Genomic DNA, 57671 nt, shown 5'->3' with positions numbered 1-57671 from the left:
CGAAGCCGCGACAAAGCGGAACGGCGGGGTGTCAGGGTGCCGGGTTGAGCGGCCGCGTACTGGACGATGGATCACATCGCCGGGAGCGCTGGCCAGCTTCCGGGACACGGCCGCCGGTCGACTGGTTCGGTATTGCTGCGCCATCAGGACGGCGTGCGCGGCGGTATCTGCACCTTTGGTTCCATCGCCTTGAGTCCGTCACCTTTCCGCGCACTTCATGCGCCAGCGGGCGTTCGTCCGCGATTTCCGGGAGTCCATCCATGATCGGTCTGGTTCGCGCCGTCACACTCTGCGCCACGCTGGCGTTTGGCCTTGTGGCCGCGCACGCGGCGGACAAGGCGTTCAAGCGGGACGACCTCGCTGATTCCGCGATCAAGCTGGAGGCGCAGATCAAGGGCGAGGCCGGGCCGGTTGCGAAGACCATCGCGACGCTGCGCACCGACGCCGACGCCGCCTTCCGGCGCAACGATTACCGCACCGGCCTGTCGGTGCTCGGCCAGATCGCCACGACCACGCCGGAGGATGCCGGCAACTGGCTGCGACTGGCAAAAGTCATCTTCCAGATCACGCCGAAGAGCTCGAGCGAGCAGACTTTCCTGCTGGAGCGCGCCTCGACTGCCGCCTACATCGCCTACCAGCGTGCCGGCAATGGGGGCGAGGAGGCCGACGCGCTCGCGGTGCTCGGCAAGTCGCTGTCCGAACGGAAACTGTGGCGGCCGGCGCTGGATGCGCTGCGGCTGTCGCTCGACATGCGCGAGGTCGCCGACGTCCGCGGCCAATATGAGAAGATGCGCGACGAGCACGGTTTTCGGCTGCTCGACTACACCGTGGACTCGGACTCGGCGAGCCCGCGCGCCTGCTTCCAATTCTCGGAGGAGCTCGCCAAGCGCACCGATTTCGCGCCGTACCTGGCGCTGGCGGGCCAGGACAAGCCGGCGCTGTCGGCCGAGGGCAAGCAGCTCTGCGTCGACGGGCTGAAGCATGGCGAGCGCTACAACGTCAATCTGCGTGCCGGCCTGCCGTCTACCGTGAAGGAAGGCCTGCCGAAATCGGCCGAGTTCAACATCTATGTGCGCGACCGCAAGCCCTTCGTGCGCTTCAACAGCCGCGCCTATGTGCTGCCGAAGACCGGCCAGCGCGGCATTCCCGTGGTCAGCGTCAATACGCCCGCGGTCAACATCAACGTGTTCCGGATCGGCGACCGCAATCTGATCAACACGGTGGTCGATAGCGATTTCCAGAAGACGCTGTCGAAATATCAGCTCAGCGATCTCGGCGGCGAGCGCGGTGTGAAAGTCTGGACCGGCGAGCTCGCGACCGCGATGACGCTGAACCAGGACGTCACCACCGCATTCCCGGTCGACCAGGCGCTCGGCGAGCTCCAGCCCGGCGTCTACGTGATGACGGCCGCGGCCAAGGGGCCGGGCTCGGACGACGACTACCAGCTCGCTACCCAATGGTTCATCATCTCCGATCTCGGCGTCACAGCCTATTCCGGCAATGACGGCATCCACGTCTTCGTGAATTCGCTGGCGTCGACCGATCCGGTCGGCAAAGCCGAGGTGCGGCTGGTCGCGCGCAACAACGAGATTTTGGCCACCCGCAAGACCGACGATTCTGGCCACGTGCTGTTCGAGGCGGGGCTTGCGCGCGGCGAGGGCGGCCTGTCGCCGGCGATGCTCACCGTGACCGGCGAGAAGGCCGACTATGCCTTCCTCAGCCTGAAGACCTCCGCCTTCGACCTGTCCGACCGTGGCGTCTCTGGCCGCGCGGTGCCGGCAGGCGCCGACGCCTTCGTCTATGCCGAGCGCGGCGTCTACCGCCCCAGCGAGACCGTCTATCTCACCGCGCTCTTGCGCGACGGGCAAGGTAACGCCGTCACCGGCGGGCCGATGACCCTGGTGATCGAGCGCCCTGATGGTGTCGAATTCCGCCGCGCCGTGCTGTCCGACCAGGGTGCCGGCGGACGCTCGTTGTCCGTGCCGCTCAACTCGGCCGTCCCGACCGGGACCTGGCGGGTGCGCGCCTTCACCGATCCGAAGGGGTCGTCGGTCGGCGAGACCACCTTCATGGTCGAGGACTACGTCCCTGACAGGATCGAATTCGACTTGTCTGCCAAGGACAAGCTGATCAAAGCTAACGCTCCAGTGGAGCTTAAGGCGGACGGTCATTTCCTCTATGGCGCGCCGGCCTCGGGCCTGGCGCTCGAAGGCGACATGCTGGTTGCGCCCGCGTCCGAGCGGCCGGGCTTTGCCGGCTACCAGTTCGGCGTCGCCGACGAGGAGACCACCTCGAACGAGCGCACGCCGCTGGAGAACCTGCCCGAGGCCGACGCCAACGGCGTTGCGACCTTCCCGGTGACGCTGGACAAGCAGCCCGCCTCGACGCGGCCGCAGGAGGCGCAGATTTTCGTCCGCATGGTCGAGACCGGCGGCCGTGCCGTCGAGCGCAAGATCGTGCTGCCGGTCGCACCCGCGGCCGCGATGATTGGCATCAAGCCGCTGTTTGGCGACAAGAACGTCGCCGAGGGCGACAAGGCCGATTTCGATGTCGTGTTCGTCTCGCCCGAGGGCGAGAGGCTTCGCCGCGACGGCCTGCGCTACGAGCTCCTGAAGATGGAGTCGCGCTACCAATGGTATCGCCAGAGCAATTACTGGGAGTACGAGCCGGTCAAGTCGACCTCGCGCATCTCTGACGGTGACGTGACCGTTGCCGCCGACAAGCCGTCACGGATCTCGTTGACCCCGCAGCCCGGCCGCTATCGTTTGGATGTGAAGTCGAACGACGCCGACGGCCCGGTGACCTCGGTGCAGTTCGACGTCGGTTGGTATTCCGACGGCAGCGCCGACACGCCGGACCTCTTGGAGACCTCGATCGACAAGCCGCAATACGCCTCGGGCGACACCATGACCGTCTCGGTCAACGTCCGCAGCGCCGGCAAGCTGACCGTCAACGTGCTTGGCGACCGCCTGCTGACGACGCAGACCATCGACGTCAAGGAAGGTACCGCACAGGTGAAGCTCCCGGTCGGCAAGGACTGGGGCACCGGCGCCTATGTGGTAGCGACGCTACGCCGTCCGCTCGATGCGGCCGCGCAACGCATGCCGGGCCGGGCGATCGGACTCAAGTGGTTCGGCATCGACAAGCAGACCCGCACGCTCCAGGTGAAGCTGACGCCGCCGGCGCTGATTCGGCCGAATGCGATGTTGAAGATCCCGGTCAAGCTCGACGGCCTCAATCCGGGCGAGGACGCCAAGATCGTCATCGCCGCGGTCGACGTCGGCATCCTCAACCTCACCAATTACAAGCCGCCGGCGCCGGACGACTATTATCTCGGCCAGCGCCGCCTGAGCGCGGAGATCCGCGATCTCTATGGGCAACTGATCGACGGCATGTCGGGCACGCGCGGGCAGATCAAGTCCGGCGGCGACGCCGGTGCCGCCGAGCTCCAGGGCTCGCCGCCCGCGCAAAAGCCGCTCGCGCTCTATTCGGGCATCGTCACCGTCGCCGCCGACGGTACCGCAGAAGTGAGCTTCGACATTCCGGAGTTCGCCGGGACCGCGCGCGTGATGGCGGTGGCGTGGACCGCGACAAAGCTCGGCCGTGCCAACACGGATGTGGTGATCCGCGATCCCGTGGTGCTGACCACGACCCTGCCGCGTTTCCTGCTCAACGGCGACCACGGCACCGTCAATCTCGAGATCGACAATGTCGAGGGGCAGGCCGGCGATTACGTCATCAACGTGAAGACGGGCGGCCCGGTGAAGATATCAGGCAATCCCGCAACCACGGTCAAGCTCGCCGCCAAGCAGCGCAACTCTTTCTCGTTCGCCATCGACGCGACGGCCGCGGGGCAGGCGACGCTCGACGTCGACATCAAGGGGCCGAATGGCCTGGCGCTGGCGCGCCATTATGCGCTCGACGTCAAGGCGGCGACCCAGGTGCTGGCGCGGCGCTCGATCCGGACGCTGGCGAAGGGTGAGAGCCTGACGTTGACCTCGGATATGTTCGCCGATCTCGTGCCGGGCACCGGTAGCGTCTCGGTCTCGGCCAGCCTGTCGACTGCGCTCGATGCGGCGACGATCCTCAAAGCGCTCGATCGCTATCCCTATGGCTGCTCGGAGCAGATCACCAGCCGCGCCATGCCACTGCTCTATGTCAACGAGCTCGCGGCCGGCGCGCATCTCGCCATGGACACCGACGTCGATCAGCGCATCCGCGACGCCATCGAACGGCTGCTGGCGCGCCAGGGCTCGAACGGCTCGTTCGGCCTGTGGTCGGCCGGCGGTGACGATTCCTGGCTCGACGCGTATGTGACGGACTTCCTGACCCGCGCCCGCGAAAAGGGTTTTGTGGTGCCGGATGTGCTGTTCAAGAATGCGCTGGATCGAATCCGCAACTCCGTCGTCAATGGCAACGAGCCGGAAAAGGACGGCGGCCGCGATCTCGCCTACGGCCTCTACGTGCTCGCGCGCAACGGCGCGGCGCCGATCGGCGACCTCCGCTATCTCGCCGACACCAAGCTGAGCAACCTCGCAACTCCCATCGCGAAGTCGCAGCTCGCCGCGGCGCTCGCGCTGGTCGGCGACCGCAACCGCGCGGAACGGGTGTATGGCGCCGCGCTCGACAGCCTCGCGCCAAAGCCTGTGCTGGAGTTCGGCCGCACCGACTACGGCTCGCAGCTCCGCGATGCCGCTGCGCTGGTCTCCCTTGCCAGTGAAGGCAATGCGCCGAAGGCGACGCTGACGCAGGCGGTGTTGCGGGTCGAGACCGCGCGCGGGCTGACGCCCTATACCTCCACGCAGGAGAATGCGTGGCTGGTGCTGGCGGCGCGCGCGCTCGCCAAGGAGAACCTGTCCATGGAGATCGACGGCCAGCCGGTCAAGACCGCGCTGTACCGCAGCTACAAGGCGGCGACCTTGGAGGGCAAGCCGCTGAAGATCACCAATACCGGCGATGCGCCGGTGCAGGCGGTGGTCTCGGTGTCGGGTTCGCCGGTGACGCCGGAGCCTGCGGCATCGAACGGCTTCAAGATCGAGCGCAATTACTTCTCGCTCGACGGCAAGCCCGCCGATATCAGCAAGGTCAAGCAGAACGACCGCTTCGCCGTGGTGCTGAAGATCACCGAGGCCAAGCCCGAGTACGGCCACATCATGGTGTCCGACTATCTGCCGGCCGGCCTGGAGATCGACAATCCAAAACTGGTGTCGTCGGGCGACAGCGGAACGCTGGGCTGGATCGAGGACGGCGAAGAGCCAGAAGATACCGAATTCCGCGACGATCGCTTCACGGCGGCCGTCGACCGGGCCTCGGATTCCAAGGCGGTCTTCACGGTAGCCTATGTCGTGCGTGTGGTCTCGCCCGGCAAATACGTGCTGCCGCAGGCCTATGTCGAGGACATGTACAATCCCTCGCGCTATGGCCGCACCGGGACGGGCAACGTCGAGGTGCGGGCGGCGAAGTGAGTGAGATGAAAGTCGAGCCACATATTCAGTCGTCATGCCCGGGCAAAAGCGCGAAGCGCGTCTTCGCGCAGATGTCCCGGGCATCCACGAACTGTGGCGCCGTCGGCAAGAACGTGGATGGCCGGGACAAGCCCGGCCATGACGGAGCAAAGGGCAGGGGCCTGCATGTCCTCTCCGCGCTCGCGCTCACGCTCATCCTCGCCGTCTGCGCTTTCGTCGCCTGGGTCTACTCCCTCGACCCGCTGCCTTTCGACGAAGCCCGCCAGGTCTCCACCACCATCATCGACCGCAACGGCAAGCTGCTGCGCGCCTATGCGATGGCGGACGGGCGCTGGCGGCTGCCGGTCGAGACAAAGGCGAATGTCGATCCGACCTATCTCAAACTGCTGCTGGCCTATGAGGACCAACGCTTCTACGCACATGACGGCATCGACCCGCTGGCGCTGGGGCGCGCTGCGTTTCAGCTTGGGACGCGCGGCCACATCGTCTCGGGCGGCTCGACCATCTCGATGCAGCTCGCGCGGCTGATGGAGCCGAGGCGGCAGCGCTCGCTCTATGCAAAGCTGCGGCAGATGGTGCGTGCGATCGAGATCGAGCGGAGCTTGAGCAAGGAGCAGATCCTCGACCTCTACCTCGCGCTCGCGCCTTACGGCGGCAACCTCGAAGGCATTCGCGCCGCCTCGATCGCCTATCTCGGCAAGGAGCCGAAGCGGTTGTCGTTGGCGGAAGCCGCGCTGCTGGTCGCGCTGCCGCAATCGCCGGAGACCCGCAGGCTCGACCGCTATCCCGATGCGGCGCGCAAAGCGCGTGACCGTGTGCTCGACCGCATGGTCGAGGAACATGAGGTCAGCCTCGACGATGCGGTACAGGCCAAGGCCGTTCCCGTACCAAAACTGCGCAAGCCGATGCCGATCCTGGCGCCGCATGCCTCCGACGCGGCGCTTGCGACGGTCAAGGACACGCCCGTCATCAAGCTGACGCTCGATGCCAACCTCCAGAAGGTGTTGGAGCCGCTGGCGCGCGACCGCGCCATTGCACTGGGGCCGAACATCTCGGTCGGCATCATCGTGGTCGACAATGAGAGCGGCGACGTGCTGGCGCGCGTCGGCTCGGCGGATTATTTCGACGAGCGCCGGGCAGGGCAGGTCGACATGACCCGCGCCATCCGCTCGCCGGGATCGACGCTGAAACCTTTTATCTACGGGCTCGCTTTCGAGGACGGGTTCGTTCACCCCGATAGTTTGATCGACGACCGCCCGGTCCGCTTCGGCTCCTACGCGCCGGAAAATTTCGACATGACGTTCCAGGGCACGGTGCCGGTGAAGAAGGCGCTGCAGATGTCGCTGAACGTGCCCGCGATCGTCCTGCTCGACCGCGTCGGCGCGAGCCGGCTGGCGTCGCGGCTGCGCCAGGCCGGCGGCAATCTGGTTCTGCCCAAAGACGAGGCGCCGGGGCTTGCCATGGGCCTTGGCGGCGTCGGCGTGACGCTGCAGGACCTCGCCCAGCTCTATGCGGGCTTCGCCCGGCTCGGCACCACCAAGCCGCTGCGCGAGATCATGACTGACAGAGACGACCGCGAGCCGCTGCGGCTGCTCGATCAGGTCGCGGCCTGGCAAGTCGGCAATGTGCTGCTCGGCACCCCGCCGCCGGAGAACGCCGCCCACAACCGCATCGCCTTCAAGACCGGCACCTCCTACGGCTACCGTGACGCCTGGTCGATAGGCTTCGACGGCCGCATGACCATCGGCGTTTGGGTCGGCCGGCCCGACGGCGCGCCGGTTCCGGGCCTGATCGGCCGGGTCGCCGCGGCGCCGATCCTGTTCGACGCCTTCGCCCGGACTGGCAAGACGTTGGCGCCGTTGCCGAAGCCACCAAAGGGAACCCTGGTCGCCAGCAACACCAAGCTGCCGTTGCCCTTGAGGCGGTTCCGCCCGGTCGGGGATCTGGTGCGGACGGGGGGCGAACAGGCTCTGCACATCCAGTTCCCCCTGAACGGCTCGCGGATCGACGTCGATCGCTCGGGTGGCGAGGGGGGCGCGGCCATGCCGGTCAAGGTCGCCGGCGGCGTCCTGCCCATGACCGTCATGGTTAATGGCACCGCGCTGGGCGGGATCGACGGACGGCGCCAGCGGCTGATCGATCCGCCCGGTCCGGGCTTTGCGCGGCTCACCGTGATCGATGCGACGGGCGCCACGGACACAGTTGTCATTCGAATTCAATGAGCCTGCCTCAAGCGGTTGTGGCAATGACGGTTTCAGCGTAAGCGGAACCAATGGCCGAGACCTACCCAACACCCCGTTTTGGAGCTCCCCGCGAGCCGAAATCCCCGGTGAATCCGGGCAGCCGGCTCGTGTCCATGTTCGACATCGCCACAGCCAGCCATGCTCGCGCGGTCGGCTTCCTGCTGCTGTGCGCGCTGCTGCTGTTCCTGCCGGGCTTCTTCACCATCCCGCCGGTTGACCGCGACGAGGCGCGCTTTGCGCAAGCGACCAAGCAGATGGTCGAGAGCGGCGACTATGTCGACATCCGCTTCCAGGAGGACGTCCGCTACAAGAAGCCGGTCGGCATCTACTGGTTGCAGTCGGCTGCGGTTGAAGTCGCGTCTGCGCTCAAGCTGCCGAAGGCCGAATTGCGGATCTGGGTCTACCGGCTGCCGTCGCTGATCGGCGCCATCGGTGCTGTGCTCATGACCTATTGGGCGGCGCTCGGCTTCGTCACGCGCCGCGCCGCGGTGCTCGCAGCACTGCTGATGTGCGCCTCCGTGCTGCTCGGCGTCGAGGCGCGGCTTGCGAAAACCGACGCGATGCTGCTGTTCTGCGTGGTCGCCGCGATGGGCGCGATGGGGCGGGCCTATTTGTCGTGGCAGCGCGCCGAGGACGAGACCCATCCGCCCTGGACCTGGCCCGCGATCTTCTGGACGGCTCTCGCTGTGGGCATCCTGATCAAGGGCCCGCTCATCCTGATGTTCGCGGGCCTGACCATCGTCGCGCTCGCGATCCAGGACCGCGATGCCTCCTGGCTGTGGAAGCTGCGCCCGCTCTGGGGCCTGATGTGGATGCTGGTGCTGGTGCTGCCCTGGTTCGTCGCGATCTTCTGGCGCGCGGGCGATGCCTTCTTCGCCGATTCCGTCGGCGGCGACATGCTGAGCAAGTTAGGGGCTCAGGAATCCCACGGCGCGCCGCCTGGACTGTACCTGGCGCTATTCTGGATCACGTTCTGGCCCGGCGCGCCGCTCGCGGCGATGGCAGCGCCCGCGGTCTGGCGCGCGCGGCGCGAGCCCGGCGCCCAATTCCTGCTGGCCTGGCTGGTCCCGTCCTGGATCGTGTTCGAGGCGGTGCTGACCAAGCTGCCGCATTACGTGCTGCCGCTGTACCCTGCGATCGCGATCCTCACCGCGGGCGCGCTGGAGCGGCGCGTGCTGTCGTGGTCCTGGCTGATGCGCGGCTCGGCCTGGTGGTTCGCGATTCCCGTGGCCGGCTCGATCATCGCCGTTATCGGCGCTGTGATGCTGACGCGGCAACCGGCCTTCGTAGCCTGGCCGTTCATCGCGGCCTCGCTGATCTTCGGCCTGTTCGCCTGGTGGCTTCACGACAACAACCACGCCGAGCGCTCGCTGCTCAACGCGCTGGTCGCAGCCCTGATGCTCGCGGTGACGGTCTACGGCATCGTGCTGCCGTCGCTGACGCCGCTGTTTCCGAGCATCGAGGTCGCACGCGCGCTTCGCAACGTCACCTGCGTCGGCCCGAAGGCGGCCGCGGCCGGCTATCACGAGCCGAGCCTCGTCTTCCTGACGGGCACGCAGACGCTGCTCACCGACGGTTCGGGCGCGGCGGATTTCCTGCGGCAGGGGAGCTGCCGTTTCGCGCTGATCGAGCAGCGTTCGGAGCGCGGCTTCGTGCAGCGCGCCGAGGCGATCGGGCTGCGCTACAAGGTTGGCACGCGCATCGACGGCTATAATTTCTCGCAAGGGCGCGCGATCTCGATCTCGATCTTCCGTTCGGAAGGCACCGAGTAGGATGTCGGCGCCAACCGACATCGCGCCGCGCGCGAGCTATCCCGCGCAATTGCTCGCCGTGTCGGGGAGCGCCCTGGCGCAACTCGTTCGTACGCCGTCCCATTCGCGCCGCGCCGAGGCCGCGCGAAAGCTGGCGCGGCATTCGCTGTGGCTCGGTGCGGCAGGTGCAGCCCTGGTCATCGTGCTGATGGTCGCGTTCGATCTGACCGAGATCCAGCTGATGCCGGCGCGTGGCACGCCCGGCCTGTGGCCGATCCGCATCCTCACCGATTTCGGCAAGGACGAGTATGTGCTCTCGGTGCTGGGGGGCGCGCTGGTGATCCTGGCGCTGGTTGCAGCGTGGCTGCACGGCGCAAGCCGCACATTGCTGCTCGGCGTCGGCACGCGGCTGCAATTCATGTTTCTGTCTGTTGCCCTGTCCGTATTCATCGCCGAGATCCTGAAATATCTCATCGGTCGCGGACGTCCGTTCGTCGGCGGCAAGGCCAATCCGTTCAACTTCATCCCGTTCGAGGGGACGGGGGCCTATGCCAGCCTGCCCTCAGGTCATGCGGTGACGGCGTTCGCGCTGGCGTTTGCGGTCTCGGCGCTGTGGCCGCGCCTGCGCGTGTTCATGTTCACTTACGCGATCGTGATCCTGCTGACGCGGCTGGTGCTGCTCGCGCACCACCCGAGTGACGTGGTGGCCGGCGCCCTGGTCGGCATGGTCGGCGCCATGGCGGTGCGCTACTGGTTCGCGGCCCGCAGGCTCGGCTTTGCGATCCGTGCCGACGGCACCATTGTGCCTCTGGCTGGGGCGGTCTCGGGCCGCCTCAAAAGGGTTGCCCACGGGGCATCGGCCCCATAAAAGCGGCTGCCTGCCGGGGGCTGCCGGTTCCTTTAGGGTGCAGGCCAATTCCAACCACGAGCTTTCGATTTGTCGTCGTCCCAGCCTTCGGTTTCCCAGCCCTCGGTTTCCATCGTCGTTCCCGTGCGCAACGAAGCCGACAACATCGTGCCGCTGATCGAGGAGATCGGCGCGGCGCTCGACGGCCGCTGGGCCTATGAGATCATCTACGTCAATGACGGTTCGACGGACGCGACCGGCGAACGGCTCGGCGCGATCATGAAGCAGCGGGACAATCTGCGCCAGCTCCGCCATGCCAGATCCGGCGGCCAGTCCGCGGCAGTGCGTAGTGGCGTGCGCGCAGCGCGCGGCGCCATCGTGGCGACGCTCGACGGCGACGGCCAGAACAATCCGGCTTTCCTGCCGGACCTGATCGCGGCCGTCGAGAACGGAAGCAAGGTCGGACTTGCCGCGGGACAACGCGTCGGCCGCAAGGATACCGGTTTCAAGAAACTCCAGTCGCGCGTCGCCAACGGTGTTCGCAACGCGATCCTGAAGGACGGTACGCGCGACACCGGCTGCGGATTGAAGGCGTTCCGGCGCGAGGTGTTCCTGATGATGCCCTATTTCGACGGGCTGCATCGCTTCCTGCCGGCGCTGGTGCGCCGCGAGGGCTACGAGATCGCCTATGTTGACGTGATCGACCGGCCGCGCCGCTCCGGCGTGTCAAATTACGGTTTCTTCGACCGGCTGTGGATCGGCATCATGGATCTCTTCGGCGTGTGGTGGCTGATCCGCCGCAAGAAGCCGACGCCAGATGTGACTGAGGTGCAGGCATGATCATCCAATACGGTCAGGCGTTGAGCAATTATCTCTACGACGTCTTCGTCGCCAAGTTCGATTTCTGGCTGGCGTTCGGCCTCGTCGCGCAGCTGTTCTTCACCGCGCGCTTCCTCGTGCAATGGATCGCGAGCGAGCGCGCCGGCAACAGCGTGGTGCCGATGGCGTTCTGGTTCTGCTCCATGGGCGGCGGGCTGATGACGCTGGTCTATGGCGTCGTGAAGCGCGAGCCGGTGATCATCCTCGGCCAGGCGCTCGCGACCATCATCTATATCCGCAACATCATGCTGATCGTGAAGAACCGCGGCCGGGGCTCGAAGACGGTCGAGCGCTGATCCGAGGCGACTAAAGCGCGATGAGATGAGGATGAATCATCATCGCGCTTTAGGTTGTTGTTTGAGCATGATCTTTTCGGAAAACCGCTTCGCACTTTTCCGGATCATGCCCTAGCGCGGCAGTGCCGAGGCCGCACCTGACTCGGGCAAGGCGGCCGCATCCGCCTCGGGCCTGCGATAGGGCTCGCCGGCCGCATCCAGCACCGGATAGGCGACCGAGCAGATATGCGAGTGGATGCGGCGCAGGTCGCGCAGCACGTCGAGATGCAGCGAGGTGGTCTCGATGGTCTCGGGGCGGCCCTCGCGCAGGCGGTCGAGGTGGCGCTCGACGGCGGCAAGCTCGGTGTTGCGCAGCGCCGTCTTCTCCACCAGCAGCTTGCGCGCCTCGTTGGCGTCGCCCGACATGAAGATGCCGAAGGCGATACGCAGCGAATCCATCGTGCGCTTGTGGAACGCGGCGAGCTCCTCGGCGCCCTCTGGCGAGAACTGAAAGCGGCGCTTGATCTTCTTGGTTGCCAGCTCGCTCAGACTCTTGTCGATGATGTCGCCGATATGTTCCAGATTGATGGCGAAGGAAATGATCTCCATCGCGCGCCGGCCCTCGCTCTCGTCGAGGCTGCCGCGCATGAGTTTCGTCACGTAGAGCTTAATGGCTTCGTCGAGGCCGTCGACGATGTTGTCCATCTTCGAGACCTGGTCGACCAGCGCGCGATCGCCGGTCATCATCGCCGCCATCACCTTGCGCAGCATCACCTCGACGAGATCGCCCATGCGCAAGGCCTCACGCGCGGCGTCGGTGAGCGCCAGTGACGGCGTCTCGAGTGCCGACTCGTCGAGATAGCGCGGCCGAGCCGGATCAGCCTCCTGAACACGATCGGGCAGGAGCCGGGTCAACAGGCGCGACATGGTGTCGAGCAGGCCGATGAAGATGACCGCCGTGCCGACATTGAAGGCGATGTGGAAGGCCGCCGTCATCCTGGCGAGATCCGGCTGCCAGGCGTGCATGTGCGCGGCGATCCCATTCAGGAATGGCAGCACCAGCGCGATCCCGATCATGCGGTTGGCCAGATTGCCGAGCGGCAGGCGGTAGCTCGCGGGATCGTCGCGCCTGGCGCCTTCGAACACGGGGTTGATGGCGCTGCCGAGATTGGCCCCTAGCACCAGCGCGAGGGCTGCGTAAGGCGTGATGAACTGCGAATAGGCCAGCGACATGATCAGCAGGACGCTGGCGACGCTCGAATGCACCGCCCATGTGACGAGCGCGGCGATGACGATGCACAGAATAGGATCGCCTGTTATCGCCGACATCATGACACGAGCACCCGGCGCGTTCTCCGCGGGGGCCAGCGTGTCGAGCAGGATGTGCAGCGAGAGCAGCATCAATCCGAGCCCAATGAGGACGCGGCCGATATCCTTCATCCGCGACCGCGGGCCGGAGCGGAAGGCGACCAGCCCGAGCACGAACAGGACAGGCGCAACGGCTGCGATGTTGAACGACAGCACCTGCACGATCAGCGTCGTGCCGACATTGGCTCCCAACATGATGGCGAGCGCGGCGGCGAGGCTGACGAGGCCCTCGGCCGCGAACGAGCTCGTGATCAGCGCCGTCGCCGTGCTGCTCTGGAGCAGGGCAGTGAGGCCTAGCCCGGCCGCGAACGCGTTGAAGCGGTTACCGAGCGCCTTGCCAAGCAGCCGCCGCAGATCCGGACCGAAGGCGCGCAGAATCCCGCTGTGGACCATGTGCAGGCCCCACAGCAACAGCGCCACGCCGCCCATCAGATCGAGCAGAACCAACGTTCCCATGCTCCGTGTCCGGATTAGAGTCGATTGGTGAGGCTAGCGCCAAATGTCAGCGGATCAAACCCCTTGTTGGCGCATGGCGTTAACGTTTGCGGATGCTGCACGTTCCCGCGGCGCGCGTTGGCGCGTCCGCCGGGCGCGATTGCCGCGTCCCGAGGCGCGATGCCTTGTGAGCAGGCTCACATTGCCGTCTTCAGGGCAGCGAAGCCGCGATCGAGGTCGGCCTTGAGGTCGTCGACGCTTTCGAGCCCGATGTGCAGACGCAGAGTCGGGCCGCCCGGCGACCACTTGGTCGCGGTGCGGTAGCTGTCGCAATCGAAGGGAATCACGAGGCTCTCGAAGCCGCCCCAGGAGAAGCCCATGCCGAACAGTTTTAGCGTGTCGAGCATGGTGTCGACCGCCTTCTGTGGCGTTGGCTTCAAGACGACGCTGAACAGGCCCGACGCCCCGGTGAAGTCCCGCTTCCAGATCGCGTGGCCCGGATCGGTCTCTAACGCCGGATGCAGCACGCGCGCGACCTCGGGACGGCTCGCAAGCCAGCGCGCCATGTCGAGCCCGGAGCGATGATGCTGCGCCAGCCGCACCGACAGCGTGCGCAGGCCGCGCAGCGCCAGGAAGACGTCATCGGGGCCGGCGCAGACGCCGAGCAGGCGGATGCCTTCGGCGATCTGCGGCCAGGCCTTGGCATTGGCCGAGATGGTGCCGAACATGATGTCGGAATGACCGCCGATATATTTGGTGGCGGCCTGCATGCTGATGTCGACGCCCTGCTCGAGCGAGCGGTGATAGAGCGGCGTCGCCCAGGTGTTGTCGTCGATGACGAGCGCGCCGCGCGCATGCGCGACGTCGGCGATCGCGCGGATATCAGGCATCTCGAACGACTGCGAGCCCGGCGCCTCCACCAGCACCGCGCTTGTGTTGGGCCTGAACAGCTTGTCGATGCCGGCGCCGATCATCGGATCGAAGTAGGCGGTCTCGACGCCGTAGCGGGTGAGCATGCCGTTACAGAAATTGCGTGAGGGCCGATAGACGTTGTCGCAGACCAGGATGTGGTCGCCGGCCTTCAGCACCGAGAGCAGGGTGGTGGAGATCGCCGACAGGCCCGACGGCACGATGCCGACGCCGGCGCATTGCGGACCCTCCAACGCCATCAGGGTCTCCTGGAACGCTCGGGTTGTCGGCGTGCCGTGCCGGCCGTACTGGAACTCGCCGCGATGGGCGTGCAGGTCCTCGGCGGTCGGATAGAGCACGGTCGAGCCGTGGAAGACCGGAGGGTTGACGAACCCCTTCTGCGCCTTGGTGTCGCGGCCGGAGGTGACCAGCCGGGTCTCGGCCTGCTGCTCGGAGGGGTTCGAGGATTCCATGCGTCTGCTTTCAAAAGCGCGTTTCCGCGAGGCGCGCGTGGCACCTTGCGGGCTGGCCGGAGGCCGCTGTCGTTAATAACAGAACACAGAAGAGTCCCGTCAACCCCTTGACCCGGCTCGCCAGTCGTTCTGAGATGCGCAGGTGCTATTCAGTCGCTGCATGTTGAGGGGCCTGCCGCGACCTTCGATCCATCGCCTGACCGGGCCTTGCGCCACAGCCGTAACGGCGGGCGCCTTTCGGCGGGGATTGAGGTAGGGCCTCCCGGGATCGGCGGTGTTCGGCAAGGTTTTCCAGCATGACTCTTGCAAGGCTGGTCTTGATACGGCTAGCCCTGGCAGAGACGATCCCAATGACAACGTTCCTGACCTTGAGACGACTTTGAAAGGCCTAAAGCCCATGAAACGCGTAACCTTGGCTCTCACTCTCGCTCTCGCCGCCGGCCTGACTGCCCAGGCCGCCGATGCGCAAACGCTCAAGACGGTCAAGGACCGGGGCATGCTGTCCTGCGGCGTCAGTCAGGGCCTGCCCGGCTTCTCCTCGCCGGACGACAAGGGCAACTGGACCGGGCTTGACGTCGACGTCTGCCGTGCGATCGCCGGGGCGATCTTCAACGATCCGACCAAGGTCAAGTACGTGCCTCTCTCCGCGAAGGATCGCTTCACGGCGCTGCAATCCGGCGAAGTCGATGTGCTGTCGCGCAACACCACCTGGACCATTTCGCGCGACACCTCGCTCGGCGCCAATTTCACCGGCGTGACCTATTATGACGGGCAGGGCTTCATGGTGAAGAAGTCGCTCAAGGTGAACTCGGCGCTCGAGCTCAACAGCGCCTCGGTCTGCGTCCAGACCGGCACCACCACCGAGCAGAATCTCGCCGACTACTTCAAGGCCAACAACATGAAGTACGAGGTGATCGCGTTCGGCACCAACGACGAAACGGTCAAGGCCTACGAAGCCGGACGCTGCGACGTCTTCACCACCGACCAGTCGGGCCTGTACGCCAATCGCCTGAAGCTTGCCAATCCCGGCGATCACATGGTGCTCCCGGAAATCATCTCGAAGGAGCCGCTCGGACCGATGGTGCGCCACGGCGACGACCAATGGTTCGACATCGTGAAATGGACGCTGTTTGCCCTGATCACCACCGAAGAGCTCGGCGTGACCGCGAAGAACGTCGACGAGAAGACGAAACAGGAAAATCCGGAGCTGAAGCGCGTCCTCGGCACCGACGGCAATTTCGGTGAACAGCTCGGCCTGAGCAAGGACTGGGTGGTGCGCATCGTGAAAGCCGTCGGCAATTACGGCGAAATGTTCGACCGCAACGTCGGCGCGGGCTCGCCGCTCGGCATCAATCGGGGTCTCAACAATCTCTGGAACAAGGGCGGTCTCCAGTACGCGCCGCCGATCCGCTGATCCGCGCGCACGCGCCCGCGGCGATGAGCACCGAGGCCCGCAAACCGCCGCCCCAGATCGCGCTGAAGATCAGGCGCGTGCTGGGCGGCAAGACAGGCTGGAACGGCATCGCCGTCCAGTTCGCGTTCGCGGCGATCCTGGGCTGGATTGCCTATGAGATCGTCTCCAACGCCCGCGCCAACCTCGAGAACCAGCACATTGCCGCCGGCTTCGGCTTCCTCGGGAACAACGCCGGTTTCGACGTCAATCAGACGCTGATTTCATATACCGGCTCGGACACGTTCCTGCGCGTGTTCCTGGTCGGGCTCCTCAACACGCTCGTGGTCTCGGTGGTGGGCATCGTCTTTGCCACCGTGATCGGCTTCATCGTCGCGCTGTGCCGGCTATCGCCCAACTGGCTGCTGTCGCGCGTCGGCGAGATCTATGTCGAGATCATCCGCAACCTGCCGCTGCTGTTCCAGATCCTGTTCTGGTACCTGGCGGTGCTCGCGGCCTTGCCCAATCCGCGACAGAGCATTTCGCTGCTCGGCATCGCCTTCGTCAGCAATCGCGGTCTCGTCATTCCCCGCCCGATCGGCGAGAGCGGCTTCGAGGCGTTTCTTGCGGTGCTGGCGCTCGGCATCGTGGCGTCGCTGGCGCTGCGCGTCTATGCGCGCCGGGCGCTGTTCGAGCGGGGTCAGATGATCCGGATCTGGCCCTATGTGCTAGGACTGCTGTTCGGCCTGCCGCTCGTCACCATCCTGGTATCAGGTCTGCCCTTCAGCTTCGAGTTGCCGCAGCTCAAGGGGTTCAATTTCGCCGGCGGCTCGCGGATCATCCCCGAGTTCGTGGCGCTGACACTCGCATTGTCCACCTATACCGCCGCCTTCATCGCCGAGATCGTGCGCGCGGGCATTCTCTCCGTCCACAGCGGACAGATGGAGGCGGGATCGTCGCTGGGCCTGAGCCGCGGCACCACGCTCCGCCTGGTCGTCGTGCCGCAGGCGATGCGCGTCATCGTTCCGCCGCTGACCAACCAGTACCTCAATCTCACCAAGAATTCGTCGCTGGCCGTCGCGATCGGCTATCCTGACCTCGTCTCCGTGTTCGCCGGCACGTCGCTGAGCCAGACCGGGCAGGCCATCGAGATCATCGCCATGACGATGGGCGTCTATCTCCTGATCTCGCTGATCACCAGCGCCGTCATGAGCGTCTACGGTTGGCGCGTCAGCCGGAGTCTCGGCGCATGAGCGATGTCACCTCGTCCAGTTTCGTCCGCCAGAACCTGCTCAATGAGCGTCCCGCGCCGGTGAAGACCACCGGCTTCATCGGCCTGGTGCGGACGCGCCTGTTCAACTCGCCGACCAACATCCTGCTCACGATCGTCGGCGCCTTGCTGCTCTGGTTCACCATCATTCCTTCCGTCAAGTTCCTGATGGTCGATGCGGTCTGGATCGGCAAGGACCGCACGGCCTGCCTCGCCGAGAACACCGGCTTTACGGTCGGTGCCTGCTGGCCCTACATCCAGGCCAAGCTGCCGCAACTGATCTACGGCTTCTACCCCGAGGCCGAACGCTGGCGCGTCAACCTCACGCTCGTCCTGGCGGTGGTCTTGTTGTTGCCGCTGCTCATTCCGCGCCTGCCCTCGAAAGGACTGAACGCCGGCCTGTTCTTCTTCGCGTTTCCGGTGGTTGCATTCTTTCTGCTGCACGGCGGCGGCATCAAGGGATTTGGCCTGAGCTGGACGGCCGGCCTGCTGCAATTGTTCGACGACAGCATCATCGGCGCCGGGCAGGCTCTGCTCGGTCTCGGCAAGACGTCCGCTGCCGCACCGCTGTTGTGGGTCGTTGGCAATTTCATCGTGCTGGTCGGTACCGCGATCTACTGGCTGATCTTTCCGCTGACCTGGCTACGTGACCAGCTCCTGGGCACGGGCCAGTCGGTCTGGGCCGATTTCGCCATCACGGCCGCGATCGTCTCCCTGGTCGCCTTCGTTCTCGGCGGCGGCGTTCGCACCGGCGGGCGGGCCCTGACATCCAGCATCGCCACCTTCGTCGCCATCGCAATCGTGATCAAGCTGATGGGGCTCGATCATGGCGGGCTACCGATCGTACAGACGAACCTGTGGGGCGGGCTTCTGGTGACGCTGGTGGTCTCCGTCACCGGCATCGTCACCTCGCTGCCGATCGGCATTGCGCTGGCGCTTGGCCGCCGCTCGACCATTCCGCTGATCCGGATCTTCTCGATCGCCTTCATCGAGTTCTGGCGCGGCGTGCCGCTGATCACCGTGCTGTTCTTCGCCACCTACATGCTGCCGCTGTTTCTGCCGGGCAATTTCACGGTTGATGGTCTCGTGCGTGCCCTGATTGGAATTTCGCTGTTCACGGGCGCCTATCAGGCCGAGAACGTCCGCGGCGGGCTGGCCGCGATCCCGCGCGGGCAGGGCGAGGCGGCTGCGGCCCTCGGGCTGTCCTGGTGGAAGACGACCTCGCTGATCGTGCTGCCGCAGGCGCTGCGCCATGTCATTCCGAACCTCGTCAACAGCTTCATTTCGCTGTTCAAGGACACGTCGCTGGTCTCGATCGTGGCGCTGTTCGATCTCCTGGGCTCGCTCCGGGCGTCGTTCTCGGATCCGAAATGGTCGTCGCCGTCGACCGCGTTCACCGGGTTCGCATTCGCCGGGATCATCTACTTCATCTTCTGCTTTGGAATGTCGCGCTACTCGCTCTTCGTCGAGCACCGCCTCAACGCTCACCGTCGCAACTGATCGAGCTCACCATGTCCGACCCCATCGTCAAGATTTCCGGCCTGAACAAATGGTACGGCGAGTTTCACGTGCTGCGCGACATCGACCTCGCGGTCGGGAAGGGCGAGCGCATCGTGATCTGCGGCCCCTCAGGCTCGGGCAAGTCGACGCTGATCCGCTGCATCAACGCGCTGGAGGAATTCCAGGAGGGCGAGATCGTCGTTGACGGCATCGAGCTCGGGCCGAACCTGAAGCACGTCGACGCCGTGCGGCGCGAAGTCGGCATGGTGTTCCAGAGCTTCAACCTGTTCCCGCATCTGACCGTTCTGGACAATTGCACGCTGGCGCCGATCTGGGTGCGGAACATCCCGAAGAGGGACGCCGAGGCGGCCGCGATGAAGTTTCTGGAGCGGGTCAAGATCCCGCACCAGGCCAACAAGTTTCCGGGTCAGATGTCCGGCGGGCAGCAGCAGCGCGTCGCGATCGCCCGCGCGCTGACCATGAACCCGAAGGTGATGCTGTTCGACGAGCCGACCTCGGCGCTCGACCCCGAAATGGTCAAGGAGGTGCTGGACACCATGGTCGACCTCGCCGAGGAGGGCATGACCATGCTGGTCGTCACCCACGAGATGGGCTTTGCCCGCGAGGTCGCCAACCGCGTGGTGTTCATGGATGCCGGGCAGATCATCGAAGCCAACACGCCCAACGAGTTCTTCGCGGCCCCGCAGCACGCCCGCACAAAACTGTTCCTGAGCCAGATCCTGCGCTGATCACCCGCAATCCGGTGGCGTCGCTGGTCTAACTGACCCACCAGCTTGGCACCATGCGAATCGGCTAGCCTCTTTTCGGGCCACACTCCGGAGAGAGACTTTGCAGAGCAGCGCCGGCGCGCGCGCATTCCAGAACGCGCGATTGCAAAAGAAGTTGAAGAAGCAGGCGGACGCCGTCATGTCCCTCGCGGTTCAGGCACTCGGGCAGGGCAGATATGCAGAGGTCGAGACGCTCTGCCGCGAGATTCTGAAGGAGGTTCCGGATCATTTCGACGCCGCGCACCTGCTCGGCCTGCGCGCGTATGATGGCGGGCGGCTCGAAGAGGCGCAACAGCTGCTCGAGCGCGCGACCGTGCTCGATCCGCGTTCGCCCGATGCCCATGGTAATCTCGGGGCAGTGTATTTCAATCTTCAAAAATTTCAGGACGCCCGCGCATGCCAGGAGAAGGCGATTGCGCTGAAGCCGAATTCTCCGATCGCCTTGACCAATCTCGGCAATACGCTGCTGCACATGGGCCTCGGCGAGCAGGCTATTGAGCTGCACGAACGCGCCATTCGGCTGAAGCCGGACTATGCCGATGCATTTTGCAATCGTGGCATGGCGGAGCTGATCAAGGGCCAATTCCAGCGCGCCAAGGAGAGTTTCGACCGCGCCCTCGTGTTTCAGCCGCGTCATGCGGAAGCGATCGCGGGCAAGGGCATGGTGTGCATCGAGCTCCGGCACTACGAAGAGGCGGCGGCAGCCGTCGCGGCGGGGCTGGCGATCAAGCCGGATTCACCGAAGATTCTGGCGCAGCGCGGACGGCTCAATCTCGATCTGTCGCGGCTGGAGCAGGCGCTCGCGGACTTCGATGCGGCGCTGGCGCTTTCGCCAAGGCTCGAAGTGGCCTTGCAGGGAAAGGCGCAAGTCAACATTCTCAAGGGCAACACGGCGGAGGCGATTGCAGCCGTCAAGACCTTGCTCGAGGAAAATCCGCGGTCCGACATCGGAGTTGCGCTCCTGGCTTCCTGCTATGCCAGCCAGGGAGACATCGCGACGGCGCTCGAACATCTCGACGCGGGGCTGGCCATCGCGCCTGATTATGCGGACTTGATCGGGCGGAAGATCTTCTTTCTGGACTATCTCCCCGACGCCGATTTTGCGGTCCAGCAGGCCGCGCGAAAACATTGGTGGGAAGCGATCGGCGCCAAATTGCCGCAAAGGGCGCTGTCGCCTCGCAAGCTCGATCCGGACAAGCGGATCTTGATCGGATATGTCGCTTCCGAATTCAGGAACCACTCGGCAGCGTTCGCTCTGTTACCGGTGCTGCGCCATCATGATCACGCCAGGTTCGAGATCGTCTGCTATTCGTGCTCGCCGCTACGAGATGAGATAACCGACAAATTCAAGTCGATGGCGGACATCTGGGTCGACGCCTGGCAGCTTTCGGACGATGAGCTGGCCGATCGCATCCAGGCCGACGGGATCGATATTCTGATCGACGTGTCCGGGCATTCGACCGGCAACAGGCTCCATGTCTTCGCCCGCAAGCCGGCCCCCATCCAGGTCACGGGTTTCGGACACGCCACAGGTACCGGCCTTCAGACCATGGACCATGTGCTCGCGGATCCCATCTTCATTCCGCAATCGGCGCGTCATCTGCTGGCCGAAAAGGTCTACGATCTGCCGTGCCTGATCACGATTGATCCCATCCTGGATGTGCCGCCTTCGGAGCCTCCCATGCTCCGCAACGGCTATGTGACCTTCGGCGTGTTCAACCGCATCTACAAGATCTCGGACGAGGCCATCCGCGTGTGGGCGAAAGTAATGCGCGAGGTGACCGGATCAAAGATCGTCATCAAGCATACCCTGCTTGACGATCCCTTGCTGCGCGACAGCCTGGTCGCGCGGTTCGTGACGCAGGGCATTGCCGAGGAGAACGTCATCTGCCTGGGCTCGACCTCGCGTCACGCGCATCTGCTGGCGTTTGCGAAGGTCGACATATCGCTCGATACGTTCCCGCAAAACGGCGGCGTCAGCACCTGGGAATCGCTCTATGCGGGCGTTCCGGTCGTGGCCAAGCTCGGCAACGGCGCCTCGTCGCGTGCCAGCGGGTCGATCGTGGCTGCCATTGGTCTCGACGACTGGGTCGCAGAGGACGACGACGGCTATGCCGCGATCGCCTGCAAATATGCGGCACAGCCGGCGCATCTGGCAAAGTTGCGCGCGGACCTGCCGGCCCGGATCGCGAGTTCGCCCGCCGGCAATGTCGAGCTCTACACGCGCGAGGTCGAAGCGGCCTACCGCCGGTTCTGGCGCGACTATTGTGCCGCGGCTCCGGAGCCCCGGGAAATCCCGGGGTATCACCGCGCCAGCTGACCGGCCGGCCAGGCTTGCGAATCAGTTAGACTCTCGCCGGGCCATCCTCCGGAGAGACACCTTGCAGAGCAGCGGCGCCGGCGCGCGCGCATTCCAGAACGCGCGATTGCAGAAGAAGTTGATGAAGCAGGCGGACGCCGTCCTCTCCGCTGCGGCCGCCGCCTATGGCCAGGGCCGATATGCCGAGACCGAGGCGCTCTGCCGCGAGATCCTGAAAGCGCTGCCGGATCATGTCGACGCTACGCACCTGCTCGGCATGTGCGCGCATGACGGCCGGCGCCTGGAGGAGGCGCAACAGCTGCTTGAGCGCGTGATTGCACTCGATCCGCGTCTGCACGATGCCCATAACAACCTCGCGACCGTGCATTTCGACCTCGGCAACTACGAAGAGGCGCGGCGATGCCAGGAGAGGGCCATCGCGCTGAAGCCGAATTTCGCCGTCGCGCTGACCAATCTCGGCAACACGCTGATGCATTTGGGGCTGTTTGGACGGGCGATCGAGCTGCACGAGCGCGCGATCAAAGCCAAGCCGGACTGTGCCGATGCGTTCTGCAATCGCGGCATGGTCGAGATGATGATTGGACAGTTCGCGCGCGCCAAGGACAGTTTCGATCGCGCCCTGCTGTTTCAGCCGCATCACGCGGAGGCAATCGTCGGCAAGGGCATGGTCAGCATGGAGCTCCGCCACCACGACGAGGCGGCAGCCAAGTTTGCCCTGGCGCTCGCGATCAAGCCCGGCTCGCCGAGGATTCTGGCCCAGCGTGGGCGGCTCCATTTCGAACTGTCGCGACTGGACCAGGCGCTTGCGGATTTCGATGCGGCGCTTGCGATTTCGCCCAAGCTCGAACTGGCCCTCCGGGGCAAGGCACAGACCTGCCTCCTCCAGGGAAAGACGGCGCAGGCCATTGCGGCCGCCACGACCTTGATCGAGCAAAATCCGCGCTCCGAGATCGGGGTGGCACTGATGGGATTCGCTTATTCAAACCAGGGAGAGATCGACACCGCGATCGAATATCTCGATGCTGCGCTGGCGATCAGGCCGGACTATTCGGACGCGATCAGGGGCAAGATCTTCTTGCAGGACTACCGCGCCGAGGCCGATTTCGTAGTCCAGCAGGCGGTGCGAAGAGATTGGTGGGACTTGATCGGCGCCAAGTTGACGCAAAGGCAACTGCCGAAGCGGCCGCGCGATCCGGAAAAGCGGATTGTGGTCGGCTATGTTGCTGCTGAATTCCGGCAGCACTCGGCGGGGCTCACCCTGCTGCCGGTGTTGAGCCATCATGATCACGCCAGATTTGAAATCATCTGCTATTATTGCTGGCCGGCACAGGATGAGTACACCGCCAAGTTCAAGTCGCTGGCGGACGTCTGGGTCGACGCCTGGCAGCTGTCGGACGACGAACTGGCCGATCGTATTCAGGCCGACAACGTCGATATCCTGATCGACGTTTCGGGCCACACGACCGGTAACAGGCTCCATGTTTTCGCGCGGAAGCCGGCCCCCATCCAGGTCACGGGCTTCGGACACGCGACGGGCACGGGCCTTCAGACCATGGACTATGTGCTCGCGGATCCCATTTTCATTCCGCCATCGGTTCGGCATTTGTTTGCCGAGAAAATCCACGATCTGCCGTGCCTGATCACGATTGAACCCATCTCGGATATGCAGCCTTCAGAGCTGCCGATGCTCCGCAACGGCTACGTCACCTTCGGCGTGTTCAACCGCATCTACAAGATTTCGGATGACGCGATCCGTGTGTGGTCGCGCGTGATGCGAGAGGTGCCGGGATCCAAGATCATCCTCAAGCACGGTCTGCTCGACGACCCCTTGCTGCGCGATAGCCTGATCGCGCGTTTCGTGGCGCAGGGCATTGCCGAGGAGAATATCACCTGCATGGGCTCGACCTCGCGCAATGACCATCTGCTGGCCTTTGCCGACGTCGATATTTCCCTCGACACGTTCCCGCAAAATGGCGGCATCAGCACCTGGGAATCGCTCTACAAGGGCGTTCCGGTCGTGGCCAAGCTCGGCAACGGCGCCTCCTCGCGTGCCGGCGCCTCCATCGTGGCCGCCGTCGGCCTCGGCGACTGGGTCGCCGAGGATGACGAAGGCTATATCGAGATCGCCTGCCGATATGCGGCGCAGCCCGCTCATCTGGCGAAACTGCGCGCGGATTTGCCGGCCCGGATTGCGGATTCGTCCGCCGGCAATGTCGAAATCTACACGCGCGAGGTCGAAGCGGGTTATCGCCAGTTCTGGCGCGACTATTGTGCCGCGGCTTCGGAAAGTGGCGACGTTGCGTAGGCAGCCCGCACGAAGCTGTTCCTGACCCGGTTCCTGCGGTGAGCACCGGGACATCCGGACGCTGCCGGTCGGGCTGACCGGCCGGCTAGGCTTGCGAATCAGCTAGACTCTCCCGGGCCATCCTCCGGAGAGAAACCTTGCAGAGCAGCGGCGCCGGCGCGCGCGCATTCCAGAACGCGCGATTGCAGAAGAAATTGAAGAAGCAGGCGGACGCCGTCATCGCTGCCGCGGCGAGCGCCTATGGCCAGGGCCGATATGCTGAGACAGATGCGCTCTGCCGTCAGATCCTGCAAGCTGTTCCCGATCATTTCGACGCCACGCACCTGCTCGGCCTGTGCGTGCGTCAGGGCGGGCGCCTGGAGGAGGCGCGACAGCTGCTCGAGCGCGCGATCACGATCGATCCGCGTTCGCACGAGGCCCATAACAATCTCGCGACCGTGCACATCGACCTCAGGCAATTTGAGGCCGCCCGCGGTTGTCAGGAGAAGGCGATCGCACTGAAGCCGAATTTTACGCTGGCCCTGACCAGCCTTGGCAATACCTTGCTCCACATGAGCCTGCCCGAACAGGCCATCGAACTGTACGATCGCGCCATTGCGCTGAAGCCGGACTATGCCGACGCGCTTTGCAATCGTGGCATTGCCGAGCTGGCGCTGCACCGGCTTGATCGCGCCAAGCAAAGTTTCGATCGCGCTTTGTTGTTTCAGCCACGTCACGCGGAAGCGCTCGTCGGCAAAGGCACGGTCAGTATTGACCTCAAGCACTACGATGAGGCGGAAGCCGCGCTCGCAGCGGCGCTCGCGATCAGGCCCAATTCGGCCAAGGCCCTCGCGCACCGCGGACGGCTCTATCTTGAGCTGTCGCGGTTGGAGCAGGCGGCCGCGGATTTTGATGCGGCACTTGCGCTTTCGCCCAAGCTCGAGGTGGCCTTGGAGGGGAAGGCGAAAGTCTCGCTCAACGCAGGGAATACGGCGCAGGCGATCTTGGCCTGCACGACCTTGCTCGAGGAAAATCCGCGCTCCGCGATCGCGATGACGCTGCTGAGTGCCTGTTTTGCACAGCGGGGAGAGATCGCATCCGCGATCGAACATCTCGACGCCGCGCTGGCAATCACGCCGGATGCGGACTTGATCGCGCGGAAGATCTATTTTCTGGACTTTCTCGCCGATGCCGATTTCGCGGTCCAGCAGGCCGCGCGAAAACATTGGTGGGAAGCGATCAGCGCCAAGTGGCCGCAAAGGAAGCTCTCACCCCGGCAGCTCGATCCTGATCGGCGGATCGTGATCGGTTATGTTGCGGCCGAGTTCTGGTACCATTCGGCGGCATTCGGCCTTTTGCCGGTGCTGCGTCATCATGATCACGCCAGGTTCGAGATTGTCTGCTATTCGTGTTGGCCGACGCAGGATGAGATGACCGCCAAGTTCAAGTCGATGGCGGACGTCTGGGTCGACGCCTGGCAGCTTTCGGACGACGAACTGGCCGATCGTATCCAGGCCGACAAGGTCGATATCCTGATCGACGTGTCCGGGCATACGACCGGCAACAGGCTTCAGGTCTTCGCGCGGAAGCCCGCTCCCATCCAGGTCACGGGTTTCGGACACGCCACAGGTACCGGCCTTCAGACCATGGACTACGTGCTTGCGGACCCGATTTTCATTCCGCAATCGGCTCGCCATCTGTTGGCCGAAAAGGTTCATGATCTGCCGTGCCTGATCACGACCGATCCCATCCTGGATATGCCGCCTTCGGAGCTTCCCATGCTCCGCAACGGCTATGTGACCTTCGGTGTGTTCAACCGCATCTACAAGATCTCGGACGAGGCCATCCGCGTGTGGTCGAACGTGATGCGAGAAGTAACCGGATCGAGGATCATCATCAAGCATACCCTGCTTGACGATCCCTTGCTGCGTGACAGCCTGGTCGCGCGGTTGGTGGCACAGGGCATTGCCGAAGAGAATGTCACCTGCCTGGGCTCGTCCCCGCGCCACGAGCATCTGCTCGCCTTTGCGAAGATCGACATTTCCCTCGACACGTTCCCGCAAAACGGCGGCGTCAGCACCTGGGAATCGCTCTATGCGGGCGTTCCGGTCGTGGCCAAGCTCGGCAACGGCGCCTCATCGCGCGCCGGCGGCTCCATCGTGGCCGCCGTCGGTCTCGACGACTGGGTCGCCGAGGATGACGAGGGCTATGCCGCGATCGCCTGCAAATATGCGGCACAGCCGGCGCATCTGGCGAAGTTGCGCGCGGACTTGCCGGCTCGGATCGCGAGTTCGCCCGCCGGCAATGTCGAAATCTACACGCAAAGGGTCGAGGCCGGTTATCGCCAGTTCTGGCGCGATTATTGTGCCTCGGCTTCGCAGGGCGGCGAGGGCGCCTGACCCTGCCGTCCCCGGCGAAGCCTCAAATTGCGCAGGCCAGCTTAGTCTTCCGGAAACCATGCGCCGGCGCGCGCCCGTATCGGTTCATGGCTGCGAAAGCTATTTCTGTGCATATGGCGCCCAAAGGGTGCGCCAATGCTCGGTTTCGTCTTCGGCTTGAACGCGCGGCTCGGGCGATTGCATTTCTTCCTCGCCTCGGTCGCGCTTGCGATCGTGATGACGGCGATCTGCTTTGCGATCGCGATGGTCGTGCTGCGCAACACCTCGCCCGGCGCGATCCGGCCGGAAGACCTCACCAGGAGCTGGGCGATCATCGCTGCGATCGTCTTCTTCGTAGCTGCGACCTTCACGCTGCAATCGATGCGCATCCGCGACATCGGCTGGGACCCGGTCTGCGTGATTCCGGCCTGGTTCGCGTTTATGATCGTCGACCATGTCGTCGCGGGCCGGTTACCGGCCTGGGCGATCGGGCAGGAGCACCAGGCAACGGCGGTCGGCGCGCTCGTCAATCTCGCGCTGATGCTCGCTCTCACGTTCTGGCCGAGCGGCGACAGCGAACACTCCTACGGCACTCCCCTCCCGCCGCGCACGCGCAAGGTCAAGCCCTCGCTATCGAACGAGCGTCTCGCGCGGGTGTCGCAGGGATCGTCGCGGCCGACCTGGAGCTAGACGGCCCGCTTTCAGAACGTTTCAGACGAACGGCAGCTTGATGTTGCTGCGCTTCTCAAGCCATTCCGGCACCGGAAGGTTCTTGGCGCGCATGAAGTCCGCGTTGAACAGCTTCGACTGGTAACGGCTGCCGGAATCGCAGAGCACGGTGACGATCGTCTTGCCGGGCCCGAGCTGTTTTGCGAGACGCATCGCGCCGACCACGTTGATGCCGGTCGAGCCGCCGAGGCACAGGCCTTCGTGCTGGAGTAGTTCGTAGATAACCGTGACCGCTTCGGCATCAGGAATGAGATAGGCGTCATCGACCTTCGCGCTCTCGACGATTGCGGTCGCCCGGTTGAGGCCGATGCCCTCGGTGATCGAGCCGCCCGGCGTCGCCTTGGCATCGCCCGTTCTGAAGTATTCATACATGCCGGCGCCATGCGGATCGGCGCAGGCGATCCTGACGTCCTTGTTCTTCTCTTTCAGATAGCGGCTGATGCCGGCCAGCGTGCCGCCGCTGCCGACCGAGCAGACGAAACCGTCGACCTTGCCGCCGGTCTGCTCCCAGATCTCGGGACCCGTGGACTCGTAATGCGCTTTCGCATTGTCGAGGTTGTTCCACTGGTCGGCGAACAGCACGCCGTTCGGCTCGGTCTTGCGCAGTTCGTCGGCGAGACGGCGGCCGATATGCTGGTAATTGTTCGGATTGGCATAGGGCAGTGCAGGCGATTCCAAGAGCTCGGCGCCGCACAGCTTCAGAAAATCCTTCTTCTCCTGGCTCTGCGTCTCAGGGATCACGATCAGCGTGCGGTAGCCGCGGGCGCTCGCGACGACCGCAAGGCCGATGCCGGTATTGCCGGCGGTCGCTTCCACCACGAGGCCGCCGGGCTTGAGCTCGCCGCGCTTCTCGGCCTCCAGGATCATCCATTTGCCGGCGCGGTCCTTCACCGACTGGCCCGGATTCATGAACTCGGCCTTGCCCAGGATGGTGCAGCCGGTCAATTCCGAGGCGCGCTTGAGCTTGATCAGCGGGGTGTTGCCGATGGCTTCGACAACGTCGTCTTTGATGGTCATGTCAGGGGAAATCACTGGCAAAGGGGTTGATCAGGTTGGCCAGAACCTAGTGCTTGGGAAGCCAAAGGGGAAGGCTTTTGCGCTGCGGCGAAGCGGACCGAAATGTCCGCTGAAGCAGTGATTTTGAGAGGAGAGGGCACCATGGCAGTGCTGGGCCGCGCGACGGGGTATCGGTAGATGGATATGACCGGCCTCTGCCGGAACATGGAAGATAACGGTCGTCGTCAGCACCCCTCACGTTCATTTCTCGCCTTAGACGGGACGCGTCGATGTCGACGAGCGTGGATAGCGTGCGGAAGGCGGCAGACATATCTGCACGAGCAATGCCTATTCGTTTTCGACGATCGACGAGCGCGTGAGATCGACTTGGCCAGGACTGGGTTGAAGCCGCATCGCGAGCGGTGGCATTGGATTGAAGGGGGCGGCGTCGGTGTGGCCGCAATATCACATGAAATCTTGGTAAGCTTGAACGCACGCTGGAATGGCTATGTAATCCAAGAAACTCCTGCAGGACAGCAGCCTTTTGCATTTTCATAGTTTTACGATCGTCGGGCTTTGGCGGTCATTTCGCACCTGCGGGACTGTCCCGCTGTTCCGCGCCCGGCTAGTATGGGCGTCAGATTGCGCAGAAAGCATCACCTTGTGAACGAGTTGTCCAAAGCCCCCCGACTGCCCGGCCGCGAATCGGCTAATCCGACTGCGCGGTGGCGGCTCGATCTGCCCGGCGGGGGGTGCATGTGACACAGGATGTTCCTGCGGCCGCCGCGCGGCGGTCTCCAGGCGCCACGTCCCGGACGCGTCGTGCGGCGCGCTGGCTTGCGGTCACTTGCCTCGCCGCGGGCTCAGGCGCTTGCGTGCTGACGCAGGATCTTCCGGATCCCGCGCTCGACGTTCCTACGCAGTACAAATACGCCGGCAAGGCCGATGCGCCGCCCGCGCTGGATTGGTGGCGCAGCTTCCGCTCGGCGGAGCTGACGCAACTGATGGAGGAGGCGCACACCGTCAACCTCGACATCGCCGCCGCCGTCTCGCGCATCGTCGAGGCCGACGCCCAGGCGCGGCAGGCGGGCGCGGCGCTGCTGCCGAGCTTGTCCGGCACTGGGCAGGAGGCTTATTCGCGCACCTCTGGCTCCTCCGCCTCGGGGCTCACCAATGGCGGCCGTGAGGTCGTCAACTACCAGGCTTCGCTCAGCGCGAGCTACCAGCTCGACTTCTGGGGCCAGAACCGCGATGCGCTGCAAACGGCGGAAGAAACGGCGAATGCCAATCGCTTCGATCGCGACGTCGTTGCGCTGACGACGCTCGCCGGCGTCGCCAACGCCTATTTCCAGGTGCTGGCCTCGCAGGACCGGCTACGCACCGCCCAGAATAACATCGCCAGCGCGCAGCGCATCCTTGATGCCATTCGCGAGCGCCGCAAGGCCGGCACCGGGACCGACCTCGATGTCGCCCAGCAAGAGAGCGTGGTCGCCAACCAGAAGGCGCTGGTGCCGCCGCTGCGCCAGACGCTCGACCAGAACATCAACGCGCTCGCCGTGCTGGTGTCGCGGCCGCCGGAGAGCGTACGCGTGCTCGGCGGCTCCCTGAACAAGATCGCGATCCCGCGCGTGACGCCGGGCCTGCCGTCGGAGATTTTGACGCAGCGGCCCGACATCCGCCGGCAGGAGGCGCAGCTTGCCTCGGCGACCGCGAATATAGGCAACGCCCGCGCGCAGTTCTTTCCGACCATCCAGCTGACCGGCAATGGTGGCTATCAGAGCTCGGCGCTGGTGTCGCTGTTCCAGCCGCATGCTGCGTTCTTCCAGCTCGTCGGCAGCGCGACGCAACCGATCTTCGACGGTGGCAAGATCCTCGGCAATTTCGAATTCGCGAAGGCGCGGCAAGATGAATTGCTCCAGACCTACCGCAAGACCATCGTCCAGTCCTTTGCCGACGTCGACAATGCGCTGTACTCGATCAAGCAAACCACGATCAAGCTGCAATTGCAGCGCGATGTCGTTACCTCCTCGAAGCGCGCGTTCGATCTTGCCGAGCAGCAATTGCGCGCCGGCACCGCCGACATCGTGACCGTGCTGAACGTCCAGCAGACACTATTTCAGGCGGAAGACGCGCTGTGGCAGGCCCAACTCGCACGGCTTCTTGCCATCGTCAGCCTGTATCAGGCGCTCGGCGGCGGCTGGGAGCCGCGAATGGAGAAACCGGTCAATGCTCTTTAAGCCGGATACGAAGCAAGGCGCGAAGGAGGGAACGGCGAAGAAGTCGCGCGGGCGCGGCTTCATCATGATCTTGATCACGCTGGCGATCCTCGGCGGCCTCGGCTATCTCGGCTGGACCGTCTGGCATCAGCAGCCGCAGCAGGCGAACGGTCGCAATCAGCGCCCCGATTTGCCGGTGCCGGTGCTGGCGGCAACCCCGCGCGTCCAGGATGTGCCGGTCTATCTCGACGGCGTCGGCGCGATCCGCGCGCTCAACACCGTGACCGTGCGCTCGCAGGTCGACGGCAAGCTGATTGCGGTGAATTTCACCGAAGGCCAGGACGTCAAGAAGGGCGACGTGGTCGGCGAGATCGATCCCGCGCTGTACCAGGCGACGTATGACCAGGCCGTCGCCAAGAAGGCGCAGGACCAGGCCCAGCTCGCCAACCAGCGCATCGACCTGACGCGCTACGAGCAGCTCGCGGCGTCCAATGCCGGCTCCAAGCAGCAGGCCGACACCCAGCGCGCCGCGGTCGCGCAGACCGAGGCGCTGGTGAAGGCCGACCAGGCCGCGATCGACAACGCGGCGGCGACGCTGAGCTACACCAAGATCGTGGCGCCGCTTTCGGGCCGCGCCGGCCTGCGCCAGGTCGACCAGGGCAACATCATCCACGCCGCCGACACGATCGGTCTCGTGGTGATCACGCAATTGCAGCCGATCGCGGTGTGGTTCAGCCTGCCGCAGCAGCAGATCATGCGCGTCAATGCGGCTGCCGCCAAGGGTGCTCTTGCGGTCGACGTGTTCGGCAATGACGGCGTCACCGTGATCGATACCGGCAAGCTGACCGGCATCGACAACCAGGTCGACCAGACCACCGGCACGCTCAAGCTCAAGGCGGAATTCCCCAACGCCAATTACCAGCTCTGGCCGGGCCAGTTCGTCAATGTCCGCCTCAAGGTCGAGACGCTGATGCAGGCGTTGGTGGTGCCGACATCGGCGGTGCAGCGCGGACCGATCGGCACCTTCAGCTATGTGATCGGCGAGGACAATGTCGTCTCGGCCAAGCCGGTGACGGTGACCCAGCAGAACGAGCACGACGCCGTCATCGCCAGCGGCCTGTCGGCGACAGACAAGGTCGTCACCACGGGCTTTGCCAATCTGTCCGACGGCTCCAAGGTGGTCGTCGGCCGCGACGACCAGACCCCGTCGGCCGATCTCGCGCCACGCAAGCGCTCGCGCGGGCCGGACGGTCAGAAGAAGGATGGTGCAAAAGACGGCCAGAAGGACGGACAAGGCAAGGACGGCGAGCACCGCGCGAAGCAAAGCAGCAGCGAAGGCGACCAGAAGGGCCAGACCGGGCCGGCACCGGGGCCTCCGCCAAGTCCTCCGCCAAGTCCTCCGCCAAGTCCTGGGGCAGCGGGAAGTGGAGCCAAGCAGCCATGATCCCGACAACAGCCGCCTGAGCGGCAGGCGTATCCCATGGGCGTCTCCGAACCCTTCATCCGACGGCCGATCGCGACCTCGCTGCTCGGCATCGCGCTTCTGATCGGCGGACTGCTGGGCTATTTCGCGCTGCCGGTCTCTGCGCTGCCGCAGGTCGATTTCCCGACCGTGCAGGTGACGACGCAGCTTCCGGGCGCGAGCCCCGACGTGATCGCCTCGCTGATCACCGCGCCGCTGGAGCGGCAGCTCGGCCAGATCCCGTCGCTGTCGGCGATGAACTCGACGAGCTCGTTCGGCGTCAGCCAGATCTCGCTCCAGTTCGATCTCAACCGCGACATCGACGGCGCGACCCAGGACGTGCAGGCCGCCATCAACGCGGCGGCCGGCGTTTTGCCAAAAACCCTGCCTTATCCGCCGACCTACGCCAAGGTGAACCCCGCCGACGCGCCGGTGATGACTTTGGCGCTGCGCTCCGACACGATCTCGTTGCGGGCGATGAGCGACATCGCCGACACGCTTCTGGCGCAGCGGCTGAGCCAGATTTCGGGCGTCGGTCGCGTCTCGGTCCTGGGCGGGTTGAAGCCGGCGGTTCGTATCCAGGCGGATCTGGCGCGGTTAGCTGCCTATGGCATCGCCATGGAGGACCTGCGCACCGCGATCGCCAATGCCAACGTCTCGGGGCCGAAAGGCTCGCTCGACGGCGCGCAGCAATCCTACATCATCGCCGCCAACGACCAGATCGCCGCCGCCGACGCCTACAAGCCTGTTATCATCGCCTACCGCAACGGCTCGCCCGTCACCATCGCCGACGTCGCGCAGATCGTCGATGGCCTCGAGAACGACCGCACCGGCGGCTGGTATCAGGGCTCGCCGGCCGTGATCATCGACATCCAGCGTCAACCCGGCGCCAACGTGATCGACGTCGTCAGCCAGATCCGCGCGGAAATCCCAAAGGTCCAGCGCGCTATCCCGGCCGGCGTGAACCTCACCATCGTCTCCGACCGCACCGTCACCATCCGTGCCTCGGTCCATGACGTGCAGTTCACGCTGATCCTCAGCGTCGTGCTGGTGACGCTGGTCGTGCTGCTGTTCCTGCGGTCGTTGCGGGCAACCCTGATCGCGGGCGTGGCGCTGCCGCTGTCGCTGATCACCAGCTTCGGCATCATGTATTTCGCAGGCTTCAGCCTCGACAATCTGTCGCTGATGGCGCTCACCATCGGCACCGGCTTCGTCGTCGACGACGCCATCGTGATGATCGAGAACATCGTCCGCCACATGGAGAACGGCGACAGCGCGATGGAGGCTTCGCTGAAGGGCGCCAGCGAAATCGGCTTCACCGTGATCTCGCTGACGGTCTCGCTGATCGCGGTGTTCATCCCGCTGCTGTTCATGTCGGGCCTCGTCGGCCGCATGTTCCGCGAATTCGCGCTGACGCTGACGATCGCGGTCGTGACCTCGGCCGTGGTCTCGCTGACGCTGACGCCGATGATGTGCTCGCGCCTGCTGCGCCATGCGCATGAGGAACTGGCGGTACCGGGACTGGCTGCGATCAGCCGCTTCATCGACCGAACCGTCGAGGCCTATCACCGGACGCTTCTGTGGGTGCTGGAACGCCAGCGCGCCACGCTGGTCGTGACCTTCGCCACACTGGTTGCGACCCTCGTGCTTTACGTTGTTGCCCCCAAGGGCTTCCTGCCGCTGCAGGACACCGCCTCGATCACGGCGGTGACGGAAGCCGGGCCCGATGTGTCGTTCGCGGAGATGCAGAAGCGGCAGGGCGAGGCCGCCGACGCCATCAAGGTTGACCCTGACGTGACCGGCGTGGTCTCGGTCATCGGCGCCGGCTCGGTCAACCCCACCACCAATGTCGGGCGTCTTGTCATGACGCTGAAACCTCGTGGCGAGCGGCGCGACGATGTCAGCGTGGTTATCACCCGACTGAAGGAGAGGGTGTCGGGCATCCCCGGCATGACCGTCTATTTCCAGCCGGTCCAGGACGTCCAGATATCGACCCAGTCGAGCCGCTCGCAATACCAGTACACGCTGACCGGCACCGACGCTGCGCTGGTGTCGGAATGGGCGCGCAAGCTGGTCGCCGAGATGCGGCGCGATCCGCTGTTCCGCGACGTCTCCTCGGAGGCGCAAGAAGGCGGATTGCGGGCGCAGCTCACGGTCGACCGCACCCGCGCCGGGCAGCTCGGCGTCAGCCTGCAGGGCATCACCGACACGCTCAACGACGCCTTCGCGCAGCGCCAGATATCGACCATCTACGGCCAGGCCAACCAGTACCGCGTGGTGCTGGAGGCGCTGCCGATGTACCAGCGCGATCCCGCGATCCTGTCGAAGCTTTACCTGCCGGGCGGGGCGAGCGCGACGGTCGGCGCGCCTAACGCGCAAGTGCCGCTGTCGGCCGTGGCGGCATTGACCCGGACCACCGCACCGCTTGCGATCTCGCACCAGGCGCAATTCCCGGCGGTCTCGCTCAGCTTCAACCTCGCGGCGGGCGCGGCGCTCGGCGATGCCGTCGAGGCCGTGAAGACGATCGAGACCCGGATCGAGATGCCCAACAGCATCGTCGGCGTCTATGCCGGCGACGCCGCTGAATTCGCCAAGGCGCTCGCGGGACAACCCTGGCTGCTGCTGGCCGCGGTGATCACGATCTATATCGTGCTCGGCGTGCTCTATGAGAGCTACATCCACCCGATCACGATCCTCTCGACACTGCCCTCGGCCGGCGTCGGCGCGATCCTGGCGCTGATGCTGTGCGGGCAGGACCTCTCGGTCATCGGCCTGATCGGCATCATCCTGCTGATGGGCATCGTCAAGAAGAACGCAATCATGATGATCGACTTCGCGCTCGAGGCCGAGCGCCGGCAGGGGATGTCGCCGAATGAGGCGATCGTGCAGGCCTGTCTCCTGCGCTTCCGCCCCATCATGATGACGACGCTGGCCGCGCTGTTCGGCGCGCTGCCGCTGGCGATCGAGAGCGGCACCGGCGCCGAGCTGCGCTTCCCGCTCGGCATCTCCATCATCGGCGGATTGCTGCTGAGCCAGCTCCTGACGCTCTACACCACGCCCGTGATCTACCTGGCGCTCGACCGCATCAACCGCCGCCTCGAGCAGGCGCTGCCGCCGGCGGAGTCCGGCGGGCCGCCTGTCGCGGGCGCGACCGAGGGGATGCAGTGATGGCATCGATCTCGGAGCCCTTCATCCGCCGCCCGGTCGCGACCACGCTGCTGTCGATCGGGTTGTTCCTGCTGGGTGTCGTCGCCTACGAGTTCCTTCCCGTCGCCTCGGTCCCGAACGTCGACTTCCCCGCCATCTTCGTCTCGGCCAGCCGTCCGGGCGCCGACCCCTCCGTGATGGCCGCGACGGTTGCCTCGCCGCTGGAGCGGCGGCTCGGCGAGATCGCGGGCATCAACCAGATCACCTCGACGTCGTCGCTCGGCACGACCAACATCCAGCTCCAGTTCGACATCGGCCGCAACATCGACAAGGCCGCCCGCGACGTGCAGGCGGCGATCAATGCGTCGCTGGTCGATCTGCCCAGCGATTTGCCGACGCTGCCGCGCTTCCGCAAGGCCAACACGGCCGGCGCCCCCGTGTTCGTGCTGGCCCTGACCTCGAAGACGCTGTCGGCGAGCGCGATCTACGACGTCGCCGACACGGTTTTGGCGCAGCGCATCTCGCAGGTGCCGGGCGTCGGCGACGTCACGGTTTCCGGCGCCGATCAGCCGGCGGTGCGGGTGCAGCTCAACCCCGTCGCGCTGTCGAATGCCGGCATCGCCACCGACGACGTGCGGACCGCGATCATCAACGCCAACCCGCTCGGTCCGGTCGGCATCTTCAACGGCGAGCGCCAGAGCGAGACGCTGTCGCTCAACAAGCAGATGCGGACGGCGAAAGAATTCCGCGACATCGTCATCAAAAGCTCGAACGGCAATTTCGTCCGGCTCTCCGACGTCGCCGACATCGAGGACTCCGTCCGTAACGCCCGCTCCATCGCCTGGTTCAACAAGCAGCCGGCGGTGCTGATCCAGATCACCAAGCAGGGCGATGCCAACGTCATCGACACCGTCGACCGGGTGAAGGCGCTGATCCCCGAGCTGAAGCAATGGATTCCGGCCGGCGTCGATATTTCCACTTTGGTCGACCGCACCAGCACGATCCGCGCCAGCGTGCTCGACATGCAGTGGACCTTGCTCGCGACAGCCATTCTGGTGATGGTCGTCGTGTTCGTGTTCCTGCGACGGCTCACGCCGACGATCGCGGCCGGCATCTCCGTGCCGCTGGCGCTGGCCGGAACCTGCGCCGGCATGTGGGTCGCGGGCTTCTCGATCGACAATCTGTCGCTGATGGCGCTGGCGATCTCCGTCGGCTTCGTGGTCGACGATGCCATCGTCATGATCGAGAACATGTACCGCAATCTCGAGCAGGGCATGCGCCCGCTCCAGGCGGCGTTGGACGGGGCCCGGCAGATCGGCTTCACCGTGGTGTCGATCAGCCTGTCGCTGATCGCGGCCTTCACGCCGCTGATCTTCATGGACGGCATCGTCGGCCGGCTGCTGCGCGAGTTCTCGCTGACACTGACCTTCGCGATCCTGGTCTCGACACTGGTGTCGCTCACGGTGACGCCGATGATCTGCGCGCATTACATCCGGCAGACTACGTCCGGGACGGCGACCCTGTTCGACCGGATCATCGAAGGCTCGCTGTCGCGCATCGTCGCTTTCTACACCCGCACCTTGCGTACCGTGCTGGAATATCCGCTGCTGACCTTGCTGGTGTTCTTCGCCACCATTGCGCTTACGGTGACGCTCTACATCAAGATCCCCAAGGGCTATTTCCCGACCGACGATTCCGGCTTCGTCATCGGCGCGACCCGCGCCTCGGCCGACATCTCGTTCCAGTCGATGCTGAGCCTGCAGCAGCGGCTCGCCGATATCGTGATGCAGGATCCGGCCGTGGCCGGCATCGGCTCGACGGTCGGCAGCGGGGGCGGCGGGCCGGGCGCTGCGACCTCGAACCGCGGCACCATGTTCATCAGCCTGAAGCCACCGGAGGAGCGCGATCACGTCTCGACGCAGGTTGTGATCGACCGTCTCAGGCGCGCCCTGTTTCCCGTGCCTGGCATCCGTCTCTTCATGTTCGCCGCCCAGGACGTGCGCGCCGGCGGACGGCAGAGCGATTCCGACTATCAGTACACGCTGACCAGCACCGACCTCGGCCTATTGCAGAAGTGGGCGCCGATCGTGGCCAAGCGCATGGAGAGCGTCGAGGGCATCACCGACATCTCCAGCGACCGCGATCCCGGCGGCCTTCAACTGACCTTGTCCATCGACCGCCAGAAGGCCTCGGCGCTCGGCGTCCGCGTCCAGGACATCGACAACGCTTTGAACAACGCGTTCTCGCAGCGGCAGATCGGGATCATCTACACCCAGCGCAACCAGTACATGACCGTGCTGGAGATCGACCCGAAATTCCAGGTCGACCCGTCCAATCTCGATCGCATCTATGTCGCCGGCGCGGGCGACGCGCAGGTGCCGCTGTCCGCCGTGGTGCATGCGACGCGGGGGCTCGCCGCGCTCGCGGTCTATCATTCGCAGTCGTTCCCATCGACCACGGTGTCGTTCAACCTGTTGCCGGACGCACCGCTCCAGGCCGCAACGCAGAGCATCCAGCGCGCGGTCGAGGAGCTGCACATGCCGGAAGGCATCCGCGGCAGTTTTGACGGCAATGCCGGCGATTTCGCCAAGACCAGCGGTCGCCAGCCGCTCCTGATCCTCGGCGCGCTGGTGGCGATGTATATCGTGCTCGGCGTGCTCTATGAGAGCCTCGCCCATCCGCTGACGATTATCTCGACGCTGCCCTCGGCGGGGCTCGGCGCTCTTCTTGCGCTTCAGATCACGAATACGCCGCTGACGGTGATCGCCTTCGTCGGCATCATCCTGTTGATCGGCATCGTCAAGAAGAACGGCATCATGATGGTGGATTTCGCGCTCGATGCCGAGCGCCAGCGCGGCCTGTCTTCGGCGGAGGCGATCTTCGAGGCCTGCCAGGCGCGCTTCCGCCCGATCCTGATGACGACCATGGCGGCATTGTTCGCCGGCATTCCGCTGGTGGTCGCGACCGGGCCCGGCACGGAGCTCCGCCGCCCGCTCGGCATCACCATCATCGGCGGGCTGTTCGTCTCGCAGATCCTGACGCTCTACACCACGCCGGTGATCTACCTGCTGATCGACCGGCTGCGCCGGCGCTCCGAGCCGCGCCCGCTGGCCGCGCCGGCTGAATAGGCGGGTTGTTGAACCGCCGTGCAAAGCGTATAGCGGCAACCATGTCGAACCCCACCGCCGCCGCGCCGGCCGATCCGATCCCCGAATGCCCGCACTGCCAGAAGCCGATGCCGCTGTGCATCTGCGACAGCGTCACGCCGATCGAAAAGAGCCGGCTTGGGCTCCTGATCCTGCAGCATCCGCAGGAGCAGGACAGGGCGCTCGGCACCGCACGGTTGCTTGCGAAGCATTTCGCCGGAGCCACGGTGCGGGTCGGCCTGTCCTGGCCGAGCCTGTCCAAGGCGCTGGGGCAGCCGATCGAGAACGCCTCTCACTGGGCCGTGCTCTATCTTGGATCGGCACGCGCCGCCGATCTCGACGCCGAGGGCGAGATATTGGCGCTGAACCGCAAGGGCGAGATCGCCGAGAATCAGCGTGCGATCCTGGGCAAGCTCGAAGGCGTGGTGCTGCTCGACGGCACCTGGAGCCAGGCCAAGGCACTGTGGTGGCGCAACCCCTGGATGCTGAAATGCCAGCGCGTCATCCTGAACCCGGCCGCCCCCTCGCGCTACGGGCGCCTGCGCAAGGAGCCGCGGAAAGACGGGCTCTCGACCATCGAGGCCGCCGCGGCGATCTTGGCCAGTCTTGAGAAGCGTCCCGACATCGCCGAGACGCTGAATGCGAGCTTTGAGCGGATGCTGGCGCGCTATCGCGAAGTGCAGGCGGAGATGCCGGAATTGGCGCCAAAACCGGTGGTCAAGGACCGTCGGCGCGGTGTCCGGCGCGGCAAGCGAGCCTGACTTCGGCCCAGATCATCCGTACGGTTGATTGCCCCGCGCGGAGCGGGCGGATAGAGACGATCGGCCAACAGGCCGCGATCTGCTATCCTGTCGCGCCATCGGAACGCCGGAATCGGAAGGGGCCGTCGAATTCAGCTTGCAGCGAAGGAGGTCCTTGCCCAGGCGGCGCGGTTCGATCGTTGGGGCACGCTCGCCCTGATGGACATTTCGCTGCGCTACCGGCGTACCGTGATCGGCCCGCTCTGGATCACGCTGACACTCGCGGCGACGATTGCGAGCGTCGGCACGGTTTATGCGGCACTGTTCAAGCAGGACATCACGAGCTTTCTGCCGTCCTTCGCCGTCGGCCTGATCGTCTGGACCCTGATCGCGACGACGCTTCAGGAAGGTTCCAACATCTTCGTGGCGTCAGGCCATTTGATCAAGGCGGTGCCGGCGCCGCTGATCGTGCATGTGCTCCAGATGATCGCGCGCAACGTCCTCATCTTCGCGCATCATCTGGTGATCGTGGTCCTGCTCTATCTCGTGATGCCGTGGCCGCTGCATGGAAGCATGCTGCTCGCGGTGCCCGGCTTTGCGATCCTGCTTATCGTGCTGCTCGGCGGCTCGGTTACGCTCGGCATGCTCTGCGCGCGGTTTCGTGACATCGGCTCGGCGATCGTCAGCGGCCTGCAATTCGTCTTCTTCCTGACGCCGATCATCTGGACCGAGGACACCGTGCGCGGCACCGCGTTCCAATGGTTGATCCGCGCCAACCCGTTCGCGACGCTGCTCGATCTCGTGCGCAGGCCGCTGCTGTCGCAGCCGACCGATCCGGAGCAATGGCTGCTCGGACTGGTCTATGCGACCGTCGTGGCCGTCATCGCCCTCGGTTGCTACGCAAAATATCGCCACCGCCTGGCGTATTGGCTGTGAAGCGCGCATGAGCACCGCCGCTCACATCGTCCTGCGCAACGTCTCGGTGAGATTTCCGGTGCTGTCGTTCCGCGACCGCTCGCTGCGCAGCCGGTTCGTCAGCGCCGTGACGCTGCGGCGGAAGACAGCGGTCCTCCACATCGTCTCCGCGTTGAACGACGTCAGCCTCGACATCCGTGCCGGCGACCGCGTCGCCATCATCGGCGCCAATGGCGCCGGCAAGACCACGTTGCTGCGGGTGCTCGCCGGCATCTACCATCCGACCGCGGGCAGCGTGGGCGTGCTCGGCCGCTGCCTGCCGCTGTTCGATCTCTCGGCCGGCTTCGACGAGGAAGCGACCGGCTACGAGAACATCATGCGGCGCGGTCTCGTGATCGGCGCGCGGCGCTCCGAGATCGACGCCCGGCGCGCGGACATCGCGGAATTCACCGAGCTCGGCGATCGGCTCGACATGCCGCTGCGCACCTATTCCAGCGGCATGATGCTGCGCCTGATCTTTGCGGTCGCAACCGCCGTCGAGGGCGAGATCGTGCTGCTCGACGAATGGATCGGCGTCGGCGACCAGCAATTCCGCAAGAAGGCGCGGCAGCGGCTCGACGAGATCGTCGCGCGCGCCGGCATTTTGGTCCTCGCCTCGCACGACGTCGATCTGATCAAGAGCACCTGCAACCGTGCGATCCTGCTGGAGGAGGGACGGATCGCGGCGGCCGGCACGATCGACGAGATTCTCGGGAGATACCTCGGCGGCGCGAAGGCCTAGCCGCCCGGTCGGGGTTGCCTAAACCCTTGATCCCCTATATTGCTCCGCCCTCGTTGGGGCCACGTGGCGGAGTGGTTACGCGCCGGTCTGCAAAACCGTTTACTCGGGTTCGAGTCCCGACGTGGCCTCCATCACAAGTTCCTGATATCTCAGCAAATATTCGATTGCGAAGCGGGTGCCATCGGGCGCGCGTAGGCGATGCCGGCTGGCAGCGCACACCGGGTTTGCCCGGGGCTTGGCGGAAACCCGCGGTTCAGCCGGCTGGCATAGTCTTCGCATCTGCGAAGTGATGCATTCCCCGAGCGATCGAGCGCTGGAGAGCACGTGAGCGAAATCGTCCGATTTGTCCCGAAATCCGAGTTGGAGCGGGCTCGCCTCATTCGCGAGGCCCGTGCGATCTATGACAGCATCTTTCCGTCGGCCGTACCCGACCGGGCGCGGCAGGACGGCGAGGAGCGCGTCGAGACCTGATCGCGGCCGCGCCGGGTTTTCGGCACGGGGCCTATAATTTAGCAAAACGCCCGCAGAGCGCGGGCGCATCAGCTCACGGTGAAACTGGCCTCAGCAGGCCGCGTACCAGCCGTCCGGAAACGGCAGCAGGGGCCAGGCGCCCTCATTGTCATTGGCGGCCTTGGGCTTCGCGTAGTACGTCCACGAGCGGGGCACGAAATCCTCCTCCGGCGCGAACGCCAGATCTTCATGGACCATGGCGTCTTGGACGGCATCCAGCAGCAAGTTGAATTCGGCTTCGCTCATCACACCCTCCGGACCGCGGATGGCGCAATGTCGCAAAGTCGGTTTGTTTCCCGATTGAGCCGATCGTTCGCATTTTAACGATCCGCCAATCGGGTCCCGATTGGTTAGCGATTCATGAAAATCCCCTTGGGGACCTTAGGTTCCTGCCAGACGCCCTCGGTGTGAAGAAGATCACATCTTCCGCTGTTTATTTCTCCTACCCCTTTGCACGCCGGCCAGTGCAGGCCGGGCGGGCAGGGCAGAACGGGAGACTGGTCATGAAGGCGAGGTTCTTGCGGTTTGCGGCTGTGAAAAGCCGGGCGCGTCGCGCCTCGACGGTGGGGCTGTTCCTGACGCTGTTTGCCTCCGCCGCCCATGCACAGCAGGGAACGCCCGAGCAGCGCCGGGCCTGTACCCCCGACGTCTACCGCCTCTGCGCCAGCGAAATCCCCAACGTTCGCGCCATCACAGCGTGCCTGCGCCGTAACAGGCTAAGCTTGAGTGAGGCTTGCCGCACCGTGTTCGATCAGGCCGGCGGCTGACATACCGGGCCTGTGGGTTTGTGCGCAGCAAGTGGCTCGCGCGGGCTCGCGAATCCGGCATAGTCGGCCTGTGGATATACTGTGGGTATGCTGCGGACAGGCTGTGGACGGCGGTGATGTGCTTCGGATGTCGCCCGTAGATGCGTCCTTCTATTGTCATATCTCTGTCAAATGACCTTATCGAATGATTCCCTGATCGTGCGGATCACTGCGTCGCGCAAGATCATTTGGTTCTCCCGAATTCGGAATTGCGTGCCGCGAACATCCCTCACGCACGAACAGTTTTTGTGCAGCCGCGTGCCCAAATGACGGGCTCCCTCCGTCCAATTTTTTGTACGCCCGCGGACAAGCTTTCCGGTCCGCTCTCCTCCTAGGCTCGCTTCCGAGATCTGGAACATGGCCATTGCCATGACAATTCGAAGGAGCTGGCGATGAAGAGACCGGTATTGCCCCAGGCGCGGGGGATCGCGCGTGCGACGCGGCCTTGGCGCAAGGCCGCGCTCGGCGCCGCGGTCGCCTTCGGCATGCTGGCAGCCGCGCCCCTGAGCGCGCAGGCTGCGGCGCCCGCGGCCTGCGCCGCGCTTCAGGACAAATATCCGGACTGGAAGGGCAAGACCCTCGTCAACGCCATCAACCCGCACACGCCGGGCTATGAGACGATCGACCCGAAGGACCCCAGCAAATATATCGGCTTCGACATCGATCTCGGCGAAGCCATCGGCGAATGCCTCGGCTTCAAGCTGACCTACAAGCCGGTGACGTTCGCGGCACTCCTGACCACGCTCGCCGCTGGCCAGGCCGACATCGTGATTTCCGACATCTACGCCACCAAGGAGCGCGCCAAGGCCGCCGACTTCATCACCTATTCGAAAGTGTTCGACGGCGTGCTGGTCGCCAAGGGCAATCCGAAGGGCATCAACGGCATCAACATGTCGATGTGCGGCGCCGCTGCCGCCGAAAACACCGGCTATGTCGAGGTGCCCCTGATCCAGGCGCTGATGCCCGAGTGCAAGAAGGCCGGCAAGGCCGAGCCGACCGTCCAGCTCTACGACAACAACGCCAACTGCATCCAGGCGATCCTTGCCGGTCGAGCCGACACCTATGTCAACGACGTCAACACCGTCGACAGCGCGGTCAAGGCCTATCCGGACAAGCTGGAGAAGGCGACCGCGGTGACGATCCCGTATTCCGTCGGCATCGCCGTGCCCAAGGACAAGCCGAAATTCCGCGACGCCGTGCTCGCCGCGCTGATCGAGGTGCAGAAGGCCGGCACGCATATGGAGCTTCTGAAGAAGCATGGGCTCGACGTGAACAACTTCAAGGAGCCTGACATTCTGACGGCCGATTGATGTCGCTGTTCCTCCATTACCTGAGCATGCCGTATCTGCTCGAGGGCATCGAGCTCACCCTCGAGGTGACTGCCCTCGGGCTCGGCGGCGGATTGATCCTTGGATTGATCCTCGCCGGCATGCAGCTCTCCCGCTTCTGGCTGCTGGCGGCGATCGCCAGGGCCTACACCGTGATCTTCCGCGGCACGCCGCTGATCCTGCAAATGGTGTTCGCCTACGACGCGTTGCCGCATATCGGCATCAAACTGCCGGCGGTGCTGGCCGCCGGCCTTGCGCTGGCCTGCAACGAGGCGCCGTTCATCGCCGAGATGCTGCGTGCTGGAGTGCTCGGCGTCGATCGCGGGCAGGTGACGGCCGGCCAGGCGCTCGGCATGACGCCCCGGGTCCTGATGTGGCGGGTGATCGCGCCGCAGGCGATCCGCACCATGATCCCGGCCTTCGGCAACGAGGCCGTGAGTGCGCTGAAGAATTCGTCGCTCGCCTCCGTGGTCGCGGTCCAGGAGCTGACCCTGCGCTCGACCCAGCTTGCGTCCTCGACCTTCGACTTCTTCTCGATTTTCTTCGCCTCGGGCTTGCTGTACCTGGTGCTGACCTTTGCCATCAGCATCATCCAGCTTTTCGTCGAATGGTTGCTCGATCTCGACCGAGCCAAGGATCGTAAGAAGGGCCGCGAGCGCAAGCTCGCCGACTATCTGCCCTGGCGCCGGGTCGATCTTGCCACCAAGCTCGAGCTTGCCGAGGCGACCGCTGTTGATCCCGAGCCGGTAGAGGCGGAGCAGCTTGCCGAGACGCCGCCGCTGGCCTTGACCCGCGAGGAGCGCACCCGGCGCGCGGCGACGATCGCGCGCAACAACATCGCGGTTGAGGCCAAGGATCTCACCAAGAGCTACGGTGCGCAAAAAGTGCTCGGCGGCCTCGATCTCACCGTGCGCGTCGGCGAGGTCGTCGCGCTGCTCGGGCCCAGCGGCTCCGGCAAGAGCACGCTGCTCCGCTGCCTCAATCATCTCGAAAGCTGGGACGGAGGCACGGTGCGCGTCGGCGGCCGCCGCCTCGGCTTTGACGACGACGGCAAGCTGCTGCCGCCACGCGCGATCGCCAATGAGCGGGCAAGCGTGGGCGTCGGCATGGTGTTCCAGCAGTTCAATTTGTTCGCCCATCTCTCGGCGAAGGAAAACATCGCGGGGCCCTTGCGCTGGGTGCACGGCATGACCCGCATCGATGCCGATCGCCGCGCCACAGAGCTGCTCGACCGGGTCGGGCTGTCGCACCGCGCCGACGCGCTGCCGCGGCATCTCTCCGGCGGCCAGCAGCAGCGCGTCGCCATCGCGCGGGCCCTTGCACCGAACCCCAGCGTGCTGCTGCTGGACGAGCCGACCTCGGCGCTCGATCCCGAGCTCGTCAGCGAGGTGCTGGAGGTAATCCGGCGGCTCGCCATCGACGACGGGCTCACCATGATCATCTCGACGCACCAGATCCGCTTCGCCGACGAGGTCGCCGACCGTGTCGCGTTCCTGAGCGGCGGCACGATCATCGAGGAAGGGCCGGCGCATGAGGTTCTCTGCAACCCGCGCAATCCGCTGACCGCGCGTTTCCTCAGCGTGATGGAAGCCGACAAAGTTCCGGAGGCGGTGCGATGAGCCTGCCGTCCAGCGTCGCAACCGCGTTCCCCGAAGAGGCCAAGTCTGAAGAGACCAAGTCTGAAGAGACCACGTCAGAAGAGACCACGTCATGAAGCATTTCACACTGCCGGTTTCGCCGAGAACCGTCCACTGGGGCTATTTCTCCAAGGAGGTCGCGCCGGCCCTGACGCTGCGCTCGGGCGATCGCGCCACCATCGAGACGCTGACCCATCACGCCAATGACGATTACGAGCGCATGATCCAGGGCGATCCCGGCGCCGAGAGCGTGTTCCAGTGGACGCGGGAGCACAAGGCAGTCGCGCGCCGAGGCTCGGGCCCGACGGAAGGCCCGTTCATCCGCGGCGCAGGCGAGGGGATCGGCGTGCATCTCCTCACCGGACCGGTTGCAATCGAAGGCGCCGAGCCCGGCGATATCCTCGAAGTGCGCATTCTCGACGTCCGGCCACGGCCGAGCTGCAGCGCGTGCCATGCCGGGCGCTGCTTCGGCTCCAACGTCGCCGCCAACTGGGGCTTCCACTATCACGATCTGATCGAGGAGCCGAAGCCGCGCGAGGTCGTCACCATCTTCGAGCTCGACACCTCCGGCGAGCCCTTCGCCAAGGCGGTCTACAACTACGTCTGGACGCCGCAGACCGACCCTGACGGCATCGTGCATCCGACCATCGATTATCCCGGCGTGCGCGTCGATCACGCCACCATCAAGAAGCGCGAGAACATCCTCGCAGGCGTCAAGGTGCCGGCACGGCTGCATTTCGGCACCATGGGGCTCGCACCGTCGGAAGCCGATTTCGTCAGCTCGATCCCGCCGAGCTATACCGGCGGCAACATCGACGACTGGCGCATCGGCAAGGGCGCGCGGATGTTCTATCCGGTCGCGGTCCCCGGCGCGTATTTCTCGGTCGGCGATCCCCACGCCGCGCAAGGCGACAGCGAGCTTGGCGGCACCGCGATCGAGACCTCGCTGACCGGCGATTTCGAGTTCATCCTGCACAAGAAGGCCGATCTCGCCGGCACCAGCCTCGAAGGCCTCGATCATCCGATGCTGGAGACCGATCAGGCGTGGTCGTTCTACGGCTTCACCTATCCGAACTATCTCGCGGCGCTCGGCGCCGACGCGCAAACCGAGATTGCCAATCACTCGAGCCTCGACCGTGCGATGCGCGATGCGTTCAGAAAACTCCGGCGATTTCTGATGACCGTGCACGGCCTCAGCGAAGACGAGGCGATCTCGCTGCTGTCGGTCGGCGCCGATTTTGGCGTCACCCAGGTGGTCGACGCCAATTGGGGCGTCCACGGCACGATCCGCAAGAACATCTTCCGGTGCGACTAATGGGCGTTGAGATGAGGGAGGTTCGCTGCGGTCCATCCTTCGAGACGCCCGCCTTGGCGGGCTCCTCAGGATGAGGTCTTGGGGAGTGGCGAAATCTTAGACCCTCATGGTGAGGAGCGCCGCCTTACGGCGCGTCTCGAACCATGAAGGCCGAGCACTTTTAGGCATTATGCGTTGATTCCCAGCCTGTTTTCGGGATGAGCACGTGACCAGCGAACCTCATCTGCGCTCCGTCGCTGCGACGGACGACCGCGCGCGTCTGGCACAGAGGTTGCTTCGATCCACTGCAATCTGGGTGGATCCGATGAGCTTCCGTCCCTTCACGAGCGAGTCCTACGCGCAAGACGACCGCCCGGAAGCCTGGCGGGACGTGCTGGCCGTGGTCGGCCTGCAGCCGGCGACCGGCCATTCCTTCCTCGACGGGCACGCAACGGCGTCGCATCGCCACGCCGCGGGCGTCGCGCTGACGCGCATGGCAGCCGGCGCCCAGACCATCGGTCCGCTCTCGCAAGCCAATGAAGACCTGCCGATTGCGCTGATGCCGGTCGAAGACGGCATGGTGCTCAAGAGCGCCGGCGGCCATCGCATCGTTCCGGTCGGCCATCTCGTGCTGCTGCCGCGGAGCGGGGACTGGAGCATCGTGTTCCAGCGTGACATGCGCGCCATCGTGCTGTCGGTGACGTCGGAGGCGCTGCACGGCCGGCTCTCGGGCAGGCCGCGGCTCGGCGAACCCCGGGTCGTTCCGGCCAGCGGCTTTGCCGACGTCTTCGCGCGCTTGATGGACGCGACCGCGCGCACGCTCGATACGCTGGGCGATGCCGAATGGAATGCGGTCGCGCAGTCGCTGGTCGATCTCCTGCTGACACTCGCTCATCAACTGGCGGCTTCGACGTCCGACGCCGGATCGAGCGCGACGCAGTCAGCACTCCTGCACCGGATCTGCCAGACCATCGAACGCCGCCTCGACGATCCCGAACTGGTGCCGGCGCGCGTCGCGCAGGCCGAAGGAATTTCCGAGCGCTATCTGCAAAAGCTGTTCGAGACTGTCGGCGACAACTTTACTCACTACGTTCGCGAGCGGCGGCTCCAGCGCGCATGGGCCGATCTGTCCAATCCGTCCGAGGCGCACCGCTCGATCTCGGAAATCGCCTACGCCTATGGTTTTGGCGATTCCGCGCATTTCAGCCGCGCCTTCCGCCATCGCTTCGGACTGCCGCCGCGCGAGTTTCGCCAGCAGGAGGCGGAGCGGGCGACGACGCAGCATGGGATAACCGGTCAGCGCGGCTGGCCGCAGGATGCGCTGGCGCAGCTTCGCGTGCACCAGGCGAGTGCGGAGGCGCGCAGCAATCTTGCCCGGACCGACATCGATCAGCCGAGAACGGCCGAACGCAAGCATCATCATCTTCCGATCGAAGCCAACCGTGTTCATTGGGGCTATTTCAGCCGCTCGTTACAGCCGCAGCTCGAGATCACCTCGGGCGATACCATCACCATCGAAACGCTGACGCAGCACGCCTCCGACGATCCCGAGTTGATGATCGCGGGCGATGCCGCCGCCGAAAACGTATTCGGCTGGACCAAGGCGAGGAAGAACGTAGATCGCCGCGGCGCGGGTCCGATGGATGCCAGCGTATTCGGTCGCGGCGCCGGGGAAGGCTTTGGCGTGCACATCTGCACGGGGCCCGTGGCGGTGAAGGACGCCCAGCCCGGCGACGTGCTGGAAGTGCGGATCCTCGACATCGTACCGCGCGCAAGTCGTCATCCGAAACATTCAGGGCGCGTGTTCGGCTCCTCGGTCGCGGCCTGGTGGGGCTATCATTACGACGAATTCCTTTCAGGGCCGAAGCCGCGCGAGGTCGTGACGATCTACGAGATCTTCGACGACACCGATGCGCCGCACGCCCGCGCGCTGTATTCCTACCGCTGGGAGCCGCAGACCGACCCGTTTGGCGTCGTGCATTCCACTTACGATTATCCCGGCGTTCCCGTCGCGCCCGGCAGTGTGAAACGCCGCCACGCCGTGCTCGACGGCATCCGCATTCCCTTGCGCCCGCATTTCGGCGTGATCGCGGTGGCGCCGCGCGAGGTCGATTTCATCGACTCCGTGCCGCCATCCTATTTCGGCGGCAATCTCGACAATTGGCGCTTGGGGAAGGGGGCGTCCGTCTATCTTCCGGTCTCCGTCCCCGGCGCATTGCTCTCGGTCGGCGATCCCCATGCCACGCAGGGCGATGGCGAATTGAGCGGCACCGCGATTGAATGCTCAATGACCGGAACGTTCGAGGTGATCCTGCACAAGAAGGCCGACCTTGCTGGCCAGCCCTTCGCCGATCTCAGCTATCCCCTGATCGAGACCGCGACCGACTGGGTGCTGACCGGCTTCAGCCATCCCAACTACCTCGCCGAGTTCGGCGCGCAGGGCCAGAGCGAGGTCTACGCAAAGTCCTCGCTCGACCTCGCCATGAAAGATGCGTTCCGCAAGATGCGGCGCTTCCTGATGAACGTGAAGGGTCTCAGCGAGGACGAGGCGATCGCGCTGATGTCGGCCGCCGTCGATTTCGGCGTCACGCAGGTGGTCGACGGCAACTGGGGCGTGCACGCGATCATCAGCAAGCGCCTGTTCCAAGCCTTCCCTTAGACAAGCCTTGCCTTAGACAAGCCTTCCCCTAGACAGGCCTTCCCTTAAAAGACGCGCCGCAACGAGGAAACCCCAGTGAAATTCCACATGATCAGCGGAGGACCGACGCCGGTCGCGCCCTTCAGCCACGCTGTCGAGACCGACGGTTTTGTCTTCGTCACCGGCCAGATGCCGGACACGCCGCAAACGCCGGGCGTCTTACCCGACGGCATCGTCGCGCAGACCCGCGCGGTGATGGAGAATTTGAAGGTGGTGCTTGCCGGCCTCGATATCGGCCTGGAACACGTCGTGATGGCGCGGATCTACCTCACGCGCTTCAAGGAAGACTACACCGCGATGAATGAGACTTACCGCGCGTTCTTTGCGCCCGGCCGTCTGCCGGCCCGCACCTGCGTCGGTGTCACGGGCTTAGCCTATGACGCGCTGATCGAGATCGACCTGGTGTGCCGGCGACCATGAGGCGATGTTACAATCCCTTGCGTTCCCGACGGGCAAAACACACAAATAGCGGGTCAATCCGCCCAAGCGAAAATATTCCACTTTACCGAAATTCGGCTTTGGCGTAGTCATGCGCCACCTCATCCCTGTCAGAGGGGCGTATCGCGATCGTCACGAAACGCGGGCCGGACGGCGGCGGACGCTGGGCCACACCGGCGCGAACGGCTTCGCAGGGCGGGCAACCGTGAGCGAAGGCGTCGCGCACACGACCGGTGCTATCAGCGTACGGCAAAATCGTGTGGTCCTGGCGCCCGGGGTCTGTGCGCCAAGTCTTGTGGTGATGTGGGCTGCCCGACCGGGCTCGCGCATCAGCCATCCGCAAGGCGACGGGGGCAATAGTGCATCGCTCCCCGGGGAGAACACGGCATAAGCCGTCAAACCCCTGCGCAGGGAAGGCCGTGTGTTGGGCTTCACCTGTATGCCGCTGTGCAGCCTCTTGTAGCGCAACCTTCGCACAGTGGACCGCGGGTGCCAGCCGGCACCCGGTCTTCCCTGCGCCCTGACATCTGGGGGCGGCGCCAAAAAAGCAAAGCTCGGGCGAGACTCGTCGCGAGGATGCGGAGGTGCGTCTGCGCGTTGAGATTCGAGTTGTGAAGAAAGCTGTTGCGTCAAACTCCGTCATTCCTAAAGCGCGATGAGATGAGGATGAATCATCATCGCGCTTTAGGTTGTTGTTTGAGCATGATCTTTTCGGAAAACCGCTTCGCACTTTTCCGGATCATGCTTTAGCGCAGCTGTGCCCGCTCTGGAGACAACAAACGGCGCGGAGCTATGAACCCCCGTTCATTGCTGCGGAGAATACGAATCGATAAGAACTGGCTCGTTGTGCGTCTCGCGTCGCGCAACGAGCCGGAGCCGCGGATGGATCGTGTCTTGAACCTTTCGATTACGCTCCGGACGAATCCTTCAAGGCAACGCCATTGGTTGCCGCTGCGCCTGCGCCGATCGACGTCAGGCGCCGGAGCCTGTTTCGATCGGGGGAATTTTGTATGAAGTATTTTCTGTCTGCACTGATCGCGGTCGGTCTTTCGATTGCCGCCGCGCCGTCGTTCGCGGCTGACGCCCGCAACGTCACCGTCGTCAACGAGACCGGCTACGCCATCAAGTTCCTGGGCTTCAACGCCCCGGACGATGGCATGGACGAATGGGACAACGAGCTCGACAAGGTTTTGCAGAACCAGGCGAGCACCTATGTCGAGTTCGACGATGACGACGAGGGATGTGTCTGGAACATCCGCGTCGACTGGCAGAACTATGACGAGACCGTGCTCTGGAAGAACGTCAACCTCTGCAAGTTCACCGCGCTTCGGCTGCGCTACGATTCCGGCACCAAGACCACCTCGTTCGTCGCCGAGTAACTTGACCTGACGTGGCCGGAGGGGCCCCGAGCCCTTCCTCGCCGCAATGTGCCGATAGCGAATTCGTCCTTTGCAAGCGCAAGCGGCTTTGTTATACGCAGCCGCGCGCGAACGACGGGTTCGCCCTTTTCCTCGGTAGCTCAGCGGTAGAGCATCCGACTGTTAATCGGATGGTCGCAGGTTCGAATCCTGCCCGGGGAGCCATTCCATCGCAAATTCAATGAGTTATGCCCGCGCCTTCGCGTGATGCACGATCTCGTTGCGGCGATCTCTGAACAATGCTTGCCGATCTCCGCGTGGAATCACATTCACCCGTTGGTGCGCGATGGCCCCGTCGCGCCACGGGAGCGGCGCCAAATCGACTCAATTCGAATCGAGCTTCGCCGGTGCCGGATTTTTACGGAGCTGATTCCCATGCCAGACGTCCAGGTCCACCGTTCCGAAACGGCCCCCTCGATTCTGCCGGCAGACGTTCCCGAGCTCAGCGACGATGAATGCCTCGCCTGTCTGGCGCGTGCGGTCGAGACACACGATTCGGCACGGCTGGATGAAGTCGCCGCACTGATCGGCCGCCTCGCGGTCACGATCGAATAAGCCTCGCCCTCGACGCAGAGAGTGACGGAAGGCCCCGATCCTCGGGGGCCATGCCGTGTTGCGTTTTCGCCGGGCATGTTCCAAAGATGCGGCCAACTTTCGTCCGCGGCATCGTCCGCCTTGCAGGGTCCGCAAATGTCCGGTTTCTCGACCGCGCGCCTAAAAATGGTCGATGGCCAGGTGCGCACCAATGACGTCACTGACCGTCGTGTTCTCGACGCCATGCTGATGGTTCCGCGCGAGGCCTTCGTGCCGGCCGGCAGGCAGGCGTTGGCGTATCTCGACCTCGATCTCGACGTGAGCGAAGGCACCGCCAAGCGGTTCCTGATCAAGCCGCAGCTGACCGGCAAGCTGCTCCAGGCCGCCGAAATCGGCGAGGGTGACAACGTGCTGGTCGTCGGCTGCGCCACGGGCTATCTCGCTGCGCTGACCGCCAAGCTCGCGCGCCAGGTCACCGCGACGGAATGCGATTCGGCCTTGGCCGCGAAGGCCAAGGACGCCTGCGCCGCCCTCGGGCTTGCCAACGTTGCCTGCAAGGCCGCGGCCTGCAGCGAGGGTGATGCCGCTGCTGCTCCCTATGATGTGATCGTCCTCAACGGCGCCACCGAGGTGACGCCGGCGGGGCTGCTCGGGCAGCTCAAGGAGGGTGGGCGCCTGGTGGGGGTCTCGGCCGAATCCAGGCCGCCGCGAGCCATGATGGTGACCCATAGCCACGGTGAATTCGGCCATCGGGCGCTGTTCGATGCCGCGGCCCCGGTCCTTCCGGGGCTGGAACGGGCCGCCGCCTTCGTGTTCTGACGGCCCGATAGCCGCTTTGGCCCGTTAAAATCCCATTCTGAATCAGAAGTGTGGCCGGGATGCTGCACGTGAAGAGTTTCCACCGAGAACCACCCTCAGGTAGTTCCGTCGCGCTTGACCGCGTCCTATGTTGCGACGGGGCAACGACTCCACTCGTAGACGGGAACCCAGCTCGCGGGCACGAGCCGGGCGTTAGAATGAACGGAATTTTTGGGATGCATGGGGTGAAGCTCTTCACCGGAGCAGCGGTTTCGGTCCTGCTGCTGGCGCTTGCCGGGCCGACGCCTGCCTTGGCGGATACGATCGAGGCCGCGCTGGTGCGCGCCTATCAGAACAACCCGCAGCTCAACGCGCAGCGCGCCCAGGCGCGCTCGACCGACGAGAACGTGCCGCAGGCGCTGTCGGGCTACCGCCCCAAGGTCAATGTGACCCTCGGCACCGGGTATCAATATCAGGACGTCCAGGCGACGCAGAACGTCGTCCCCCCCACCCCCAAGTCGATCTCCGGTTTGCTTCAGCCCAACAGCGCCAGCCTGACCGTCAGCCAGACGCTCTACAACGGCAATCAGACCGCCAACAGGACGCGCGCGGCGGAGAGCCAGGTCTCGGGGTCGCGCGAGGCGTTGCGTGTGCTCGAGCAGACGGTCCTGCTGCAGGGCGCAACCGTCTACATGGATTATTTGCGTGATTCGGCGACGTTGGAAGTTCAACGCAGCAACGTGCGCGTGCTCGAGCAGACCCTCAAGCAGACACGAGACCGCTTCAACGTCGGGGAGGTGACCCGCACTGACGTCGCCCAATCCGAGGCGCAGCTGGCAGCCGGCAAGACGCAGGAGCTCACCGCCGAATCGAATCTGACCACCACGCGCGCAAACTTCCGCCGCATCATCGGCAATGAGCCGGTAGCCCTCGCCCCGGGGTCGCCGGTCGACCGCTTCCTGCCGCGGACGCTTCCCTCTGCGGTCAGTCTCAGCCTGGTGGAGAACCCCAGCGTCACGGCGGCGATGTACGGCATCGACGTCAACTATCTCCAGGTCAAGATCAGCGAGGGCGCGCTGCTGCCGACGGTCACGGTCGCGGCTACTGCCAGCACAGCCTACCAGCAGCAGCTGACGATCTTCCGAACGAGTTCCGCGTCCGCCCTCGCGACAGTCGCTGTGCCGATCTATCAGGGCGGTGTAGAATATTCGCTCATCCGCCAATCGAAAGAGAATCTGGCGCAGCAGCGATTGAATCTCGAAACCACCCGCGATCAGACCCGCGCCAACGTTGTGCAGGCCTGGGGCCAGCTGGAAGCCGGCAAGGCGCAGGTGCAGTCCGCGCAGGCGCAGGTCACGGCGTCCGAGATTGCACTGAACGGCGTGCGTGAAGAGGCCAAGGCCGGGCAGCGCACGACCCTCGACGTGCTCAATGCGCAGCAGGCGCTGGTGAACGCGCGCGTTGCGCTCGTCACTGCCCAGCATGACCGCGTGGTTGCGTCCTATTCGGTGCTCAACGCGGTCGGTCGTCTCGCGCCGCAGGTGCTTGGCCTTGCGACCACGGTCTATGATCCCAGCGTGCACTACCAGCAGGTTCGCGACAGCTGGGCCGGCGTGCGCACGCCTGACGGGCGCTGATTCCCGTAGCGATCAGGTCGGCCTCGCGAATAATCGAGGCCGACCGGCGCTTTGCTTGCAATCGTCAAATTCCCTGACATAGCCTTGCCAAGAAGTTGCGGGTCGATTCGCCCCGCATCTGATGTCGTTTGCGTAAAGCTCGGGGCCGGGGGTAGGGCGCACGGCCGTACGTTGAGCCGTGATCTGGGGACAAGTCTGGCTGTCACGACGAAAATGTCGGGCCACCAGTCCGGAACCGGCCAATCCTGGCGTGCTTGGTGTAAAATAACGCATGCGAGGGCGTTGAGGATGTGGAGTCGGAGATGACGCAGCCTGCAAAGGTCACAGAACCCTCGATGGAGGAGATTCTGGCCTCGATCCGGCGCATCATTGCCGACGATGAGGCCAAGCCGCCGCCGGCTGAGGCCGCCAAGCCCGAGAAAGCTGCCGCCCCCGCCGCGCCGCCGAAGCCGCAGGCGATCAACGACATTCCGCCATCCAAGGTCGCGCCGGCCAAACCGGCCGCCGAGAAGCCCGCACCACCTCCGGCCGCAAAGCAGGCACCGCCGCCGCCCCCCGCACCTGAGGCGGATGCATCCAACAATCAGGACGATATCGACGCGCTGCTGGCGGGGCTCGACACGGCCACGCCTGCGCCGGAAATCCGTGCTCCCGAACCTGAGCCTGACGTGCTGGAATTGACCGACGAGATGGCGATGGAGCCGACGCCGCCTCCGCCGCCGCCGAGCTTCCGCAAGGTCGAGCCGCGCGACGATCTCGAATTCGCCGAATCGCCGCCGCGTCCGACGCCGGCGTCCTATGCGCCAGTGGACTTCGATGCGCCGCCGCTGCCGCCCCAACAGCCGATCCTGGCACAATCGACGGTCTCGGCGGTCGAATCCGCCTTCAATTCCCTGGCCCACACGGTCCTCAGCAGCAATGCGCGGACGCTGGAGGATCTGGTCAAGGAGATGCTGCGTCCGATGCTGAAGTCCTGGCTCGACGACAATTTGCCGGGCCTCGTAGAACGCATCGTGAAGGCCGAAATCGAGCGGGTATCGCGCGGCGGCAGGTAGATCGGGCCGCAGAGCCCTCATAAAACCCTGCTTGTGCGTCATATTCGGCCTCCCGACCGGACCGGAAAGCCTTGTTGCCGCCTGGCTTTCCTTTGACCTTTCCGTTGACTTGGACCCCGCGCGCGGCTTTCTAGCAGCCCCATGATCGAGAAAAATTACCAGCCCGCCGATATCGAAGCCCGCATGTCCGTCGTGTGGGAGGACAGCCTTGCCTTCAAGGCCGGCCGCCCCGACCGCCGCGACGCCGTGCCCTTTACCATCGTGATCCCGCCGCCGAACGTGACGGGCTCGCTGCACATGGGCCACGCCCTCAACAACACGCTCCAGGACATCCTGTGCCGCTTCGAGCGCATGCGCGGCCGCGACGTGCTGTGGCAGCCCGGCACCGACCATGCCGGCATCGCCACCCAGATGGTGGTCGAGCGGCAGCTGATGGAGCGCCAGCAGCCCGCACGCCGCGAGATGGGTCGCGAGAAGTTTCTGGAGCGGGTCTGGCAGTGGAAGGCCGAGAGCGGCGACACCATCATCAACCAGCTCAAGCGGCTCGGCGCCTCCTGCGACTGGTCGCGCGAGCGCTTCACCATGGACGAGGGCCTGTCCAAGGCCGTCGTCAAGGTGTTCGTCGAGCTGCACCGCGACGGCCTGATCTACAAGGACAAGCGGCTGGTGAACTGGGACACCAAGCTGCTCACCGCGATCTCCGATCTCGAAGTGCAGCAGACCGAGGTCAAGGGCAGCCTCTGGTACCTGCGCTATCCGATCGAGGGCAAGATTTTCAGCCCCGACGATCCCTCGAGCTTCATCGTCGTTGCCACCACGCGCCCGGAGACCATGCTCGGCGATACCGGCGTTGCCGTGCATCCCGATGACGAGCGCTATCAGAAGCTGGTCGGCAAGAACGTGATCCTGCCGCTGGTCGGCCGCAAGATCCAGATCGTCGCCGACGACTATTCCGATCCGGAGAAGGGCTCGGGCGCGGTCAAGGTGACACCGGCGCACGACTTCAACGACTTCGAAGTCGGCAATCGCCATGGCCTGGGCCGGATCAGCGTCATCGACAGGGAAGGTTGCCTCGATCTCCTCGACAACGAGGATTATCTGCGCGACCTGCCGGAAGGTGCCTCGCAGTTCGCCGAGGAGTTCAACAAGCTCGACCGCTTCGCTGCGCGCAAGCGCATCGTCGAGCGGCTGGAATCGTTCGGCTTCGTCGAGCGGATCGAGCCGCACACCAACATGGTGCCGCATGGCGACCGCTCCGGCACGGTGATCGAGCCCTATCTCACCGACCAATGGTATGTCGACGCCAAGACGCTGGCGAAGCCCGCGATCGCCGCGGTGCGTTCGGGCGAAACCACCTTCGTGCCGAAGAACTGGGACAAGACCTATTTCGAGTGGATGGAGAACATCCAGCCCTGGTGCATCTCGCGCCAGCTCTGGTGGGGTCACCAGATCCCGGCCTGGTACGGTCCTGATGGCAAGGTGTTCGTCGCCGAGACGGAGGAGGAGGCCGTCAGCCACGCCCTCGGCTATTACGTCGAGCAGGAAGTCATCACGGTCGAGCAGGGCCGCGAGATGGCGCTCGACCGCAACAAGCGCGAAGGCTTCATCACCCGCGACGAGGACGTGCTCGACACCTGGTTCTCCTCGGCGCTGTGGCCGTTCTCGACCCTCGGCTGGCCCGAAGACGCGCCGGAGGTGCAGCGCTACTACCCGACCAACGCGCTGGTGACCGGCTTCGACATCATCTTCTTCTGGGTCGCCCGCATGATGATGATGGGCCTGCACTTCATGAAGGAGGTGCCGTTCTCGACGATCTACATCCACGCCCTCGTCCGCGACGAGAAGGGCGCCAAGATGTCGAAGTCGAAAGGCAACGTCATCGATCCGCTCAACCTGATCGACGAATATGGCGCGGACGCGCTGCGCTTCACGCTGGCCGCGATGGCGGCGCAGGGGCGCGACATCAAGCTCGCCACCAGCCGTGTCGAGGGCTATCGCAATTTCGCGACCAAGCTCTGGAATGCGTCCCGCTTCGCGGAGATGAACCATTGCGTCGTGCCCGAAGGATTCGAGCCCGCGAAGGCGAAGGAGACGCTGAACCGCTGGATCGCGCATGAGAGCGCGCACACCACGCGGGAGGTGACCGAGGCGATCGAGGCTTATCGCTTCAACGATGCCGCAGGCAGCATCTACCGCTTCGTCTGGAACGTCTATTGCGACTGGTATGTCGAGCTCGCAAAACCCGTGCTGCTCGGTCCGGACAGCCCTGCCAAGGCCGAGACCCGCGCCATGGTGGCCTGGGCGCGCGACGAAATCCTGAAACTGCTGCACCCCTTCATGCCCTTCATCACCGAGGAGCTGTGGGAGGTCACGGCCAAGCGCGACGGTCTGCTCGCGCTGGCACCGTGGCCGCTGAAGCCGTCCGCACCGTCGCCGGAGCAGCTTGCGATGCTCGCGGCGACGACGGGCACGACTGACGCGTTCGTCTCGCCGGCTTGGGTGCTGCCGATCTTCGACCATGCCGACTTCACCGATCCCGCGGCCGAGGCTGAGATCGGCTGGGTGATCGACCTCGTCACGCAGATCCGTTCGGTGCGCGCCGAGATGAACATTCCGCCGGCAACGCTGACGGCGCTGGTGCTCGCGGGCGCCTCGGCCGAGACGAAGCAGCGCGCGCCGCGCTGGAGCGACGTCATCAAGCGCATGGCGCGGCTGTCGGACATATCCTTCGCCGACCGTGCGCCCGACGGCGCGGTCCAGCTTCTGGTGCGCGGCGAGGTGGCTGCGCTGCCGCTGAAGGGCGTGATCGAC

General features: G+C 64.9%; 37 protein-coding genes, 2 tRNA genes and 1 pseudogene (1 of these 40 running past the window's edge). 36 read left to right on the top strand and 4 right to left on the bottom strand.

All coding sequences use genetic code 11. The annotated features are described in order from the left end of the window. Positions 1–260 precede the first annotated feature (260 nt). The 6 genes from QCM77_RS18835 to QCM77_RS18810 all read left to right on the top strand — a co-directional run bounded on the left by QCM77_RS18835 (position 261) and on the right by QCM77_RS18810 (position 11481). Positions 261–5465: an alpha-2-macroglobulin family protein gene (locus QCM77_RS18835; RefSeq protein WP_279684504.1), complete on the top strand. Its 5205-nt coding sequence runs from the start codon at positions 261–263 to the stop codon at positions 5463–5465. 113 nt (positions 5466–5578) lie between these two features. Further along, positions 5579–7687, top strand: coding sequence for a penicillin-binding protein 1C (gene pbpC, locus QCM77_RS18830; protein WP_511337205.1), 2109 nt, complete (start codon positions 5579–5581; stop codon positions 7685–7687). A gap of 50 nt (positions 7688–7737) precedes the next feature. Continuing rightward, entirely contained in the window at positions 7738–9480 is a 1743-nt protein-coding gene (locus tag QCM77_RS18825) for an ArnT family glycosyltransferase (RefSeq protein ID WP_279664657.1), read from the top strand. 1 nt (position 9481) lies between these two features. Beyond that, positions 9482–10327 (top strand): phosphatase PAP2 family protein, encoded by an 846-nt coding sequence (locus QCM77_RS18820; protein ID WP_279664656.1) that lies wholly within the window; start codon positions 9482–9484, stop codon positions 10325–10327. 69 nt (positions 10328–10396) lie between these two features. Next, on the top strand, positions 10397–11146 hold the full coding sequence (locus QCM77_RS18815; protein WP_279664654.1) for a glycosyltransferase family 2 protein: 750 nt from the start codon (positions 10397–10399) through the stop codon (positions 11144–11146). Continuing rightward, entirely contained in the window at positions 11143–11481 is a 339-nt protein-coding gene (locus QCM77_RS18810; RefSeq protein WP_279664653.1) for a lipid-A-disaccharide synthase N-terminal domain-containing protein, read from the top strand. Before QCM77_RS18815 ends, QCM77_RS18810 begins: the two co-directional genes overlap by 4 nt. A 111-nt stretch (positions 11482–11592) precedes the next feature. On the opposite strand, the gene QCM77_RS18805 is transcribed toward QCM77_RS18810, so the two are convergent. Beyond that, positions 11593–13284 carry a Na/Pi cotransporter family protein gene (locus QCM77_RS18805; protein WP_279664652.1) on the bottom strand — a complete coding sequence of 564 codons (1692 nt, stop codon included), beginning with the start codon at positions 13282–13284 and terminating at the stop codon, positions 11593–11595. A gap of 176 nt (positions 13285–13460) precedes the next feature. Beyond that, positions 13461–14645 carry a cystathionine beta-lyase gene (gene metC / locus QCM77_RS18800; protein ID WP_279664650.1) on the bottom strand — a complete coding sequence of 395 codons (1185 nt, stop codon included), beginning with the start codon at positions 14643–14645 and terminating at the stop codon, positions 13461–13463. Positions 14646–15042: 397 nt separating this feature from the next. Here metC and QCM77_RS18795 point away from each other — a divergent pair, with 397 nt between their 5' ends. From QCM77_RS18795 to QCM77_RS18760, 8 genes are all read left to right on the top strand, one after another. Beyond that, on the top strand, positions 15043–16059 hold the full coding sequence (locus QCM77_RS18795; protein ID WP_279664648.1) for an amino acid ABC transporter substrate-binding protein: 1017 nt from the start codon (positions 15043–15045) through the stop codon (positions 16057–16059). A gap of 23 nt (positions 16060–16082) precedes the next feature. Beyond that, positions 16083–17288 (top strand): amino acid ABC transporter permease, encoded by a 1206-nt coding sequence (locus tag QCM77_RS18790; RefSeq protein WP_279664646.1) that lies wholly within the window; start codon positions 16083–16085, stop codon positions 17286–17288. Beyond that, entirely contained in the window at positions 17285–18805 is a 1521-nt protein-coding gene (locus QCM77_RS18785) for an amino acid ABC transporter permease (RefSeq protein ID WP_279664645.1), read from the top strand. Before QCM77_RS18790 ends, QCM77_RS18785 begins: the two co-directional genes overlap by 4 nt. A gap of 11 nt (positions 18806–18816) precedes the next feature. After that, positions 18817–19554, top strand: a complete 738-nt coding sequence (locus QCM77_RS18780; protein WP_279664643.1) for an amino acid ABC transporter ATP-binding protein — start codon at positions 18817–18819, stop codon at positions 19552–19554. 100 nt (positions 19555–19654) lie between these two features. Beyond that, entirely contained in the window at positions 19655–21913 is a 2259-nt protein-coding gene (locus QCM77_RS18775; protein ID WP_279684501.1) for an O-linked N-acetylglucosamine transferase, SPINDLY family protein, read from the top strand. Positions 21914–21974: 61 nt separating this feature from the next. After that, a complete protein-coding gene (locus QCM77_RS18770; protein ID WP_279684500.1) occupies positions 21975–24218 on the top strand; it encodes an O-linked N-acetylglucosamine transferase, SPINDLY family protein in 2244 nt (747 codons plus the stop codon). A 137-nt stretch (positions 24219–24355) separates the two neighbouring features. Beyond that, on the top strand, positions 24356–26596 hold the full coding sequence (locus QCM77_RS18765; RefSeq protein WP_279664637.1) for a tetratricopeptide repeat protein: 2241 nt from the start codon (positions 24356–24358) through the stop codon (positions 26594–26596). A 135-nt stretch (positions 26597–26731) separates the two neighbouring features. After that, on the top strand, positions 26732–27265 hold the full coding sequence (locus QCM77_RS18760) for a DUF805 domain-containing protein (protein WP_279664635.1): 534 nt from the start codon (positions 26732–26734) through the stop codon (positions 27263–27265). Between the two features lie 21 nt (positions 27266–27286). Here QCM77_RS18760 and QCM77_RS18755 read toward each other — a convergent pair whose 3' ends face one another. Continuing rightward, the gene (locus tag QCM77_RS18755; protein WP_279664634.1) at positions 27287–28321 is read right to left on the bottom strand and encodes a cysteine synthase A; all 1035 of its coding nucleotides are present in this window, start codon (positions 28319–28321) and stop codon (positions 27287–27289) included. Between the two features lie 731 nt (positions 28322–29052). Here QCM77_RS18755 and QCM77_RS18750 point away from each other — a divergent pair. The 9 genes and pseudogenes from QCM77_RS18750 (at position 29053) to QCM77_RS18710 (ending at position 41178) form a co-directional block, all read left to right on the top strand. Further along, the gene (locus QCM77_RS18750) at positions 29053–30537 is read left to right on the top strand and encodes an efflux transporter outer membrane subunit (RefSeq protein ID WP_279664633.1); all 1485 of its coding nucleotides are present in this window, start codon (positions 29053–29055) and stop codon (positions 30535–30537) included. Further along, a complete protein-coding gene (locus QCM77_RS18745) occupies positions 30527–31960 on the top strand; it encodes an efflux RND transporter periplasmic adaptor subunit (protein WP_279684499.1) in 1434 nt (477 codons plus the stop codon). The genes QCM77_RS18750 and QCM77_RS18745 overlap by 11 nt, the downstream gene beginning before the upstream one ends. Positions 31961–31996: 36 nt before the next feature. Continuing rightward, positions 31997–35146: an efflux RND transporter permease subunit gene (locus QCM77_RS18740; protein ID WP_279684497.1), complete on the top strand. Its 3150-nt coding sequence runs from the start codon at positions 31997–31999 to the stop codon at positions 35144–35146. Continuing rightward, entirely contained in the window at positions 35146–38253 is a 3108-nt protein-coding gene (locus tag QCM77_RS18735; protein WP_279684495.1) for an efflux RND transporter permease subunit, read from the top strand. The genes QCM77_RS18740 and QCM77_RS18735 overlap by 1 nt, the downstream gene beginning before the upstream one ends. A gap of 41 nt (positions 38254–38294) precedes the next feature. Next, positions 38295–39032: a tRNA-uridine aminocarboxypropyltransferase gene (locus QCM77_RS18730; protein WP_279684493.1), complete on the top strand. Its 738-nt coding sequence runs from the start codon at positions 38295–38297 to the stop codon at positions 39030–39032. Between the two features lie 198 nt (positions 39033–39230). Beyond that, on the top strand, positions 39231–39947 hold the full coding sequence (locus QCM77_RS18725) for an ABC transporter permease (protein ID WP_347882386.1): 717 nt from the start codon (positions 39231–39233) through the stop codon (positions 39945–39947). Positions 39948–40110: 163 nt separating this feature from the next. Then, positions 40111–40707 (top strand): annotated as a pseudogene (locus QCM77_RS18720) (ABC transporter ATP-binding protein); the annotation flags it as partial. 57 nt (positions 40708–40764) lie between these two features. Further along, positions 40765–40838: transfer RNA gene (locus QCM77_RS18715), tRNA-Cys, on the top strand. A gap of 193 nt (positions 40839–41031) precedes the next feature. Then, positions 41032–41178, top strand: coding sequence for a hypothetical protein (locus QCM77_RS18710; RefSeq protein ID WP_279664625.1), 147 nt, complete (start codon positions 41032–41034; stop codon positions 41176–41178). A gap of 90 nt (positions 41179–41268) precedes the next feature. On the opposite strand, the gene QCM77_RS18705 is transcribed toward QCM77_RS18710, so the two are convergent. After that, positions 41269–41463 (bottom strand): hypothetical protein, encoded by a 195-nt coding sequence (locus QCM77_RS18705; protein ID WP_279664623.1) that lies wholly within the window; start codon positions 41461–41463, stop codon positions 41269–41271. Positions 41464–41720: 257 nt separating this feature from the next. Between QCM77_RS18705 and QCM77_RS18700 the strand changes: the two genes are divergently transcribed. The 13 genes from QCM77_RS18700 to QCM77_RS18640 all read left to right on the top strand — a co-directional run. Beyond that, the gene (locus QCM77_RS18700) at positions 41721–41984 is read left to right on the top strand and encodes a hypothetical protein (RefSeq protein WP_279684492.1); all 264 of its coding nucleotides are present in this window, start codon (positions 41721–41723) and stop codon (positions 41982–41984) included. A 431-nt stretch (positions 41985–42415) separates the two neighbouring features. Further along, positions 42416–43333 (top strand): ABC transporter substrate-binding protein, encoded by a 918-nt coding sequence (locus tag QCM77_RS18695; protein WP_279684490.1) that lies wholly within the window; start codon positions 42416–42418, stop codon positions 43331–43333. After that, positions 43333–44970, top strand: coding sequence for an amino acid ABC transporter permease/ATP-binding protein (locus QCM77_RS18690; RefSeq protein ID WP_279664617.1), 1638 nt, complete (start codon positions 43333–43335; stop codon positions 44968–44970). The genes QCM77_RS18695 and QCM77_RS18690 overlap by 1 nt, the downstream gene beginning before the upstream one ends. Positions 44971–45061: 91 nt before the next feature. Further along, entirely contained in the window at positions 45062–46303 is a 1242-nt protein-coding gene (locus QCM77_RS18685) for an acetamidase/formamidase family protein (RefSeq protein ID WP_279664615.1), read from the top strand. A gap of 304 nt (positions 46304–46607) precedes the next feature. Beyond that, positions 46608–48941: an acetamidase/formamidase family protein gene (locus QCM77_RS18680; RefSeq protein WP_279664734.1), complete on the top strand. Its 2334-nt coding sequence runs from the start codon at positions 46608–46610 to the stop codon at positions 48939–48941. Between the two features lie 75 nt (positions 48942–49016). Beyond that, the gene (locus QCM77_RS18675) at positions 49017–49400 is read left to right on the top strand and encodes a RidA family protein (protein ID WP_279664613.1); all 384 of its coding nucleotides are present in this window, start codon (positions 49017–49019) and stop codon (positions 49398–49400) included. A 1028-nt stretch (positions 49401–50428) separates the two neighbouring features. Then, on the top strand, positions 50429–50797 hold the full coding sequence (locus QCM77_RS18670; RefSeq protein WP_279664612.1) for a hypothetical protein: 369 nt from the start codon (positions 50429–50431) through the stop codon (positions 50795–50797). Between the two features lie 129 nt (positions 50798–50926). Beyond that, positions 50927–51001, top strand: a tRNA-Asn gene (locus QCM77_RS18665). Positions 51002–51211: 210 nt separating this feature from the next. Beyond that, a complete protein-coding gene (locus QCM77_RS18660) occupies positions 51212–51391 on the top strand; it encodes a hypothetical protein (protein WP_279664610.1) in 180 nt (59 codons plus the stop codon). Between the two features lie 135 nt (positions 51392–51526). Further along, positions 51527–52189 carry a protein-L-isoaspartate O-methyltransferase family protein gene (locus tag QCM77_RS18655; RefSeq protein ID WP_279664608.1) on the top strand — a complete coding sequence of 221 codons (663 nt, stop codon included), beginning with the start codon at positions 51527–51529 and terminating at the stop codon, positions 52187–52189. Positions 52190–52404: 215 nt separating this feature from the next. Next, a complete protein-coding gene (locus QCM77_RS18650) occupies positions 52405–53805 on the top strand; it encodes a TolC family outer membrane protein (protein WP_279664732.1) in 1401 nt (466 codons plus the stop codon). 302 nt (positions 53806–54107) lie between these two features. Next, positions 54108–54860 (top strand): PopZ family protein, encoded by a 753-nt coding sequence (locus QCM77_RS18645; protein WP_279664606.1) that lies wholly within the window; start codon positions 54108–54110, stop codon positions 54858–54860. A 141-nt stretch (positions 54861–55001) separates the two neighbouring features. Next, positions 55002–57671: the 5' portion of a valine--tRNA ligase gene (locus QCM77_RS18640; protein ID WP_279664604.1), read on the top strand. The gene runs 207 nt beyond the window's last position; the window shows 2670 of its 2877 coding nt (coding positions 1–2670); its start codon is at positions 55002–55004; its stop codon lies off the right edge, out of view.

The organism is Bradyrhizobium nivariense (assembly GCF_029846695.2).
Taxonomy (GTDB): Bacteria; Pseudomonadota; Alphaproteobacteria; order Rhizobiales; family Xanthobacteraceae; genus Bradyrhizobium.
Note: the sequence above shows the minus strand (reverse complement) of the source record. Positions and strands in the feature narration are given on the sequence as shown.

Coding starts and splice junctions, on each gene's coding strand:
- QCM77_RS18835 (WP_279684504.1), top strand. CDS start 261: ATGATCGGTCTGGTTCGCGCCGTCACACTCTGCGCCACGCTGGCGTTT.
- QCM77_RS18825 (WP_279664657.1), top strand. CDS start 7,738: ATGGCCGAGACCTACCCAACACCCCGTTTTGGAGCTCCCCGCGAGCCG.
- QCM77_RS18820 (WP_279664656.1), top strand. CDS start 9,482: ATGTCGGCGCCAACCGACATCGCGCCGCGCGCGAGCTATCCCGCGCAA.
- QCM77_RS18810 (WP_279664653.1), top strand. CDS start 11,143: ATGATCATCCAATACGGTCAGGCGTTGAGCAATTATCTCTACGACGTC.
- QCM77_RS18805 (WP_279664652.1), bottom strand. CDS start 13,284: ATGGGAACGTTGGTTCTGCTCGATCTGATGGGCGGCGTGGCGCTGTTG.
- metC (WP_279664650.1), bottom strand. CDS start 14,645: ATGGAATCCTCGAACCCCTCCGAGCAGCAGGCCGAGACCCGGCTGGTC.
- QCM77_RS18795 (WP_279664648.1), top strand. CDS start 15,043: ATGAAACGCGTAACCTTGGCTCTCACTCTCGCTCTCGCCGCCGGCCTG.
- QCM77_RS18790 (WP_279664646.1), top strand. CDS start 16,083: ATGAGCACCGAGGCCCGCAAACCGCCGCCCCAGATCGCGCTGAAGATC.
- QCM77_RS18785 (WP_279664645.1), top strand. CDS start 17,285: ATGAGCGATGTCACCTCGTCCAGTTTCGTCCGCCAGAACCTGCTCAAT.
- QCM77_RS18780 (WP_279664643.1), top strand. CDS start 18,817: ATGTCCGACCCCATCGTCAAGATTTCCGGCCTGAACAAATGGTACGGC.
- QCM77_RS18760 (WP_279664635.1), top strand. CDS start 26,732: ATGCTCGGTTTCGTCTTCGGCTTGAACGCGCGGCTCGGGCGATTGCAT.
- QCM77_RS18755 (WP_279664634.1), bottom strand. CDS start 28,321: ATGACCATCAAAGACGACGTTGTCGAAGCCATCGGCAACACCCCGCTG.
- QCM77_RS18745 (WP_279684499.1), top strand. CDS start 30,527: ATGCTCTTTAAGCCGGATACGAAGCAAGGCGCGAAGGAGGGAACGGCG.
- QCM77_RS18740 (WP_279684497.1), top strand. CDS start 31,997: ATGGGCGTCTCCGAACCCTTCATCCGACGGCCGATCGCGACCTCGCTG.
- QCM77_RS18735 (WP_279684495.1), top strand. CDS start 35,146: ATGGCATCGATCTCGGAGCCCTTCATCCGCCGCCCGGTCGCGACCACG.
- QCM77_RS18730 (WP_279684493.1), top strand. CDS start 38,295: ATGTCGAACCCCACCGCCGCCGCGCCGGCCGATCCGATCCCCGAATGC.
- QCM77_RS18725 (WP_347882386.1), top strand. CDS start 39,231: ATGGACATTTCGCTGCGCTACCGGCGTACCGTGATCGGCCCGCTCTGG.
- QCM77_RS18705 (WP_279664623.1), bottom strand. CDS start 41,463: ATGAGCGAAGCCGAATTCAACTTGCTGCTGGATGCCGTCCAAGACGCC.
- QCM77_RS18700 (WP_279684492.1), top strand. CDS start 41,721: ATGAAGGCGAGGTTCTTGCGGTTTGCGGCTGTGAAAAGCCGGGCGCGT.
- QCM77_RS18695 (WP_279684490.1), top strand. CDS start 42,416: ATGAAGAGACCGGTATTGCCCCAGGCGCGGGGGATCGCGCGTGCGACG.
- QCM77_RS18690 (WP_279664617.1), top strand. CDS start 43,333: ATGTCGCTGTTCCTCCATTACCTGAGCATGCCGTATCTGCTCGAGGGC.
- QCM77_RS18685 (WP_279664615.1), top strand. CDS start 45,062: ATGAAGCATTTCACACTGCCGGTTTCGCCGAGAACCGTCCACTGGGGC.
- QCM77_RS18680 (WP_279664734.1), top strand. CDS start 46,608: ATGAGCTTCCGTCCCTTCACGAGCGAGTCCTACGCGCAAGACGACCGC.
- QCM77_RS18670 (WP_279664612.1), top strand. CDS start 50,429: ATGAAGTATTTTCTGTCTGCACTGATCGCGGTCGGTCTTTCGATTGCC.
- QCM77_RS18660 (WP_279664610.1), top strand. CDS start 51,212: ATGCCAGACGTCCAGGTCCACCGTTCCGAAACGGCCCCCTCGATTCTG.
- QCM77_RS18655 (WP_279664608.1), top strand. CDS start 51,527: ATGTCCGGTTTCTCGACCGCGCGCCTAAAAATGGTCGATGGCCAGGTG.
- QCM77_RS18650 (WP_279664732.1), top strand. CDS start 52,405: ATGCATGGGGTGAAGCTCTTCACCGGAGCAGCGGTTTCGGTCCTGCTG.
- QCM77_RS18645 (WP_279664606.1), top strand. CDS start 54,108: ATGACGCAGCCTGCAAAGGTCACAGAACCCTCGATGGAGGAGATTCTG.